The organism is Kitasatospora sp. NPDC051914 (assembly GCF_040680995.1).
In the GTDB taxonomy this organism is placed as follows: Bacteria; Actinomycetota; Actinomycetes; order Streptomycetales; family Streptomycetaceae; genus Kitasatospora.
The window spans coordinates 1-56,463 of record NZ_JBFAXX010000056.1; the positions used below are offsets into that span (position 1 = coordinate 1).

The window sequence follows — 56,463 nt, forward strand, 5'->3', positions numbered from 1 at the left end:
CGGGAGACGGCCCTTCACTTCCTGTGGAGCTATGGGGAATTGAACCCCAGACCTCTTGCATGCCATGCAAGCGCTCTACCAACTGAGCTATAGCCCCTTGCTGCGGCCCCCGGCGGTCTCCCCCGGCGACACGCACCACTTTACACGGTCGCCGGGGTGCTCCCCTAATCCGTTTCCGGGCCCCGCGCCCGGCCGCGGGATTCGGACCGACCGGCACACGGGGGACGGCGTCGCGACGCCACGGCTCTCGCCCGGCGCCGACATCAGCCGCTGGCGCGGCGGGCGCTCCTTCACCCACCCCCCGTGTGCCGGTCGGTCTCAGCGGGCGCGCGGCCTGCTGCGCCGCCACACGCTGCGCAGCAGCAGGGCGGCGATGCCGGCGGCGACGACCAGCACGCCCCAGTAGACCGGGTCGCTGCGGGACTCGTCGTCCGCGCCGAGCGCGCCGCCGAGCGCGAACAGCAGGAACACGCCGGCCACGAGCGTGAGGACCATGTTGACGGCGAGCTGCAGCGGGGAGGAGCGGCGGGCGGGCGCCGCGGCCCCCGGGCGCGGGGCGCCGGCCTGCGAGGGGCGGGCCGGGGCCGCGCGGGGCGGCATCCGGACGTACGCCTGCGGCGGCACCGCGGCGTCGATCGTCGCGAGGGTGTGCGCGTCGACGGCGTGGCAGCCGGGCTCGACCTCGACGCTGATGCCGTCCGTGCCGATGAGCCGCCGTCCGCCGTCCGGCCAGGCCAGGAAGGCGGCGCAGGCGTCGTACCGGACGGTGGCGGCCTCGCCCTCGCGGACGAGGCTGACGCCGGCCCGGCCGACCAGCAGGTCGGGCCCGCCCGCCTCGCGGGAGCGGTGGCGGGTGCCGTCGACCGCTCCGGCCGAGTGGAGCGGCGCCGCCGCATAGCCGGCCCAGTCCGCGCGGTGCCCGGCCGGCACCCGCAACAGGCCGCCGGCCAGCGCCTGCTGAGCCACCGTCCGGACGTCGTCGGGGGTGACGGCCGCGAGCTCGGCGCGGATCTCCTCGCGGCTGCGGACCGGCAGGCCGCTGAGCAGGTCGGCGGCGCAGCCCGGCAGGCGGGCCGGGTCCGTGTCGGGTTGGGCGTGGACGGCGTCGGCGCGGCGCCGCAGGGCGTTCAGGGTGCCGGGGTCGACCCCGGCCACGGCCAGTCTGGCCAGCACATCGACGAAGCCGCCGAGCGCGGCGTCCTGCTGCTCGGGCAGGGCGTCGGCGAGGGCGGTGACGGTGAGCACGCCGTCGCCGCGGTGCGCGTGGTCGGCGCCGGCCGTGTAGGAGAGGCCGCCGTCCTGCCGGAGGTCCTGGAACAACTCGCGGTCCAGGCAGGCGGTGTAGAGGTCGGCGGCGGCGGTCCTGGGCAGCACCGTCTCGAACAGCACCTGCCCCCGTCCGGCGGCGAAGTACGCCGGGGTCTCGGGCAGGGCGGAGGTGGGCTGCGGCGCGGGCATCCGCCGGCCGGGGCGCAGCGGCAGCCGCAGACCCTCCGGCACCCGCTCGCCGGCGATCCAGAGTGCGGCGTTGTCCCGGGTGAACCAGGTGTCCGCCCAGTGCTGGACGGTCTGCGGATCGAGGCCGGGCACGCCCCACTCGGGGTAGCTGACCAGGCCGTGGCCCTGGGCGCCGTACCGCCACAGGCCGGTGGCCTCGGCGGCGTTGGTGCCGCGGCCGGCCTCCTCGGTGCGCAGGATCGCCTTCTCGGTCTCCAGGCGGTCCATGGGCAGGGCGGTCAGCGACTCGCAGACGCATCGCAGGAAGTCGCGGATCTCGTGGTCGTCGCCCTCGAGGAGGAAGTGCGTGTGCAGCTGCCCGGTGGCGCCGTTGAAACGGTGCACCTGGACGCCGCTGCGGTGCAGGGCGAGGTGCTCGACGAGGTGGGTGATGCCGGTGCGGGCGAGGCTCTCGTCCGCACGGCCGACCCGGAAGACCAGGCCGGCGGCGCTGCGGCCGGGCCGCGGGGCGTACAGGGCGGGCACGCCGTCGACCTCGAAGTGGTGGATCACGGCTCAGCCTCTCAGTGCACGGTCGCGGTGGTCCCTGAAGGACCGTTCCGGGGTGTTGTCGAACCACTCCCACGGGTCGGTGCTGCCGTACGGGCCCATGGCGTGGAAGTGCGCGCGGGCGGCGTCCCGGTCGCCTCCCAGGGAGGCGAGCAGGGCGAAGTGGCTGTGGGCGGTGATCCGTCCGAAGCGGGCCCGGCAGTGGGGGTGCAGGACGGAGCCGTGGGCGGCCTCGGCGAGCTCCTGGCGGACGTCCGCGCGGGCGGCGTACGCGGCCCGGCCGGCCCGGTCGAGGTCGGTCAGCCGCTCGCAGTGGTAGAGGGCCAGCACGGTGCCGTTGATGCTGCCGGGCGGCGCGGCGCGGAAGCTGTCGCGGGCGAAGGCGTGGGCCTCCTCCCAGCTGCCGCCCCACTTGGGCAGCAGCTGCTGCAGCAGGCTGCGCTGGCCCGCGTAGTGGTGGGGCGCCGCGGCGGTGAGCGCGCGGTACCGGCGGCGGGTCTCGTTGATGCCGAGGGAGATGCCGCGGGAGACGGTCATCCGCAGCGTCCAGGCGAGCACGTCGGAGCGGTCGCGGGCGACGGCGGCGATCAGCAGTTGCTCGGCCTCGTTGAGCCGGGCGCGGAACTCCCGCCAGCCCTCCGGGGTGACGTCCTTCGCCTGCCGGCTGGTGCGGGCCTGCCAGCCCGCGTGGATCAGGCGGTCGGCCAGCAGGGCGGTCGCGAGCGGCTCCCCCGGGTGGTGGGCGAGCACCTGGCGCAGCAGGTGCTCGACGCCGGGCACACCGACGGCCTCGTCGGCGAGCACGAGCTGCCCGTACTCCTCCTGGCAGGCGGCGAAGGCTGCGCGGAGGGCGGGCCAGTCGCCGCGCTCCACGGCGTGCCGGACGGTGCCGAGCTCGGGCAGCGCGGCGGCCGGGTCGAAGACCGGTTCGGTGCTCATGAGCGGCGATCGTAGGGTGCGTACGGAGGGCCGCCGGGCGCCGCAGGTGGGCTGAATCACCACGGAAGGGGGCAAGTCGCCGCGGACTTGACGAAGAATTTACGGAATGAACCGCTCCGGTTGTACGGAGCGCTTCTGGGCTCCCGCCGATGACCGGCCGTCAGGCCGGTCGCGCACCGAGGAGCACCATGCACAACCGCCGCCGGGAGCAACTGCTCAAGGCCGCCGCCCCGCTGCTGATCGCCGACGAGCACGTCGAGTTCGCCACCCTGACCGAGGTGGGCTCCGTCTCCGCGGCCCGCCGACCGGCCACGACCGCCGTCGTCGGCGTGCTCACGGCCGGCGCGGTGACCGCCTCCCCGGCCGCCAAGGCGGGGTTCGGCCTGCTGCTCACCACCCAACTGTCGATAGCGGGCGAGGATCGGGGCCTGAAGCTGACCTTCACCACCGCCTTCCGGGTGGACGGCCGGGAGCTGCTGGGCCGTCTGCCGGTCACCGCCTGACCGTCCCGCAGGTCACCGCCCGGCCGTCCGGCCCCGGGCGGGCCGGGCCGCGGTTTCAGGCCGCGCGCCCGGTCCGCCCCGCGAGGACGGCCGCCGCCGCCAGCGCACCGCCGATGGCCGCGGTGGTGACCAGCAGGGCGTGGCCGGAGGCGGCCGCGCCCGCCGGGTAGCTCACCCGGCCGAGGAACACCGTGCCGAGCAGCGTCACGCCGATCACCTGGCCGAGCTGCAGCACGGTGACCATCACCCCGCTGGCGTCCGCGGCGTCCGCCGGGTCGACCCGGCCCAGCGCACGGGCGAACAGCGGGCTGTAGGCGCAGCCCGCGGCAAGCCCCGTGACGGTCAGCACGGCCTGCTCGGGCATGCCTACCGTGCCGCCGCCGCGGAGCAGCAGGCCGACCAGGACGTAGCCCGGGGCGACCAGGGCGAGGCCGAGCACCGGCAGCGGCCGGTGCAGCCGCTGCGGCACCCGCTGCCACAGCAGGCTCGCCGCCCCGAAGGCCACCGCCACCGGGGCCGAGTCCAGGCCGGCGAGCAGCGCGCTGCGGCCGAGGCCGGCCTGCTGGTGCAGCGCGAAGGCGAACATGAAGCCGGCGAACCCGGCCATGATCAGGAAGATCGCCCCGGCGGCGGGCAGCAGGCCCGGGGCGCCCAGCACCCGGCCGGCGATCAGCGGACGGCCGCCGCGCACCGCGGTGCGCCGCTCGACGGCGGCGAACACGGCGAACATCAGCGCGCTGCCGCCGAGCATCGCCCAGCCCCAGGCGGGCCAGCCGAGCTCGTGCCCGAGCACCAGCGGCACCACGAGCAGGCCGAGGGCGGCGGCCAGGGTGAGCAGGCCGGGCAGGTCGAAGCCGCGGCCGGCGTCCCCGGGGAGGTCGGGCAGCAGCCTGCGGGAGGCGGCCAGCAGGGCCAGGCCGATCGGCACGTTGACCAGGAACACCGGCCGCCAGCCGCTGCCGAACGGGTCGGCGCTGACCAGCAGGCCGTCCACCACCTGTCCGACCGCCATGCCGCCGCGGAACACCCGCAAGGTGTTCCGGCACGCCGTGGGCGGGGTGATGCACTTCCAGGCCTCGTACCTGACGATCCCGGGCGCACCGGAGGCGTACATCGTGGTCTACACGCCGGAGGGCGCCGAGGACCGGCGGGCGCTGGAGCGGCTGGTGGCGGCCCCGGCCGACCACCGGGAGTCGTGCGTCCACCGGGCCGACGGCTGAGCCGCCCGGGCCCGGGAACGCCGGGAGGCCGCCACCCGACGGGTGGCGGCCTCCTGTACTGCTGTGGAGCTATGGGGAATTGAACCCCAGACCTCTTGCATGCCATGCAAGCGCTCTACCAACTGAGCTATAGCCCCGCGACACGTACGGCCCCAGGCCGCAGGTGCGGAGTGGAGCTATGGGGAATTGAACCCCAGACCTCTTGCATGCCATGCAAGCGCTCTACCAACTGAGCTATAGCCCCGCAGTCCCGGTTGTCCGCCTTCCTTCCGGTCGGCGTCCTCGCTGCGAACGAGGAAGACTCTAGCCGGTCAGGCCCGGAACTGCGAAATCGCCTGCCGGAGCGGGCTCAGGTCTCGTCGCCGATGACCGGCTGCGGCAGGGTGCCGGCGTTGTGCTCCAGCAGCCTCCAGCCGCGCGCGCCCTTGCCGAGCACCGACCAGCAGCAGTTCGACAGGCCGCCGAAGCGCTCCCAGATCACCGGCTCCAGGCCGAGCAGCCTGCCGATCATGGTGCGGATGGTGCCGCCGTGGGAGACCACCACGACCGTGCCGTCCTCGGGCAGCTTGTCGACCGCGGAGAGCACCACCGGGACGGCGCGGTCCGCCACCTCGGTCGCCAGCTCGCCGCCGCCGCGGCGCACGGGGTGGCCCTGCGACCACGCCTCGTACTCCTCCGGGTAGCGGGCCCGGATCTCGGCGTTGGTGAGCCCCTGCCACTCCCCCGCGTACGTCTCGCGCAGGCCCTCGTGGTGGTGCACCTCCAGCCCGGTGACCTTGGCCAGCTCGGCCGCGGTGCGGGCGGCGCGCTGCAGGTCCGAGGAGACCAGCAGGTCGGGGCGCAGCCCGGAGAGCAGCCTGGCGGCCCGCTGGGCCTGGAAGATGCCCTGGTCGGTCAGCGGGATGTCGGTGCTGCCCTGGAACCGCGATTCGAGGTTCCAGGAGGTCTGGCCGTGCCGCCAGAAGACGATGCGCGGCCCCCGCGCGGCGCGGCTCAGCTCTCGTCCCCGGCGACGGCATTGCCCGCGGCGTCGGTGCGGGCGCCCTCGGGGCGGTTCCGGGTGGCCAGCGCGTCGGCCGGCAGCGGCAGCTCGGGGCAGTCCTTCCAGAGCCGGTCGAGGGAGTAGAAGGAGCGCTCCTCGGAGTGCTGGACGTGCACGACGATGTCGAGGTAGTCGAGCAGGATCCAGCGGCCCTCCCGCTCGCCCTCGCGGCGGACGGGCTTGACGTCGAGCTCCTCGCGGAGCTTGTCCTCGATCTCCTCGGCGATGGCCCGCACCTGGCGGTCGTTGGCCGCGGAGGCGATCAGGAAGGCGTCGGTGATCGACAGTACGTCGCTGACGTCGAACGCGACGACGTCGTGCGCCAGCTTGTCGGCCGCCGCCTGGGCGGCGACGTTGATCAGTTCCTGGCTCCGGTCAGTGGCAGTCACAGTGTTCTTCCGGCTCGGCTACGTGTTTCTCCGTTCCAGGATCTCACGAACGCCCGGGGCCCCCGATCGAATTGACCGGGGGGCCCGGGCGGACCGGCCGCGAGGGCGTCACTGACGGGCGGACGCCGAAGGGCTGCCCGTCTCGTGGGGCAGGCCCTTGTAGTCCTTGCCCAGCACCACCACGAGGTCGGCGTTCTGCGGATCGGTGACCTTCTTCACGGACTCCGGCTTCAGGCCGAGCGCCCCGGCCAGCGTCTTCGCGGCCTCGGCGCGGGTGTCGTCGGTGTAGCGGATCTCGCTGGTCGCCTGGACGGCGCCCGCCTTGCCGCTGCTCGGCACGACCTCCATGCCGGCATTGGTGATCTGCACCGTGGCGTCCCCGGCAGCTTCCTTCTGGCCGGAGGCGTCCAGGACGGACACCCGGGTGGTGTTGCCGGTGGAGGTGGCGTTCTTCACGGTGCCGCCGAGCACCTCCTTGACCTGCCGGCCGGCGGTCGCCTCGTCCAGGGTGCCGTCCGGCTTGGCCTTCAGCAGCTGGGTGCCGAGGTGCCCGTCCTTGCCCTGCTGGGCGAGCTGGACGAGCACGCCGGCCAGCGCCTTCTCCGGCAGCGAGGGGTCGAGCACCGCGTTCATCCGGTGCACGTCCTCGGTGGCCTCGGCGAGGTCGGTCGGCATGGCGTGCAGCACCGCCTCCATGACCTGCCCGAACCGGGCCAGCTGGGCCTCGCGCGCCTCGCCGGGCGCCTGCAGGGTGGCGTAGGCGACGGCGGCCTGGCCGTTCAGCGAGACGCCCTTGCCGGCCGACGCGAGGACCTTGCCGTCCGCGGCCTTCACCTCGGCGTTCGTGTCCACCTTGATGCCGCCGAGCTGGGCGACCAGCAGCGTCAGGTACGGGGTGTCGAGGCGCCAGGTGCCGGCCACCGGGGCGCCGAGGACGGTCGCCAGGCCCTCGCGGGTGCCGGACGGGCCGACGTCGTCGAGGCCGGTGGCGGCCGTGGTGGTGGCCGAGTCGCCGGGCAGCTTCAGGGTGTCCGGGATGAGCAGCACGGTGCCCTTGTGCCCGGAGGCGTCGTTGACCAGCAGCGCGGTGCTGACCTTGCCCTTCAGGTCGCGCAGGTGGACGACGTTGACCTGGCGCCCGCCCGCGGCGGCCGCGGCCGAGCCGCCGGAGTCCCGGCCCGTCCACCACAGGTAGCCGCCGACGCCGCCGCCGACCAGTGCGGCGGCCACCGCCAGCCCGATCAGCCGGTTGCGCAGTCGGCGCCGGCGCTCGGCCCGGACCTCGCTGCGGGACTCGGCGAACTTCAGCCAGTCGATGACGTCCTCGGACTGCTCGGACTCCTCGTCGACGAAGGTGAACTCGCCGGTGGCGTAGTTGTCCCCCGCGCCGGCCGGGCGCCGGGGCGTGCGGCTGCCGGCGACCTGCTCCGAGGGCTGCGCGGGCGCGGTCCGCGCCGCCGTGGCGGCGGCAGCGGCAGCGGCCGCCGCGGGGGCGGCCGGGGCGACCTGCTGCAGCGGCGGCTGCGGCACCGGGGGCCGCCGTGCGGGCTGCTGCACCGGCGGCGGCGGGGTCTGCGTCTGTGCGGCCTGGGCCTGCTGGTACGGGTCCTGGGCGTAGCCCTGCTGGTAGCCGCCGCCGTACTGGTCCCAGCCCTGCGGCTGCTGCGGCTGCTGGTAGTACGCCTGCTGCTGGTACTGGTCCTGCTGCTGGTACTGGTGCTGCTGCTGGTGGCCCTGCTGCGGGTAGCCCTGGCCGCCCTGCTGCTGGTGGCCGCCGTGGCCGTACGGGTCCTGCTGGTAGGCCTGCGGCTGCTGCTCCTGGTAGCCCGCGTACGGGTCGTAGCCGTAACCCTGCTGCTGGGACTGCTCCTCGGGCCTGCCGTAGGGGTCGTAGCCCTGCCCGTACGGGTCGTGCTGGTACCCCTGGGGCCCGCCGCGGTCTGCCGTTCCGGTCACGCCGTCCCTCCCGGGATCAAGGCTGGGCCGGCGCGTAGAGCGCCCGCTTGTGGATGTAACGGACCACACCGTCCGGGACGAGGTACCAGACCGGCTCGCCCTTGGCGACCCGGTTGCGGCAGTCCGTGGAGGAGATGGCCAGCGCCGGCACCTCGACCAGGGAGACCCCGCCGACCGGAAGCCCGGCGTCCGACAGAGTGTGCCCCGGGCGGGTGCAGCCGATGAAGTGGGCGAGCTCGAAGAGTTCGTCGGAGTCGCGCCAGGAGAGGATCTGCGCGAGCGCGTCGGCGCCGGTGATGAAGAACAGCTCGGCGTCCGGGTGCAGGGCGTGCAGGTCGCGCAGGGTGTCGACGGTGTACGTCGGGCCCTCGCGGTCGATGTCGATCCGGCTGACGGAGAACTGCGGGTTCTCGGCGGTGGCGATGACCGTCATCAGGTAGCGGTCCTCGGCGGACGTGACCTGCCGGTCCGACTTCTGCCAGGGCTGCCCCGTCGGCACGAAGACCACCTCGTCGAGGTGGAAGGCGCTGGCGACCTCACTGGCGGCGACCAGGTGCCCGTGGTGGATCGGGTCGAAGGTGCCGCCCATCACGCCGAGGCGTTTCCGCGCCCGCGGCGCACCGGTGGTCCCGGCCTGCTGTCCCATGCCGCCACACCTTACGCGACACGCATCACCGGGCGGCAAGCCGCCCGGAGAGGTCCGCGGGAGGGAGCGCGCAGCTTCTGTGCAGGCGCTCCCCGCGGCGGCCGGCTCAGCGGTCGCGGTTGAAGCGGGTGGTGATGAAGAGCAGCAGCAGCAGGATGAACAGTGCGGCCCCACCGGTCAGGTACGGGTTGAGGCTCTCGTGGTTGCCGCCCTCCTCGGCGAGGCGGGTCAGGGCGGGCAGTGCAGCAGTGCTCATGGTCGGCAGGACCTTCTCGGCTCGGGGGCGGACGAGGGTGCGGGCCGTGCGGCCTGCGGCCTCATCGTACGGGTGGCCGCCGCGCAACCGCGCGGCGGCCCACCGCGTCTGACCCCTCGTAGGTGCCGGAGCGGCGACGGCCCGCCGGGACCGTCAGTTGTTGCGGCCCGCGCGGACCAGGATCCAGGCCAGCAGGCCGACGCCGACGATGGAGCCGACGACGATGATCCGCAGGAACAGGCCGGGCCCGTTCTCGCTGGAGATCGGTCCGGCCAGGTGCGCCAGGGTGGCAGGGGACATCGGCGGTGCTCCTCTCGCTCCGGAGGACCAGCGTAGACCGGGGCGTACCGGACAGCCGCCACCGCCCCCCGGCGCGAACCGGAGGACCCGCACCGCACGCGGGGCGTACGGTGGGCGCCGGGGACGAGTACGCGCACACGGACGTTGGAGCCAACAGCAGCGGGGGCCGGCCGCAGGCCGGTGCCGGCGACGACCAGGAGGTACTCACACATGACCGACTTTTCCAAGGGCAGCAGCACGCCCAGCCGCCGCCGCCAGCGCTTCCCGGAGATCTCCACCCGGGCCTGGGAGCACCCCGCGGACCGCTCCGCGCTGGTGGCGCTGCGCAAGCTCAGCGGCTTCGACGAGATCCTCAAGAAGCTCGCCGGGCTGGTGTCCGAGCGCAGCGTCCGGCTGATGTTCCTGGCGACCGCCGTGAAGACCTCGGAGCGTCAGTTCCCCGAGCTGCACTCCATGGTGCGGGACGCGGCCTACGTGCTCGACCTGGAGAAGGTGCCGGACCTGTACGTCACGCAGGACCCGGCGGTCAACGCCATGTGCATCGGCATGGACACCCCGATCATCGTCCTGACCAGCGGCCTGGTGGACCTGCTGGACGAGGAGGAGCTGCGCGCGGTCGTCGGCCACGAGGTCGGCCACGCCATGTCGGGCCACGCGGTCTACCGGACGATGCTGCTGATCCTCACCAACATCGCCGCGCGGATCGCCTGGCTGCCGCTGGGCAGCCTCGCCATCATGGGCGTGATCACCGCGCTCAAGGAGTGGTTCCGCAAGGCCGAGCTCTCCTGCGACCGGGCCGGCCTGCTCGCCGGCCAGGACCTGCAGGCCTCCATGCGCGGCCTGATGAAGCTGGCGGGCGGCCACGACCTGGCGGAGATGAACGTCGACGCCTTCCTGGAGCAGGCCGAGGAGTACGAGCGCGCCGGCGACCTGCGCGACGGCGTGCTCAAGCTGCTGCAGGTGCTGCCGCAGACCCACCCGTTCGCGGTCGTCCGGGTCGCCAAGCTGAAGAAGTGGGCGGAGAGCGACGAGTACCGCTCGATCCTGGCCGGCGCCTACCCGCGCCGCGGGGACGATCCGGACGCCTCCGTCGGCGCCCAGTGGAAGGCCGCGGCCGACTCCTACTCGCAGTCCGTCAAGGAGAGCAAGGACCCGCTGATGGGCCTGCTGCGCGACGTGGCCGGCGGGGTCGGCACGGTCGGCGGCAAGCTGCGGGACACCTTCGCCGGCGCCCGCACCAACGGCTCCGGCGGCGAGAGCGGCAACGGGGAGTGACACCCGGCGGGGTGCCGGGCCCGGCCGGGGCCGCCGCTCACCGTCCGGTGGCCGGCGGCACCGTCAGCGGCCCGAGCACCCCGCACACCTGCCAGGCCGGGCGGCTCCGGTCGCCCGGGTCGACCGCCTTCGGGGCTGCCGCCGTGCTGCCGGCCAGCAGCGGCTGCAGGTAGCCGCTCATCGAGGCGCCGCAGGCGGTCGGCCCGGCCTGGACGACGGCGTCGACCAGCCGCAGCCGGTCCGCGCCGAGGTCCGCCCGGTCGAAGGCGAAGCGCAGTTCGCGGCGGACGGAGAACAGGCTGACCGGCCCGTCCGCGGTGCCCGCCGCCCGCACCGCGTAGACGAAGGTGTGGTCGGTGGTGACCTCCAGGGTGCCGCTGTCGGCCTCGCCGATCCGCACCGTCCCCGCCGTCCGCACCGCATCGCCGGCCAGTGCCACCTGCCCGGGGTCGAAGCGGACCAGCCAGCCGGTGGCCGCATGGTGCTGGTCGTCCCGCGGGCTGTTCACGCTCTGGTCGTACTGCTCCTGCTCGCCCGGCGTCACCAGGGTCCGCACCTCGCCGGTCTCGCCCTCGACGAGGGTGGCCGGGGCCAGCGCGGAGGCCGTGAGGTAGCGCTGCACCACGGACAGTGCCCGGTTGACGTCCGTCCTGGTGAAGTGGGCCGTCGCCGCACCGGCTGGCAGGGCCAGCCCGGTGGCGCCCTCGGCGTAGCCGGCCGGCAGGCCCGCGAACGGATCGGAGGGATCGGCCACCGCGGCCACCACCGCAGTCGGGCTCAGCGCCACCAGGCCCGTGGTCAGCTGGTTGCCGTACGGCGGGGCGGCCTGACGGTGCGGCGAACTGACGCCGAAGTACACCGCGGCCGCGAAGGCGAGGAAGACGACCAGCAGCAGCGCGACCGCCTGCCGCGGCAGCGTCCCGAACGGGCCGAAGCCGACCCGCGGCCGGGTCGCCCGGTACGTACCGCCCAGCCGCTCGCGCGCCGAGAGCTCCTGGATCCGGGCAGCCCGGACGAACGATTCGTCGAACACGACGGACCGGAACTCGTCGTCACTGCCGGAACCGCCCTCGGGCGCACCCTCCGGAGGCTCGCGCGGGTCACCCATAGAACCAGGGTAGGACCGGCAGGCCCGCGGTTCGACCGGCCGCGGGCAGATTCCGTCCGGCGGCCGTACGCGGCGCCATCCGGTGACCCGCTCAGCCGCTCGGCAGGGCCACGGCAGTGGGCAGCGGAACCGCCGGCGGGGTGCCCGGCGTACTGCTGGTACCCACCTCGGGACGCCGCGGGGACTCGCCGGCACCACCGGCACCGCGGTAGATCGCGGCGGCCGCCACGGCCACCACACCGACCCCCATCACCACCGCCAGCACCCAGGCCACCGGCCGGTGCCAGCGCTGCTGGGCGATGTACCGCCCGTCGTGGCGCAGCGGGTCCCAGCCGACCGTCCGGCTCCACCGCGCCCGGCGGCGGGCCCGGTCGGTGCCCGACCACGGATCGGGGTACTGCCGGTCGTCGTCCAGGCCGCGCGGATGCGGGCGCAGCTCCAGCGGCAGAACGTCGCCGGTGCCGGCCATCTCCGGAGCGATCAGGTCGTAGGGCCGGGCCGGACCCGCGGTCTCCGGCTCGAACCTCGCCTCGGCCGCGGCCAGCTGCCGCTCCAGGGCGCTCGGTTCGTGCACGGCAGCGGACCGGACAAAGGCCTCGTCGAGCACCACGGTGGCGAACTCGTCGTCCGCACCACCGTGGTCGGCGCCGTCGGGGTACGGCGAGCCCCCCACATCCTCAGCCACGGGATTCAGCGTATTACCGGGCGGGCGGTTTGTCTGGGGCTCCCGGCAGATGGCCCGGCTGCCGGGAGCGCGCGCCCCCAGCGTCAGGAGCCGACGGTCTGCTGAGCCTCGCCCCGCACATGGCCGTCACCAGTGACGATGTACTTAGTGGAGGTCAGCTCGGGCAGGCCCATCGGGCCGCGGGCGTGCAGCTTCTGGGTGGAGATGCCGATCTCCGCACCGAAGCCGAACTCACCCCCGTCGGTGAACCGCGTCGATGCGTTGACCGCCACGGTCGTGGAGTCCACCAGCTGGGTGAAACGCCGCGCCGCACCCTGCGAGGTGGTCACGATCGCCTCGGTGTGGCCCGAGGACCAGCGGCGGATGTGCGCCACCGCCGCGTCCAGCGAGGGCACCACGGCGGCCGCGATGTCGTACGACAGGTACTCCGCCTCCCAGTCCTCGTCGGTGGCGGGCACGGCCGTCACCGCGGTGCCCTCGGCGGCCTTCAGGACGGCGTCGTCGCCGTGCACCGTCACCCCGGCACCGGCCAGCGCCTCCAGGGCGAGCGGCAGGAAGGCGTCCGCGACGTCCTGGTGGACGAGCAGCGTCTCGGCGGAGTTGCAGACGCTCACCCGCTGCGCCTTGGAGTTCAGCAGGACGCCGACCGCCATCGCGAGGTCCGCCTGCGCGTCGACGTAGACGTGGCAGTTGCCGGTGCCGGTCTCGATCACCGGCACGGTCGAACCCTCGACCACGGTGCGGATCAGCGAGGCGCCGCCGCGCGGGATCAGCACGTCCACCAGGCCGCGGGCGCGCATCAGTTCCTGCACCGAGTCCCGGCTCTCGCCGGGCACCAGCTGGATCACGTCGGCCGGCAGCCCGGCGGAGGCGACCGCGTCGCGCAGCACGGCGACCAGTGCGGTGTTGGAGCGGTAGGCGGAGGCCGAACCGCGCAGCAGCACGGCGTTGCCGGACTTCAGGCAGAGCGCGGCGGCGTCCACGGTGACGTTCGGGCGGGCCTCGTAGATGATGCCGACCACGCCGAGCGGGACCCGGACCTGCCGGACGTCGAGGCCGTTGGGCAGGGTGTAGCCGCGGACCACCTCGCCGACCGGGTCGGGCAGGCCGACCACGTCGCGGACGTCGGAGGCGATCGCGGCGATCCGCTGCTCGTCCAGGCTGAGCCGGTCGACGACCGACTCGGGGGTGCCGGCCTCGCGGGCACGGGCCACGTCCTCCGCGTTGGCGGCGGTGATCTCGGCGCTCCTGGCGACCAGGGCGTCGGCGATCGCCAGCAGCGCGGCGTCCTTGGCACTGCGCGGGAGCGGGGCGAGCGCGGCGGCCGCCTCACGGGCTCGGCGCGCAACGGCGAGGACGGGGCTGTCGGTGATGGCGTGGTCGCTGGTCATGCCTGAAGGGTAGCGACTCGCCGCCCCGGCCCCGGCCCGCATTTCGGCGACTGAGACACGGACACGGGCCGCCCGGGGGCGCCGGGGACACCTCCGGGTGCCCCCGGCGGCGCCCTCAGTACGGGTGGACGCCGCCCAGCTGCGGGGGCGGGTCGCCGAAGCCTTCGGCGACCCGCTGGTGGTAGGTCGCGCGGTCCACGACCTCCAGGCCCACGATCTCCCAGGGCGGTAAGTTCGCGGAGGCCTTGTGCTCGCCCCACAGCCGCAGCGCGACCGCGGCGGCGTCGTGCAGGTCGCGGGCCTGCTCCCAGTACCGGATCTCGGCGTGGTCGGCGGCGTAGCGGGCGGTGAGGAAGAAGGCGTGGTCGTGGGCCAGCTGCTCCAGCCCGGCCCTGAGCTCCGGGAGGGGTGTGGCGCGGCCGGCCACCGAGAGCACCACGTGCCAGAGCCTGCCCTGCTCCTCGACGGTGTCGTCACCCTCCGAGCGGGGGCGCAACTCCCGGACGTTCTGCGGGGTTTCGTCGGCCGTGGTGACGTCGGCGCGCCCGCCCGCGATGCCGGCGAGCCGCCGGCCCGACGTCTCGCCGGGCAGTGTTCCCGGGCGCCTGCTTGCCATCGGCGGCCTCCTGTTCGGCGATGCCCGTTGTCGGCGCCGGCCAGCGGCGCCGGCACCTGGCGGCCCCGTCAGCCGCGCAGGACGACCAGGTCGTCGCGGTGGACGACCTCGCGCTCGTACGCGGCACCGAGCTCCCGGGCCAGCTCCCGCGTGGACCGGCCGAGCAGACGGGGCAGCTCCCTCGCATCAAAGTTGACCAGTCCGCGGGCGACGATGTGGCCGTTTTCCCCAAGAAGGTCGACCGGATCGCCCGCGGTGAAGTCGCCCTCGACCCTGGTCACACCGGCCGGCAGCAGGGACTTCCCGCCCAGGACGACCGCGTCGACCGCGCCGGCGTCCAGGTGGAGTGCGCCGCGCGGGGTGGAGGCGTGCTCCAGCCACAGCAGGCGGTCGGCGGAACGGCTGCCGGTGCGCTGGAAGAGCGTGCCGGTGGGGCGGCCGGCCAGGGCCTCGGCGGCGTGGCTGGCGGCGGTGAGCACGACGGGGATGCCGGCGCCGGTGGCGATCCGGGCGGCCTCGACCTTGGTGACCATGCCGCCGGTGCCGACGCCGGCCTTGCCGGCGCTGCCGATCTCGATGCCGTCGAGGTCGTGCGGGCCGCGGACGGTCTCGATCCTGCTGGTGCCGGGCCTGGCCGGGTCGCCGTCGTACAGGCCGTCGACGTCCGAGAGCAGGACCAGCAGGTCGGCCCGGACGAGGTGGGCGACCAGGGCGGCGAGCCGGTCGTTGTCACCGAACCTGATTTCGGCGGTGGCAACGGTGTCGTTCTCGTTGACGACCGGCATCGCGCCCATCGCCAGCAGCTGGTCGAGGGTGCGGTAGGCGTTGCGGTAGTGCGAGCGGCGGCTGGCGTCCTCGGCGGTGAGCAGCACCTGGCCGACCCGGATGCCGTACCGGGCGAAGGAGGCGGTGTAGCGGGCGACCAGCAGGCCCTGGCCGACGCTGGCGGCGGCCTGCTGGCGGGCGAGGTCCTTGGGGCGCTTCTCCAGGCCGAGCGGGGAGAGGCCTGCGGCGATGGCACCGGAGGAGACCAGCACGATGTCGGGGGCGTCCGGGCGGGCCCGGACCTTGGCGACGGCGTCGACGAGGGCGTCGACGCGGTCCGCGTCCAGCCCGCCTGCGGCGGTGGTCAGCGAGGACGAGCCGACCTTCACGACGATCCGCCGGGCGGCGAGGACGTCCTGCCGCAGTGTCTGACCCGTCATCAGTGTCCTCCGGTCGTGCTGGATCGAGCCCGCTGCTCGGTCGCAATCTACGCGATCCGCACGGCGGGCTCGTCGGGATATCAGCTGGCGGACGGTGCCGCGGGGGCGGGGTGGACCTGCGCCCGTCCCCCGGACGAACGGGTGGAGGAGATCGTCACCCGGTGGACCCGGCGCCGCCGCGCCGAGGCCTCCCTCTCCGGGCCCGCGATGCCTCCCCTCCCGTCCGGTGGTCTTCGGACGGGAGGGGAGGTCAGCGGGCGCCGGGCCGGGTCTTTCAGTAGTCCTCGTCGTCGCCCTCGATGGCCTGGCGGCCGGAGGAGAGCGCCTCGAACGCCTTGAACTCCTCCTCCGCGGCGTCCCGGCCGCGCTGGCGCTCGCGGCGGCGGTCGACGGCGGGCCGCTGGGTCTCGAAGCGGTGGTCCTCACCACGGCGGCCGAGCATCTCGGCGCCGGAGGCCATGGTCGGCTCCCAGTCGAAGACGACGGCGTCGTCCTCGGCGCCGATGATGACCGTGTCGCCCTCGTGGGCGCCGATCTTCCACAGCTCCTGCTCGACGCCGAGGCGGGCCAGGCGGTCGGCGAGGTAGCCGACGGCCTCGTCGTTGCTGAAGTCGGTCTGGCGGACCCAGCGCTCCGGCTTGACGCCGCGGATGCGGTAGGCGCCGTCCTCCTCGGTGATGGTGAAGCCGGCGTCGTCCACGGCCTTCGGACGCAGCACGATCCGGGTCGACTCCTGGACGGGCTTGGCGGCACGCGCCTCGCCGACGATCTGGGCGAGGGCGAAGCTCAGCTCGCGCAGGCCCTTGTGCGAGGCGGCGGAGACCTCGAAGACGCGGTAGCCGCGCTCCTCCAGGGACTCGCGGGTGAGGTCGGCGATGTCCTGGCCGTCGGGCACGTCGACCTTGTTGAGGGCGACCAGCCGCGGACGGTCCTCCAGGCCGCCGTACTCGGCGAGCTCGGCCTCGATGGTCTCCAGGTCGGACAGCGGGTCGCGGCCCGGCTCCAGGGTGGCGCAGTCGAGGACGTGCACCAGCACCTCGCAGCGCTCGACGTGCCGCAGGAACTCCAGGCCGAGGCCCTTGCCCTGGCTGGCGCCGGGGATCAGGCCGGGCACGTCGGCGATCGTGTAGACGGTCGAACCGGCGGTCACCACACCGAGGTTGGGGATCAGCGTGGTGAACGGGTAGTCCGCGATCTTCGGCTTGGCGGCGGACAGCACGGAGATCAGCGAGGACTTGCCGGCGCTCGGGTACCCCACCAGGGCCACGTCGGCGACGGACTTGAGCTCCATGACGATGTCGCGGGCCTCGCCGGGCTCGCCGAGCAGCGCGAAGCCGGGGGCCTTGCGGCGGGCGGAGGCGAGGGCGGCGTTGCCCAGGCCGCCGCGGCCGCCGGCGGCGGCGACGAAGCTGGTGCCGTGGCCGACGAGGTCGGCGAGCACGTTGCCCTTGCGGTCGAGCACCACGGTGCCGTCCGGCACCGGCAGGACGAGGTCCTGGCCGTCGGCGCCGGTGCGGTTGCCGCCGGCGCCGGGCTTGCCGTTGGTGGCCTTGCGCTTGGGCGAGTGGTGGTACTCGAGGAGGGTGGTGATCTGGCTGTCGACGACGAGGATGACGCTGCCGCCCTCGCCGCCGTTGCCGCCGTCGGGCCCGCCGAGCGGCTTGAACTTCTCCCGGTGCACGGAGGCGCAGCCGTGGCCTCCGTTACCCGCGGCGACGTGAAGCTCGACGCGGTCCACGAAGGTGGTCATGGGGTGTGCCTCCAGTACGAAGAAATGTGGGTCCTGCTGGTAAAGCATGAAGGGTGGACCGGATCATTCCGGCCCACCCTTCACGACGAGTCCTGACGTGGGGTCAGACTCAGGCCTCGGTGGCCACGATGTTGACGACCTTGCGGCCGCGGCGGTTGCCGAACTGGACGGCACCGGCGGTCAGCGCGAACAGGGTGTCGTCGCCACCGCGGCCGACACCGGCACCCGGGTGGAAGTGGGTGCCGCGCTGGCGGACGAGGATCTCGCCGGCCGAGACGACCTGGCCGCCGAAGCGCTTGACGCCGAGGCGCTGGGCGTTCGAGTCACGGCCGTTACGGGTAGAGCTTGCGCCCTTCTTGTGTGCCATCTCGCTATCCCCTTACTTGCTGACGGAGTCGATGCTCGTGATGCGCACCGCGGTGTACTTCTGGCGGTGACCCTGACGACGGCGGTAACCCGTCTTGTTCTTGTAGCGGAGGATGACGATCTTGTCGCCCTTGGTCTCCTCGACGACCTCGGCGTGAGCCTTCACACCGCCCAGGACCCACGGGTCGGAGGTGACGGAGTCACCGTCGACGACCAGGACGGTCGACAGCTCGACCGAGTCACCCGGCTTGGCTTCGATACGGTCGATCTCCAGCACGTCGCCCACGGCGACCTTGTGCTGGCGGCCGCCTGCGCGAACGATCGCGTACATGCGGTACCTGCTTTCTGTACTCGGTCGGAGCTCACCGATGCCAGCTGCCTGGGTACGAACACAGGAGCCTCCCCCGTTCCGGGCCCGGAAGCCGCGGAGCAGGAGGTGAAGTGCTCGGGAGCATGGCGTCAACACGCCGAGGGTCAAGAATACGGACCGGCCTCCCCAGGGGCAAACCGGGCCCTACCGGGCCCGGGGCGGCGGCTGCCGCCCCGGGCCGCGGGGCGTTACTCGGCGGCGCCGTCACCTTCGGCGGCCGCGGCCTTCTTGGCCGCCGCGCTCGTCCGCTTGGTGGCGGTCTTGCGGGCGGTGGTCTTCTTGGCCGCCGTGGTCTTCTTCGCGGCGGCGGTCTTCTTGGCGGCGGCCTTGCGGGGCGCGCGCTTCTTGGGCGCGGGCTCCTCGGCCTCCTCAGCGGTCTCCGCGGCGGCCGGGGCCTCGGCGACCGGCTCGGCCTCCTCCGCCACCGGCTCGACAACCTCGGGCTCGACGGCCTCGGGCTCGACGGCGACGGGGCCCTCGACCGGCTCCTCGGCCGCAACGGGCTCCTCGGCCGGCTGCTCGGCGGCGGCCAGGGCCGCTTCCATCGCGGCCTCGGCGCGGGCCTGCAGGACCACGATCTCGGCCCCGGCCGGCGTACCCGCCGGCGCGGTCGCCTTGCGCACCGCACGGCGGCGCGGACGGCCCGCGGGGGCCGCGACCGGCTCCGCCGCCGGCTGCTCGGCCTGAACGGCCTCGGCGACGACCTCCGCGGCCTGCTCGGCGACGGGCGCGGCCTCGGGGGCCTCGACCGCCTCGACGGCCACCGCGGCGACGGCCTCCACCGGCTCCGGCACCTCGATCTCGACGACCTCGATCTCGGCGGCCTCCACGGCCTCGGCGACGGCCTCGCCCTGCGGCTCGGCCTGGGCGCCGCCCTTGCCGCGGCGGCGGCGCTTGGAGCCGCCCGCCTCGCCGGCCGCCGGGGTGCCGCCCCCGCCGCCGTGGGTGTGCGGCTGGTCCATGTGCACGATGACGCCGCGGCCGTTGCAGTGCACGCAGGCCTCGGAGAAGGACTCCAGCAGGCCCTGGCCGACCCGCTTGCGGGTCATCTGCACCAGGCCCAGCGAGGTGACCTCGGCCACCTGGTGCTTGGTGCGGTCACGGCCCAGGCACTCCAGCAGGCGGCGCAGCACCAGGTCGCGGTTGGACTCCAGCACCATGTCGATGAAGTCGATCACGATGATGCCGCCGAGGTCGCGCAGCCGCAGCTGGCGGACGATCTCCTCGGCCGCCTCGATGTTGTTGCGGGTGACGGTCTCCTCGAGGTTGCCGCCCTGGCCGACGAACTTGCCGGTGTTGACGTCGACGACGACCATCGCCTCGGTCCGGTCGATCACCAGCGAGCCGCCGCTGGGCAGCCAGACCTTGCGGTCCAGCGCCTTCATCAGCTGCTCGTCGATCCGGTAGGTGGCGAAGACGTCCACGTCCGAGGTCCAGCGCTGCAGGCGCTCGGCGAGGTCCGGGGCCACGTTGGAGACGTAGTCGTGGATGGTGTTCCACGCGTCGCCGCCGCTGACGATGACCTTGGTGAAGTCCTCGTTGAAGATGTCGCGGACGACCCGGACGGTCATGTCCGGCTCGCCGTAGAGCAGCACCGGGGCGTTGCCGGAGGCGGCCTTCTTCTGGATGTCCTCCCACTGCTGCTGCAGGCGCTGGACGTCCCGGGTCAGCTCCTCCTCGCTGGCGCCCTCGGCGGCGGTGCGCACGATCACGCCGGCGTCGTCCGGGACGATCTTCTTGAGGATCTGCTTGAGCCGGGCCCGCTCGTTCTCCGGCAGCTTGCGGCTGATGCCGGTCATCGAGCCCTCGGGCACGTAGACCAGGTAGCGGCCGGGCAGCGAGATCTGGCTGGTCAGGCGGGCGCCCTTGTGGCCGATCGGGTCCTTGGAGACCTGCACCAGCACGGACTGGCCGGACTTCAGCACCGACTCGATCCGGCGCGGGCCGCCGTGGCCGCCCAGCGCGCCGAAGTTGACCTCACCGGCGTAGAGCACCGCGTTGCGGCCCTTGCCGATGTCGACGAAGGCGGCCTCCATGGACGGCAGCACGTTCTGCACCTTGCCCAGGTAGACGTTGCCGACGTAGCTGGTGGCCTGCTCCTTGTTGACGTAGTGCTCGACCAGCACGCCGTCCTCGAGCACGCCGATCTGGGTGCGCTCGCCGTTCTGGCGCACCACCATGACGCGCTCGACCGACTCGCGGCGGGCCAGGAACTCGGCCTCGGTGATGATCGGCACCCGGCGGCGGCCCAGCTCGCGGCCCTCGCGGCGACGCTGCTTCTTGGCCTCCAGGCGGGTGGAGCCCTTGATGGACTGCACCTCGTCCGGGTCGAACGACGGCTCGGTGGAGCGGCGGCGCGGCTCGCGCACCTTCACCACCGTGCGGACGCCGTCCTCGGTGGTCTCGCCCTGCTCGGCGGCACCCTCACCGCCGCGGCGACGGCGGCGGCGACGGCGACGCGAGGAGGACAGCCCGGCGGCAAGCTCGTCCTCGTCCTCCTCCGGCTCCTCCTCGGCGCCTTCCTCGGCGTCCTCGTCCTCGGCCTGCGGCTCGGCAGCGGCCTCGACGGCCTCCGGCTCCTCGGCCTCACCGCGACGGCGGCGACGGCCGCCCCGACGGCGGCGGCGGGACGGACGGCCGTCCTCCTCCCACTCGCCCTCCTGCTCGGGGCCGGCCTCGGGGGCCTCGGGCTCCTCGGCGGGCTCCTGCGGCGCGGGCGCGACCTCGACCCGCGCGGGCGGCTGCACCCGGACGGGGGTGCGGACCCGGCGGCGGCGGCCGACGCCGCTGTACTCGTACTCCTCCTCCGTGCCCTCGGCGGCCGGGGCGGCCTCGGCGCGCACGGGCTTCTCGGCGCGCACGGGCTTCTCCGCGGGGGCCGGGGCGACGTAGGGGGCGGGCTCCTGGAAGACCGGGGCCTGGAAGAGCGCGGTGGACGGGCGGACGGCGCGGCGGCGCACCCGGTGCGACGGCTCCGGCTCGGCGGCCGGCGCGGGCGCCTCGGCGGCCTCCGGCTCCTCCTCGACGGCCTCGGGCTCGGCCTCGGCCTCGGCGACCGGCTCCTCGGCGACCGGCTCGGCGGGCGCCTCCTCGACGGCCGGGGCGGCCTGCTCGACCACGCGGCGACGGCGGGTGCGGCGGGCCGGGGAGGCCGGCTGCTCGACGGCCTCCGCGGCCTCCGCGGCGGCCGGCTCGGCGGTCTCGGCGACAGCGGGCTCGGCAACAGCCGGCTCCGTGGCGGCGGGCGCGGCCGGGGCCTCCTCGGCGGCCGGCGCACCGGCCGGGGCCTCGGCGCGCTTGCGGGTGCGGCGGGCGCGGGCGGGCTTCTCGGCGGGCGCCTCGGCCTCGACGGCCGGAGCCTCGGCGGCGGGCGCCTCCGCGGCGGGAATCTCGGCGACCGGGGCCTCCACGGGCTCCGTCACCACGATCGGGGTCTTCTCGGGCGCGCCGGCCGGGGCCTCGACGCGCTTGCGGGTGCGGCGCGGGCGCGCCGGCTTCTCGGCGGGCGCCTCGGCCTCGACGGCCGGAGCCTCGGCGGCGGGCGCCTCGGCCGGCTCCGGCTCCACGGGCAGGACGGTCTCGGCCGTCTCCGCGGCAGCGCCCTGCGGCGCACCGGCCGGGCGGGACACCGCCCGGCGCCGGCGGCGCGGCGGCGCGGCGGACGCGCCGTCGACAGGGGTGTCGGCCGGTTCCGCAGCGGACTGCGGTTCGGTGTTCTCGAGCATGCGGGTGGATCTCCCGTCAGGCCCCCGGGCTCCGCATCCGGGCACGGCTCGGCACCTGGGTCACGGTCGGCCACGGTGATTGCGTGGCGACTCCCACGGTGCCGCCGTGCGGACGCGAGGCCGCACAGGAGCTCGTAGTCTCGCTCGGCGCCCCGCACGGCGCGGGGTGCCGAAAGTCTTCTGGTCTGACCAGTCTTCTCGGTTATCCAGGTCGGGCCGCGGGGCCCGGCTGCGTGCGACGGCGCTCGCTCCCCTGGGAAGCCGCGGGAACCGGGGAGCCACGGCCCGGTGGCGGGCCCTGGCTCCCTGCCCGCTCGGCGGTCGGCACGAGGCGCGCAGCCCTGCGGCCGCTATCGGCCTGCCGGGGCCGCGGCGCGATCGAGCGCCAGCGGGTCGGTCACCGTGCCGGTCCCCTCGTCGAGCGGCCCCTGCGCCAGCCTGGTCACCTCAGCGGGGACCGGCGGCGCCAGGTCGGCCGTCGCACGGAGACCGGACAAAACGTCGTCGGGTCGTACGGCGGGTGTGGCGTGTCGTACTACCAGCCGCAGTATCGCACAGGGAGCGCCCGGACGAACATCGTCGGCACGGTCTGTGCCAGTGTCGTTACCATCGCCGACCTGCGGCGGGAGCAGTTCGAGGGCGGCGACGGCCGCACGGGTGTCGAACACCCGCATGCCGTTCTTGGTCAGCCGCTGCACCTCGACGGCCTCCTCGGCCAGGAACGCGGCCACCGCGCGGGCCGCCTCCTCGCCCTCCACGCCGGCCAGCCGCACCCGCCACTCGGAGGCCTCCAGGCGCTCGACGAAGTTGGGCGTGCGGACCTCGACGGCGTCGACGATGTCCAGGCCGGGCGGCAGCGACTCGTCCAGCTGCGCGCGGAGCGCCTCGGGGTCGCGGGCCTCCGCGAGACCGATCTCCAGGTACTCCGCCTCGCTGGCGACACCCGTCGGGGCGGCGTTGGCGTAGGAGACCTTCGGGTGCGGGGTGAAGCCGGCGGAGTACGCCATCGGAACGGCCGAGCGGCGGAGCGCGCGCTCGAACGCCCGCTGGAAGTCCCGGTGGCTGGTGAAGCGCAGACGGCCGCGCTTGGTGTAGCGGAGACGGATGCGCTGCACCGTCGGCGCGGGCGGCGGACCGTCGGGCGTGCGGCGTGCCAGGGCTGCTCAGTCCTTAGATCGGTGTCCCGACCGGCCGTCGCGGCCGGTTGCTTGTCAGGACAAGGGTACGCGCCCGGGCCCGCCGCCCGGACCGGGTCACCCCACGAGGGCCCGCCGGACCTCCCGGAGCACCCGCGCGATCTCCGCCTTGGCCGGCCACCACACCTCGCGCCGCACCCAGCGGCACGGCCGCACCACCAGGAAGCGCCAGATCCGCCCGCCGATCCGCCAGGCCCAGGCGATCGCCCTCCCCACCTCGCGGAGCACCGGGTACAGCAGCACCCGCCACAGCCACACCAGCGGCACCGCCACCAGGACGCGGGCCGCCCGGGCGAACCCGCGGGCGAGGGCGGACAGCAGCCACAGCACCCCGCGGCCGCACGGCGCCAGCACGTACCGCCACAGCGCCGCGAGCGGCACGACCACCAGGTACCGGCCCAGCCAGGCCAAGCCGGTGCCGACCGCCTCGAGCAGCACCAGCAGCCCGCGGCCCAGCGGCATCAGGGCGTTGCGGCCCAGCCAGCGCAGCGGCAGCGCGAACAGCACACGGCCGCACCAGCAGAGCGCCGTCCACACGGCCCGCCCGGCCGGCGCCAGCACCTCCCGGCCCAGCCAGGCCAGCGGGACGACCACCAGGTACCGGCCGAGCCAGGCCAGCGCGTGTCCGCAGGGCGTGAGCACGTACCGGTACAGCTGGACGAGCGGCCACACCACCGTCCAGTACAGGACCCGGCCGACCTGCACCACGAGCCACTCCAGCACCCGGCCGAGCGGGCGCAGCACGACGGCGAGCAGCAGCTCCCACACGAAGCGCAACGGCACCACGACCAACAGCGCGAAGATCCGCGCGGGCACCCGGACGAACGCCACCAGGCACCCCTCGCCCGGCCGGTCCTCGGTCATCTGTCCCCCCTCGTCGTGCGACGGCCCTCCCCGGCAGGTACGCCGGAGAGGGCCGTCGGGTTGCGCTGCGGTGTTACGACTCGACCACGGTCAGCGGCAGCAGCTTCTTGCCGGAGGTCGAGCGGACCGCCGCCGGCCCGGTTCTCCGGAGGATCTTAGGAGGGCGGAGACCCTGCCCTCCCCGGGGGTGCTCCCCCGGGCCCTGCCGCCCCGGTTGCGGCCGCCGCGTCACCGGTCGTACCGCAACCGTGCCGAGCAGCCCGTTCCGGACGATGATGGCAGTAGGGATGCGTGCCACGGGCACCCCGGGAAGGGGGCACACGTCATGGCGGACCTCGCCGGACCCACCGGCCTGATGGTGCAGGTACAACCGGGCTCCGACCTCGACCCGGAGGAGCACGCGGAGCTCACGGACCGGCTTCGCACCGAGTTACTCGACAATCTCGACCTGACCTCGGCCGATCCGGTCGACGCCCCGTCAGCGCCCGCCGGCGCGAAGGGCCTCGGCACCCTCGTCGGATGGCTGGTCGTCCAGTTCGGCACCGTCGAAACCCTGCGCGCGGTGGTGAACGCCGTCCGGAGCTGGGTCGGACGGACCAACCACGTCGTCGAGCTGGCCTACGCCGGCGACGTGTTGAAGGTCACCGGGGTCACCTCCGAGCAGCAGGAAAAGATCATCGATGACTGGCTCGCCCGTCACGCGACCGGCGCCTGACCTGCCCGACGAACGCCGGTACGCCCTGGTGGTGGCCACCACCCGGTACTCCGACGTCTCGCTGCGCCAGTTACGCGCACCCGCCCACGACGCCGACGAGCTGAGTGCCGTCCTCGCCGACCCGGCGATCGGCGGCTTCGCGGTGACACGGGTGATCGACCGGTCCGCGCAAGAGATCCGGCTGGCCGCCGAGGAGTTCCTCACCGGCCGGGACCCGGAGGACCTGCTGGTCGTATACCTCTCCTGTCACGGGCTGGTCGACGTCCGCCGTCGGCTGTACTTCGCCGGCACCGACACCCTCAAGTCCCGGCTCGCCGCCACCGGCGTGGAGTCGCAGTGGCTGCTCGACCTCCTCGAGGACTGCCGGGCCAAACGCCTCGTCGTCATCCTCGACTGCTGCTTCAGCGGCGCCTTCGCCCAGGGCATCAAGGGCGAGGCCGACCTGGACCTCGGCGAACGTTTCCACGGACAGGGACGCGGGCGCGTCGTGCTGACGGCTTCGCGCGGCAGCGAGTACTCCTTCGAGGGCGAGCCGCTCGCCGGAACCGCCCTGTCCGGGTCGGTGTTCACCAGCGCGCTCGTCGACGGCATCCGCAGCGGCGCCGCCGACGACGACAACGACGGCTACATCTCCGTCGACGACGCCTACACCTACGCCTTCGACCAGGTACGGGCCCGGGGCGGCCGACAGACCCCGCAGCGCTGGCTCTACGGCGCCGAGGGCAAGATCCTGCTCGCCCGCAGCCCTGCCGGCGTCGCCGTCACCCCCGCGCCCCTGCCCGAGGCCCTGCGCAGCGGCCTCGACAGCCCCCACCCGGCCATCCGCCTCGGCGCGGTCGCCGCTCTCGGCGAATGGCTCACCGGAGACGACCCCGCCCGCGCCCTGACCGCCCGCCACACCCTGAGCGACATCGGCGGCACCGACATCCCCCAGGTGGCCTCGGCGGCCCGCGCCCTGCTGGCCGAATCCGGGCCCGGGCCCGACGAGCCACCTGAGCCCCCGCCCGAGCCGCCCGGAACCACACCGGAACCGTCGGCCGAAGTCGCACCCGAGGAACCCCGCCCCACGCCCGCCGAGGCCGCGCCACTGCAGGAGACGGCACCGTCCGCGCGGCCCGAGGAGCCCGAGCCGACAGCGCCGACCCCGTCCCCGGTCACGGCCCACGCGGCACCCCTGCGACCCGAACCACCCGCCTCCGCCGAAGCGGGCCCGTCCGACCGCACCCGGTCCCACCGGTTGCTGCCCCGCGGCCGCCGTACCCGCCGCCTTCCCGCCGGAGCCGTGAAGGGCGACGCACCCCTGGTGGAGGAGCCCGAAGCCGACGCCACCCCTCCGGCCACCGCCCTGTCCGCGACCCCGGCCGGACCGCCCGAACCACCGTCTCCCTCCGACGCCCCGCCCACCACCCCCCGCGGCGAAGGCGCACCACCACCACCATCACCACCACCGGACGGCACCCGTCGGTGGACCCGGTGGCTCCCCCGCAGACGCCGCACCCGTGCCCTCCTGGCAGCCGTCCTCGCGCTGGTCGTGGCCGCGGCGGTCCTCGTGGTGGTCACCGGCGGGTCCGGGGACAAGCCCACGCCGGACATCGTGCTGGAGCCCGTTCAGGCTTCCTCACAACCCTCGGCCCTCGGCACCGTCACCACCGACCCCGCGTTGGCCGCGCGGGTTCCGGCGGACGTGAAGTCGGCGGGCAAGCTCACGGTCGCCTCGGACGCCTCCTACGCACCCGGTGAGTTCATGGACGACCAGGGCAAAGTCGTCGGCATGGACGTCGACCTGGCCAACGCCGTCGCGCAGCGGCTGGGTCTGACGGCGGACGTCCATAACGTCGACTTCGCGTCGATCATCCCCGGCATCGCCTCAGGCACGTACCAGCTCGGCATCAGCTCCTTCACCGACACCAAGGAACGCGAGCAGACCGTCGACATGGTCACCTACTTCACCGCCGGCACGGCCGTCGGAGTGAAGAGCGGCAACCCCGACGGGATCGACCCGAGCGATCTCTGCGGCAAGAAGGTCGCCGTCCAGACCGGCACCACCCAGGCCGACGAAATCACAGACGTCCGCAACCCCGAGTGCGTCAAGGCCGGAAAACCCCAGATCCCGAACGACGGCGACAAGTTCTCACTGCAGACGGACGTCACCCAGGCCGTGGTCTCCGGCCACGACCAGGCGATGCTGGCCGACTCCCCGGCCGTCGGCTACGCAGCCAAGCAGACCAACGGGCAGGTGGCGCAGGTCGGCTCGACGTACGACACCGCCCCTTACGGCATCGCCGTCGCCAAGGGCTCCCCGCTCGGTCAGGCCGTTCAGGGCGCCGTTCAGTCCCTGATCGACGACGGCACCTACCAGCAGATCCTCACCAAATGGGGCGTCGAGGCCGGTGCCATCAGCAAGTCGCAGATCAACGGCGCCACCAGCTGACACCGGAGATCCCGGCCACCGGAGCCAACGGCCGGCGGCCGGCACGGAGGAAACCTCCGTACCGGCCGCCGGGCCGCCTCGCGCGTGGTGTCACGCGTGCGAGTGCTCGGCCTTCGCACCGCCCGGGGCGTTGACCACGGTCAGCGGCAGCAGCTTCTTGCCGGTCGGGCCGACCTGGATGTGGGTGTCCATCTGAGGACACACGCCGCAGTCGAAGCACGGGGTCCAGCGGCAGTCCTCGACCTCGACCTCTTCGAGGGCGTCCTGCCAGTCCTCCCAGAGCCAGTCCTTGTCGAGGCCGCTGTCCAGGTGGTCCCAGGGCAGCACCTCCTCGTAGGTGCGCTCGCGGGTGGTGTACCAGTCGACGTCGACGCCGGTGCCGGCGAGACCCTTCTCGGCGCAGGCCATCCAGCGGTCGTAGGAGAAGTGCTCGCGCCAGCCGTCGAAGCGGCCGCCGTCGTCGTAGACGGCGCGGATGACGGCGCCGATCCGGCGGTCGCCGCGGGAGAGCAGGCCCTCGACGATGCCGGGCTTGCCGTCGTGGTAGCGGAAGCCGATGTTCTTGCCGAACTTGCGGTCGTGCCGGATGGAGTCGCGCAGCTTGGCGAGGCGGGCGTCGGTGTCCTCGGCGGAGAGCTGCGGCGCCCACTGGAAGGGGGTGTGCGGCTTGGGCACGAAGCCGCCGATGGAGACGGTGCAGCGGATGTCGTTGCCGCCGGTGACCTCGCGGCCCTTGGCGATGACGTTCTTCGCCATCTCGCCGATCTGGAGGACGTCCTCGTCGGTCTCGGTGGGCAGGCCGCACATGAAGTACAGCTTCACCTGGCGCCAGCCGTTGCCGTAGGCGGTGGCGACCGTGTTGATGAGGTCCTCCTCGGACACCATCTTGTTGATCACCTTGCGGATGCGCTCGCTGCCGCCCTCGGGGGCGAAGGTCAGACCGGAGCGGCGGCCGTTGCGGGAGAGCTCGTTCGCCAGGTCGATGTTGAAGGCGTCGACGCGGGTGGACGGCAGCGACAGGCCGATCTTGTCCTCGGCGTAGCGGTCGGCGAGGCCCTTGGTGACGTCGGCGATCTCGGAGTGGTCGGCACTGGACAGCGAGAGCAGGCCGACCTCCTCGAAGCCGGTGGCCTTGAGGCCGCGGTCGACCATCTCGCCGATGCCGGTGATGCTTCGCTCCCGCACGGGGCGCGTGATCATGCCGGCCTGGCAGAAGCGGCAGCCGCGGGTGCAGCCGCGGAAGATCTCCACCGACATCCGCTCGTGGACGGTCTCGGCGAGCGGAACGAGCGGCTGCTTGGGGTAGGGCCACTCGTCGAGGTCCATGACGGTGTGCTTGGAGACCCGCCACGGGACGCCGGGACGGTTGGGCACGACGCGGCCGATCCGGCCGTCCGGCAGGTACTCGACGTCGTAGAAGCGCGGCACGTACACGCCGCCGGTCTTCGCGAGGCGCAGCAGCACCTCGTCGCGGCCGCCGGGGCGGCCCTCGGCCTTCCAGGCCCGGACGATCTCGGAGACGTCGAGGACGGCCTGCTCGCCGTCGCCGACGACGGCGCAGTCGAGGAAGTCGGCGATCGGCTCGGGGTTGAAGGCGGCGTGGCCGCCGGCGAGGACGATCGGGTCGTCGACGCCGCGGTCCTTGGACTCCAGCGGGATGCCCGCGAGGTCGAGCGCGGTCAGCATGTTGGTGTAGCCGAGCTCGGTGGAGAAGGACAGGCCGAACACGTCGAAGGCCTTCACCGGGCGGTGGGCGTCGACGGTGAACTGCGGGACGCCGTGCTCGCGCATCAGGGCCTCGAGGTCGGGCCAGACGCTGTAGGTGCGCTCGGCGAGGACGCCCTCGCGCTCGTTGAGCACCTCGTAGAGGATCATGACGCCCTGGTTGGGGAGGCCGACCTCGTAGGCGTCGGGGTACATGAGGGCCCAGCGCACGTCGCAGCTGTCCCAGTCCTTCACGGTCGAGTTGAGCTCGCCGCCGACGTACTGGATCGGCTTCTGGACGTGCGGGAGGAGGGCCTCCAGGCGTGGGAAGACCGATTCGACTGACATGCGGTGAGCCCTTTGAGACGTGGACGGGGTGATCCTCAAGGGTAGCCGAACCGGCCGCTCCTCCTGTCCGCCCGGACGGCGGGCCGGTGCGCACGGGCGGCCGGGCCGGTGCGGGTGCCGCCCGGTGTTCCGCGCGCTGCAACGGTGTTGACACCCTCCGTGCACTCGTGGACTACTGACGGGGCACATCCCACATGCCGGCGCACCGACGATTCCACGGGAGCTGCTGTGTCCAACGGGCCTGGGTCACACGGGAGTCGGGTCTGCGCTGGACGGGCAGCGGCGGCGTGAGCAGGGCGGGGGTGCGCGCGGTCGCCGCGCGGCCGAGCGGGTCGGGCCGGTACCTGTCCGCGGGGCAGGCCGCCGTCCGGGCGGCCCGGCTGGCGGAGCTGCATCCCGGTCTGGTCGCGGTGCGGCAGGTCGGCCGCTCGCGGGGCGGGCGGCCGCTGGTGCTGGTGTCGGTGGGCCGCGGGCCGCGGCACGTGCTGGCGGTCGGCGGGCCGCACCCCAACGAGCCGGTCGGCACCGCGACGGCGCTGCACCTGGCCGAGCGGGCGGTGCAGGAGCCGGAGCTGCGCCGCGGTGGCGAGGTGACCTGGAACGTGCTGCTGTGCCTCGATCCGGACGGTGCGGCGCTGAACGAGGGCTGGCTGGGCGGGCCGCTCACCATGGAGCGGCACTACCGCTCGTTCTACCGGCCGGCGCTGGAGGACCAGCCGGAGTGGCTGCCGGCGGCGGGTTCGGGGCGGGCGGCGCTGCCGGAGACGGCCGCGCTGACGACGGTGATCGACGAGCTGCGGCCGTTCCTGCAGTGCTCGCTGCACGGGGTGGACGTCGGCGGCACGTTCGTGCAGCTGACCGGTCCGGTGCCGGGGCTGGCGGAGCCGTTCGCCCGGTCCGCGGCGGCGGCGGGGCTGCCGTTGGAGCGCGGCCCGTACGACGCGTTCTTCTGGCCGAGCCCGGGGCCGGGGCTGTACGTGATGCCGGCGGCGGGGGCGAAGGACCGGTTCGCGGCGCTGGCGGAGAATTCGGCGCACTCGACGTGGTCGTACGTGCAGCGGCACGGCGGGGTGACGGCGGTGGTGGAGGTGCCGATGTGGGCAGCGCCGGGGGTGGCGGATGCGGCCCCGCATCCCGATCCGGCCGGGGCGCTGGGCGAGGCGGCGGGTGTGCTGCTGCGGGAGACCGAGCCGCTGGCGGAGCTGCTGGCGCTGGCCCGGCCGCTGCTGCCGGCGCCGGAGGGGCCGCTGCTGCGGTCCGCACTGTGGCACCTGTCGATCGTGCCGCAGCTCGCGCTGGACTGGTCACCGGAGGCGGTGGCGGCCGACGTGGGTTCGCTGTCGGTGCTGAGCGGGGCGCACCTGGCGGGGGTGGCGATCCAGACGGCGCGGATGCCGGTGCGGATCGCGGCGCTGCTGGTGCGGCTGCTCCAAGGCGCCGAGGGCCCGGCCGCCGCGGAGTTGCGGCGCCGGGCCGGGCGGCTGCTGGCCGCGCACGTGGAGCGTTTCCGGACGGGTTTCGGGGTGCGCCCGGTGCCGGTCGGCGAGCAGGTGGCGCACCAGGCCCGGGCGGTGGTGGCCGCCGCCGGGGCGCTGCTGTGAGCCGCCGGGTCAGACCCCTATCGGCCGCTGGGAGCGGACCGACTGGAGCAGCCCTATGCCGATCCAGACGGCGAACATCGAGGAGCCGCCGTAGGAGACGAACGGCAGCGGGATGCCGGCCACCGGCATGATGCCGAGGTTCATCCCGATGTTCTCGAAGGCCTGGAAGGCGAACCAGGTGATGATGCCGGCCGCCAGCACGGTGCCGTACAGGTCGGTGGCCTGGCGGGCGATCTTGCAGGCGCGCCAGAGGATGACGCCGAGCAGGCCGATCAGGGCGATGCCGCCGACGAAGCCGAGTTCCTCGCCGGCGACACTGAACACGAAGTCGGTCTGCTGCTCGGGGACGAACTGGCCGGTGGTCTGGAAGCCGTGGAAGAGGCCCATGCCGGTGAGTCCGCCGGAGCCGATGGCGATGCGGGCCTGGGCGGTGTTGTAGCCGACGCCGGCCGGGTCGAGCGAGGGGTTGGCGAAGGCGGCGAAGCGGTCGATCTGGTACTTGCTCAGCACGCCGAGCTTCCAGATCAGCACCGCCCCGCCGGCGCCGGCGGCGATCAGGCCGAACACCCAGCGCCGGGCGGCGCCGGAGGCGAGCAGGACGCCCATGATGACGACGCCCATGACCATGACCGAGCCGAGGTCGGGCATCAGCATGATGACGCCCATCGGTACGGCGGAGAGCACCAGCGCCTGGACGACGCTGCGCGAGGACGGGAACTCCCGTTCGCCCGCGTCGACCCGGGCGGAGAGCACCACGGCCATGCCCATCACGATGGACAGCTTGGCGAACTCGGCCGGCTGCAGCGAAAAGCCGCCGCCGAACTGGATCCAGGAGTGCTGGCCGTTGATGGTGGAGCCGAGCGGGGTGAGGGTGACGACCAGCATGAGCAGGACGCCGAGGTAGACGAACGGCACCGCGGTGCGCAGCCGCCGTGTCCCTATCCCGACGGTCACGGCGCACAGGACCACGCCGACCAGGGCGTTGGTGAGGTGCCGGTAGAGGAAGTACTGCGGGTCGCCGTGGGTGAGGGCGTCCCGGCCGCGGGTGGCGGACCAGACCAGCAGCGAGCTGCCGAAGGACAGTGCCAGGGCGGCCAGGATCATGATCCAGTCCATCCGGCGCAGCGGCGAGTCCTTGGCGAGTGCCTTGGAGATCGAGCCGCGCTGCGGCGCGAGCCGGACGGTGCGGTACGAGCCGTACGAGGTCATCCCCGGCTCCTTCCGGTGGCGCGGGCGGGCTCCAGGGCGGCCAGCGAGAGGACGGCGGGGCCGGTGCCGGTGGCCGGGCCCGGGACCGGGTCGAGGAAGGTGCGGCTGCCGGTGAGGCCGTCGGTGAAGGACGCCTGCTTGATGATGGCGGTGCCGTCCGGGTTGAACTTCGGCAGCTCGGCCTGCGGCTTGGGCAGCAGGGCCTTGCCGTTGTCGATGGTGCCCTTGTCGTCGACGCCGTACAGCGCCTGGTAGATGCGGCGGACGGCGTCGCCCGAGGCGCCCGAGCCGGTACCGGCCTGGCTCATCGTCATGACGACGGCGTAGTCGCGGCTGTAGGTGGTCAGGTACGAGGTGGTCTGCTTGCCGGCGACCTCGGCGGTACCGGTCTTGGCGTGCAGCTCGATCTGCTTCTGCGGCCAGCCGACGCCGGTGAACTTCCAGGCGGCGGTGCCCCGCTCGATGACGCCCTTGGTGGCGTCGTCGATGTACTCCAGGGTCTTCTCGTCGGTGGGGATCTTCCCGTCGACGTGCGGGGCGATCTCGCGGACCAGCTTGCCGTCCGGGCTCATGATCGCCTTGCCGATGGTCGGCCGGTAGAGCGTGCCGCCGTTGGCGAGGGCCGCGTAGATGCGGGCCATCTGGAGCGGGGTGACGAGGGTGTCGCCCTGGCCGATGGAGTAGTTGACCAGGTCACCGGCGCGCATGATGTAGCCGTCGACGCAGTTCTCCTTGGCGATCTGCGCCGCGTAGTCGTCCGGCTTGGCGGTCTTGGCCTGCTCGCACCAGGCGTCCTTGTTGGCGTCGTAGTAGGACTGCTTCCACTGGCGGTCCGGGATGCGCCCGGTGACCTCGCTGGGGAGGTCGATGCCGGTCTTGGCGCCGAGGCCGAACTGCTTGGCGGTGACGAAGAACCAGTCCTTGGCGTCCTTCTTGGGCTTGATGCCGCCGTCCTTCATCCACTGGTCGTAGGCCAGTCCGTAGAAGACGGTGTCGCAGGAGACCTCCAGGGCACGGGCCAGGGTGATGGAGCCGTGGCCCTGGCTCTCGAAGTTCTTGAACTCGCGGCCGCCGATGGTCAGGCTGCTCGGGCAGGGGTAGTTGCTGCTGAGCGGGTAGCCGGCCTGGGCGGCCGCGGCGGCGGAGACCACCTTGAAGGTGGAGCCGGGGGCGGACTGGCCCTGTATGGCCCGGTTGATCAGCGGGTAGTTGGACTCCTTGCTGGTCAGCGCCTGGTAGTCCTTGGCCGAGATGCCGCCGACCCAGATGTTGGGGTCGAAGGTCGGGGCGCTGGCCATGGCGATGATCCGGCCGGTCTTGACGTCCATCACCACGACGGCGCCGGAGTCGGCCTCGAAGTTCTTGTGGGTCTCGTCGTCGTAGACCTTGCGGGCGTCCGCCATGGCCTGGGCGAGGTTGTCCTCGACGGCCTTCTGCACCCGGGCGTCGATGCTGGTCACCAGGTTGTTGCCGGACTGCGCGGGGACGGTGCCGGCGCTGCCGATGACCTTGCCGAGGTTGTCGACCTCCAGCTTGTCGATGCCGGTGGTGCCGCGCAGGTCGTCGTCGTAGACGGCCTCCAGGCCGGCCCGGCCGATCTGGTCGCTGGGCAGCCGGCGCTCCCGGCCGGTCTTGTCGGCGCTCTTGGTGACCTCCTCGTCGGTGACCGGCGAGAGGTAGCCGAGCACCTGGGAGGCGTTGGCGCCCTCCACGCCGGTGTAGCGGCGGAGGGCGGTCGACTGCGCGGTGACGCCGGGGAAGTCCTCGCGGCGCTCCATGATCTGCAGCGCCTGCTGGGTGGTGGCCTGCTGGGTGACCGGGATCGGCTGGTAGGGCGAGCCGTTCCAGCACGGCTTGGGCGTCTTGGCGTCGCACAGCCGGACCTTGTCCTGGACCTCCTTGGCGGGCAGTCCGAGGACCTCGGCGAGCCGGCTCAGCACGGCCTTGCCGCGGTCCTTCTGCTGCAGCAGGGAGGTACGGCTGACGGAGACGACCAGCTTGGTCTGGTTGCCGACCAGCACCCGGCCGGAGGCGTCCAGGATCTCGCCGCGGACGGCGGGCTCCACGACCTCCCGGATGTGGTTCCCTTGCGCCTGCGCGGCGTACTGGCTGCCCGTCCGGATCTGCAGGTACCACAGCCGCCCGCCGAGGGTGGCGAGCAGCGACAGCACCAGGATCTGCAGCACCACCAGCCGGATCGTCACCCGCTGGGTGCGCCCGGTCTCCGGGATGTTGCTCACTGGGGGGAATCCTCCTCGGAGGTCGGCGGGTGCGTCAGGGGCGGCGGGCGAGGCCGAGGACGCGCTTCTTGCGGCCGGTCGGCATCGGCGAGGACTCCCGGGTGGTCTTGTACCGGGCGAGGCTGCCGAGGCCGGAGCCCCCCGGGTCCTCGGTCTCCGTGCTGCTGCCGCCGCCGTCGAAGCGGCGGGCGAGCATCATCACGGCCGGGACCACGAACGGCGCGAGCAGCACGTCGTACAGCAGGGCGCTGAACACCAGCCCGGCGAGGCCGACGTGACGGGCCGCGGTGTCGCCGACCAGCGCGCCGACCGAGGCGTACAGGCCGGTGGAGACCACGGCCGCGACGGCGACGACCATCAGGGCGCTCACCGCGGAGCGCTGCCGGCCGCCCTCGGGGCGGAGCAGGCCGGCGGCGTAGCCGACCAGGCAGAGCACCAGGGCGTACCGGCCGATGGCGTGGTCGGAGGGCGGGGCGAGGTCGGCGAGCAGGCCGGCGGTGAAGCCGGCCAGGCAGCCGCCGGTCGGGCCGTACACCAGGGCGAGGCCGACCACGACGAGCATCAGGAGGTCCGGGGTGGCCCCGGGCAGCTGGAGCCGGCCGAGCACGCTGACCTGGACGACCAGGCCGAGCAGCAGCAGGACGGCGGAGAGCAGGATGCGGTTCGGACGCACGGTCAGTTCCCCCCTGCGGGTGTGGAGGCGGTGGGCTGCGCCGGGGCGGTGGCCGGCGGGTTCGCCGCGGCAGCGGTCGGCTTGGGCGGCAGCACCCCGTCACGCGGGTCGCTGCGCGGCGGAACCACCACGACGCCGACCAGGTCGAGCCGGGTGAACTGCACGTACGGTTCGACCAGGATCGTCTTGGTGAGCTCGCCGGGCGTGGCCTGGACCTCGACGACCCGGCCCACCGGCGTGCCGGGGACGAACGGGCGGCCGCTCTGCGAGCCGAAGGTGACGACCCGGTCGCCGGCCTGGACCTTGGCCCGGCCGTTGAGCAGCTGGACCTTCATCGGGCTGGTGCCCTGGCCGGCCGCGAAGCCGATCTCGTCGCTGCCCTCCAGCCGGGTGCCGACGGTGAAGCCGGGGTCGGAGGCGAGCAGCACGGTGGCGGTGGTCGGGGCGACGGTGGTGACCCGGCCGACCAGGCCCTGGCCGTTGATGACGGTCATGTCGCGGGTGAGGCCGTCGTCGCTGCCGGCGTCGATGGTGATCGTCCAGGAGAAGCCCTGGGCCGCGCCGATCGCGATGACCTGGGCGGCCTTGATGGTGTATCCGCCGTTGCCGGCGGTGCGCAGCAGGTCGTCGAGCTGCTTGGTGCGGCCGGACGCGGTGTCGGAGGAGGCGAGCCGCTGGCGCAGCTCGGTGTTCTCCCGGGTGATCTGGTCGAGGCGCTGCTGGTGGGTGGAGGCGTCCCGGACGGCGCGGACGGTGCCGGCCACCGGGTCGACCAGGCCGGACGCGCCGCGCTCGACCGGGCCGAGCAGGCCGGCGGCCGCCCGGCGGGCCCCGCTGAGCGGCGAGTCCTCGCCCCCCTTGATGTCGACGGTGATCAGGGCGAAGGCGACCGCGACCAGCAGGATGAGCAGTAGTCGGCTCTCTCGTGTGTCCCTCACGGTGCTGGAGCGCCCCTTCGTTCCCTGGTACCGGTTGTTCAGTTGGAGATGTGACGCCGTGTGCGCCGGTCGCCCCCCTCGGGAGGGGCTAGCGGCGCGGCTGGGCGTCCAGGACCTGCTGGAGTGCCTCGAACTCCTCGACGCACTTGCCGGCGCCGAGGGCGACCGAGTCCAGCGGGTTCTCCGCGATGTGGATGGGCATGCCGGTCTCGCGGCGCAGCCGCTCGTCGAGGCCGCGCAGCAGTGCGCCGCCGCCGGTGAGCACGATGCCGCGGTCCATGACGTCGCCGGCGAGCTCGGGCGGGCACTGGTCGAGGGTGGTCTTCACCGCGTCGATGATGGAGTCCACCGGCTCGTCGATGGCCTCGCGGATCTCGGCGGCGGAGATGACGACGGTCTTGGGCAGACCGCTGACGAGGTCGCGGCCGCGGATCTCGGCGTGCTCGTCCTTCTCGCCCTCCAGTGCGAAGGCGGAGCCGATCGACATCTTGATCTGCTCGGCGCTGCGCTCGCCGAGGAGGAGGCTGTACTCCTTCTTGATGTGCTGGACGATGGCGTTGTCCAGCTCGTCGCCGGCGACCCGCAGGGACTGCGCGGTGACGATCCCTCCGAGGGAGATCACGGCGACCTCGGTGGTGCCGCCGCCGACGTCGACGACCATGTTGCCGGTGGGCTCGTGCACCGGCAGGCCGGCGCCGATCGCGGCGGCCATCGGCTCCTCGATGATGTGCACCTGGCGGGCGCCGGCCTGGGCGCTGGCCTCGATGACGGCGCGGCGCTCGACGCCGGTGATGCCGGAGGGCACGCAGACGACGACGCGCGGGCGGGCCAGGTAGCGGCGCCGGTGGATCTTGAGGATGAAGTAGCGGAGCATCCGCTCGGTGATCTCGAAGTCGGCGATGACGCCGTCCTTGAGCGGGCGGATGGCGACGATGTTGCCGGGCGTGCGCCCGATCATCTTCTTCGCCTCGGCGCCGACCGCCAGGATGCCGCCGGTGTTGGTGTTCACCGCGACGACCGACGGCTCGTTGAGGACGATCCCCTTGCCCCTGACGTACACCAGCGTGTTGGCAGTGCCGAGGTCGATCGCCATGTCACGGCCGATGAACGACAGATTGTTGGCCATGGGGTGTGCAGTGCCTTCCCGAGCTCGGTGTGCATGTGCGGGGAGTGGGCCGATCGCGCGCGCCCACGACAGGGCTGACATCAGCTGAGCAGCCGTACCGGGCCCATGAGTTGCGTCCATCGTAGCCAGGCCCGCTCACCGCGGACGGCGAGGTACGGCATGCTGGCCATTCTCCGGCGACCGATCTGCTCTTCCCGGGATTGGGACGCCGTGTCGGCGCTCCGGGTTCCGCGTTTTCGGGGCCGGTCCGCCCGATTCCACCTGGTCGGGCCAGGGCGGTTGCACCCGGCCCGACCTGGGCGTACGTCAGACGGGATCAGGCGTGAGCGGGGAAGAAGATCTTGATCTCGCGCTCGGAGGAGGCCTCCGAGTCGGAGGCGTGGATCAGGTTCTCACGGGTGATGGTGGCGTAGTCGCCGCGGATGGTGCCGGGGCCGGCCTGCAGCGGGTCGGTGGCGCCGGCCAGCGCGCGGATGCCGGGGATGACGTTCTCGCCCTCGACGATCAGCGCGATCGACGGGCCGGAGGTCATGAACTCCAGCAGCGGCTCGTAGAACGGGCGGCCGACGTGCTCGGCGTAGTGCTGCTCCAGCGTCGCCCGGTCGAAGGTGCGCAGCTCCAGGGCGACGAGCCGCCAGTTCGCCTTGCGCTCGATACGGCTGATGATCTCGCCGGCCAGGCCGCGCTTGACGGCGTCGGGCTTGAGCAGGACGAGAGTGCGCTGGGACACGGTGGGGCTCCAGGGGATCGGCTTCGGCAGGGTGAGTGCGCCACCGCAGACCCTACCTGGGTGCGCGGCCCGCGGATACGAAAGGGCCGCTCAGAGCGGGTCAGGCGGCCTGTGCGGCCTCGGCGGCGCGGGCTGCCTTGATGACGTCGATCTTGCGGCCGTAGTGCACCGAGCACCACCACAGCCCGGCGAAGACCGCACCGAGGCCGTACATGGTGGGCAGCACCAGGCCGCTGGCGATCAGGCCGATCTGCAGCACCCAGCCGATCGCCACCGCGCCGGGGCGCTCGATCATGCCGCAGAGCAGCACGCAGAGCGCCATGGCGACACCGCTGACCGCCCAGATCGTGCCGGCGGGCACGTCGGAGAGCTGCATGGCGACCAGGCCGGCGAAGAGGATGAGCAGGGCCTCGCCGATCAGGGTCGAGGAGCAGAGGGTCCGCATCGGTGGCTACTTCCTTCCGAACAGCAGGCGTGCCTCGCCCACCGTGATGACCGAGCCGGTGACCAGGACGCCGGCGCCGCCGAGGTCCTCCTCCTCGGCGAGGGTGACGGCCGCGTCGATGGCGTCGTCCAGCCGGGGCTCGACCTGCACACGATCCTCACCGAAGATCTCCACGGCGAGCGCGGCCAGCTCGTCGACGGGCATCGCGCGGTGGGTGGAGTTCTGGGTGATGACGACCTCGGCGAGGATCGGCTCGAAGACCTCCAGGAGGCCCGAGACGTCCTTGTCGCCGCTGGTGCCGATCACACCGACCAGCTTGGTGAAGCCGAAGGCCTCGCCGATCGCGGCGACGGTGGCCTCGGCGCCGTGCGGGTTGTGCGCGGCGTCCAGGATGACGGTGGGGCTGCGGCGGACGACCTCCAGGCGGCCCGGCGAGGAGACCCCGGAGAACGCCCGGCGGACCTTGTCCGCGTCGAGCTGGCCGCCGCCGGCCGCACCGACGCCGAAGAACGCCTCGACCGCGGCGAGCGCGAGGGCGGCGTTGTGCGCCTGGTAGGCGCCGTGGAGCGGGATGAAGACGTCCTCGTACTCGGCGCCGCCGAGTCCGCGCAGGGTGACCAGCTGGCCGCCGACCGCGACCTCGCGGCGGATCACGCCGAACTCGATGCCCTCGCGGGCGACGGTGGCGTCCACCTCGACGGCGCGCTTGAGGATGGTCTGCGCGGCGTCCAGCTGCTGCTGGGCGACGACGGCGAGCGCGCCCTGCTTGATGATCCCGGACTTCTCCACCGCGATCGCGCCGGGGGTGTCGCCCAGCTTGTCGGTGTGGTCCAGGCCGATCGGGGTGATCACCGCGACGGCGGCGTCGATGACGTTGGTGGCGTCCCAGGAGCCGCCCATGCCGACCTCGACCACGGCGACGTCCACCGGGGCGTCGGCGAAGGCCGCGTACGCCATGCCGGTCAGCACCTCGAAGAAGGACATCGCCACCGGCTGGCTCTCGTCCACCATCCGCACGTAGGGCTCGATGTCGCGGTAGGTCTCGACGAACTTCTCGGCGCTGATCGGCGCGCCGTCCAGGCTGATCCGCTCGGTGACCGACTCGACGTGCGGGCTGGTGTAGCGGCCGGTGCGCAGCTCGAAGGCGCCGAGCAGCTGCTCGACCATGCGGGCGGTCGAGGTCTTGCCGTTGGTGCCGGTGATGTGGATCGACGGGTAGGAGCGCTGGGGCCGGCCCAGGATGTCCATCAGGGCGTCGATCCGGTCGAGCGAGGGCTCCAGCTTGTTCTCGGGCCAGCGGCCGGAGAGTTCGGTCTCCACCGCCCGCAGCTCGGCCTCCGGGCCGGTGGCCCCGGCGTCGGAGGGGCGGGTGGTGTACGGGTTCTGCTCGGCCTTGTCGCTCACGGCCCCAGTCTACGTAGCGTCCCGGGCGTGCCCGGCGCAGGCACCCCGACCCGGCGGACCGGGCCGCGGCGCCTGCGCCGGCGCGGCTCAGCGGTGCGCCGGGAACTGCACGACCTGCTGGTAGGTGGGCCGGTTCTGCCAGGTGGACTTGGGGTCGGTGACCCCGCCGAGCGGGCGCTGGACGATCGAGTCGGCGCACCACTGGTCGCCGGCCGCGCAGTCCGCGTCGCCCGGGTAGACCTGGGCCGGGGTCTGCGCGGCGGCCTTCCTCAGGCTGTCGAGCAGGGCGGTGCGGCAGGCCGCGAGGTCGCCGCCGCCGCAGAACGGGCGGGCGAGCGGCCCGTCCACCGGGTCGCCGAGGACGGACCGCAGGTCCTTGTCGACCCAGCTCCACCAGCCGTACTGGAAGGCCGAGCCCTTGTGCGGGATGGACTCGTTGGCACTGACCGGGCCTCCGGAGGGGCCGGTCTGGCCGCCGGAGGGCGACTCGTTGATCTGCAGGGCGCCGGTGAGCGCGGTGAACAGGGGGTCGCCGAGGCCGGGGCGGAGGACGGCGTCGGCGAGCAGCGGCCACCAGGCGTCCAGGGTGCGGATCGCGTCCGCGTCGGCGTACTTGTGGCTGCCCGGGGAGGTCTCGCGGCGGAGCCCCCCGGCGGTCTTCCAGGCCTCCAGTTTCTGCACGGCGGTGGCGAGCGCGGGGTCGGTGACCGGGGCGCTGCGGATCACCCTGAGCAGTTCGGGCAGCACGTCCTCGGCGCGCAGGTCGGCGAGGGCGGCGGACTCCATGGCCTTGGTGAGGGAGACCCGGCTCGCCTTCCCTCCGCCGGCGATCAGGGCCTTCACCCGGCCGTCGAGCAGGTTGCCGCGGTGCACGGAGCCGTTGCCGAATCCGGCGGCGGCGAAGCCGGCGGCCTGCTTGTTGTTCCAGGAGACGTAGTAGTCCTGGTTGACCGATTGCGGGTGCTCGGCGGGCGGGGTGTACCGGGCGGTGTTGGCGGCGGGGTCGAAGTCCCGCCACTCGTAGGCGGGTTCGGCGCGGACGGGGAGGCCGCCGTCGACGCCGGGGGCGCGCACCGGGTTGGTGCCGGAGTTGTAGTACGCGATGTCCCGGGAGTCCGCGTAGAACCAGTTGAAGGTGTAGTTGATGTTCTGCGCGGCCTGCTGGAAGCTCGCGGCGTCGTGCACGGCGCCGGGGTCGTTGAGCATCTGGAAGCCGATGATGGAGTCGGCCTCGTGGCGGTAGGTGGAGCGCAGCGAGGTGAAGGCGACGGGCCTGCCGCCGACGGTGCCGCGGGCGGTGACCAGGCCGTAGTCGGTGCGGTTCATCACCAGGGTGTAGGAGCCTGCGGCGGTGGAGTCGGCGGTGGTGGGCTTCCAGGCGTTCTTGCGCTCCAGGCGTTCCATGGGCAGGCATCGGCCGCGCGAGAGGTAGTGGTCGGCGGCGAGGGTGGCCGGGCTGCCGTCGGTGGTGCAGAGCGGGACGGCGTAGGTGTCGGTGATGTCCTGGCCGGCCGAGGTGGCGCTCCAGGCGTAGTCCTGGCCGCGGCCGAGCTGCACGTAGAAGCTGAGGCCGGCGAAGGCGGCGCCGCGGGCGCTGATGCCCGGGCCCTGGATCTCCTCCAGCATGAGCAGCTGCGGGGCGAAGTAGCCGGTCTGCGGGCCGAACACGGCGACGGGGTGGCCGTCGTCGGTGTGCGTGCCGGAGACGAGCAGGGCGTTGGACATGCCGTGCTTGGCGGTGAGCAGGTTGCCGGGCAGCAGGCCGGGGGCGGTGGTGGCGGTCTGGGTGCCGGTGCCGGTGGCGTCGTGGACCATCTTCTCGGGGACGACCGAGCCGGGGTCGGGGAGGGCGGTGCCCTGCGGGTCGTCCGGCGGCAGGGCGTACGGGAAGCGCTGCCCGTCGTGCAGGGTGAGGACGGCCTCCGGGTCGTCGGCCTCGCGCAGCGAGGCCCACAGCCGGTCGCCCTCGGCCTGGCCGTAGCGGGCCTCGGCGGCCAGTCTGACCTGGGCGGAGGCGAGTTCGCCGCCGCCGCCGGAGCCGAAGAGGGCGCCGACCACGGAGGCGAGGGCGACCAGGTCGGTGAGCTTGAAGGGCTCGATGCTCCCGGCGTTGGTCACGGCGTCGATGTGGCCGGTGAGGTCGTACTCGCCGGGGAAGTACCGGCCGTTGTAGGCCTCGCGGATGTACTGGTTGATGCCGTCGAGGTAGGCGCCCGCGTCGGCGAGGGCCTGCCGGGCGCGGTCGCCCCGGCCGGCGATGGCGTCGATCTGCCGCTGGAGTTCGTCCTCGGTGTAGGGGGCGGCCTGCCAGAAGCTCTGTTCCAGCTGCCGGTTGGCGGCGGCGCCGCCGGCGAAGCCGGAGAGCTGTCCGCGGCCGACGTGCCGGAAGAGGTCCATCACCCAGAGCCGGTCCTGGGCGGCGGCGTAGCCCGCGCCGAACTCGGTGCCGTAGCGGGTGGTGCCGGTGATGTGGGGGACGCCGGTGGCCTTGTCGCGGACGATGGCGACGTCGGCGCGCGGGCGGCTGGTGGAGGCGACCTGGTCGGCGGGGACGCCGAAGGAGGCGTCGTTGAAGAAGTTCCGCAGCTGGGCCTCGGTCAGTTGCGGGAAGGCGCCGGCGAGGTTGCCGTAGGGGCCGAGCTGGTCGTCGGTGTGGGCGGGGCGGGAGCCGAAGACCTTGTTGAGCAGGATCTCGGAGAGGGTGGCATTGCCGTTCTCGCCGGGCGGCAGGATGTCCAGGCACTTTCCGGCGCAGTAGTCGTTGGTGGCGGCGGTGGGGGCGGCCGCGGCGGTGGGGGCCGCGGTGGGGGCGAAGACGGCCAGCAGGGCCGCCGCAAGGGTGGCGGCGGCGAATCTGCGCGGGTGGGGGCGTCGTTGCAAACCGGCTCCTCGGTCGAGTTGCGGATGCATTGCGGTACTCGACGGTAGGACCGTTGCTGACACTCTGCCTAGTAGCGTGCATGCCACGACCCGCTTGCGGACATGAGGCTTTGCACGTGTTTTACGCCTCCGCCCTGCGCCCCGGCGGGTCAGGCGTGCCGGGCCCCGGGCACCTGGGCGGTGCGGCCGCCGTGCCGGCGGCGGAGCTCGGCCGCGATCTCGGCGCTCTCGCCCTCGGGCAGCAGCGGCAGCATCATGGCGACGGCCTGGAGCAGCCCGCCGACCAGGTAGGTGGTGTCGGGGGTGGCGGCGACCAGGGCGCGGACGGCCGCCACGTCACCGGCGTCGACGGCCTCGATCAGCCTGGCCGGGTCGGCGGCCTCCTCGTCCAGCAGCACGCCGGAGGCGTCGGCGGGGGCGCGCCGGGCGAGCCCGCGCAGCACCCGGTCTGCGGCCTCGGGCGCGTACGCCTTGCGGACGGCCTCGGCCGCGATCCACACCAGCAGGGTGGTGACTTCGCGTTCGACGCGGTCGGCGAAGAGACGGTCCAACTGCTCGTCGAAGGACAGCTGGTTCCCGTGCCGGAATGCCAGAAGCAGAGCCGCCGCCCGGGCCTTTGCCGCCTCAACCTCGTGCTGTGGCAGTTCGTCGGCCAACTCCCTGGTCGCCGTCATGACGTGCCCTCCCGTCAGTCTCACACCCGAATGGGGACATCTGCACACCGTACACATCCCAACTCCGAACACCGGCGGAACGCGCGCACGCAGAAACGGTGATAAATCGGCAGGACATCGGTCACGGCGATTCACCGGGCCGACCTCGGTCGCACACGATGAAATACCGCCGAACGGACTATCAAGAACCCGCGCCGATATACCGAATGGCCCAATTCGGAACCCGGAAAACGCGGGAGGGCCGCACCCCGTGCGGGGTGCGGCCCTCCTCGTGCCGTGCGTCAGGCCTGCGGCAGGGCGGCCAGCTGGGCGGTGATCCGGGCGATGTCGGCCTCGGCGGCCTCCTGGCGGCCACGGATCTTGGCGACCACCTCGTCCGGCGCCTTGGCGAGGAAGGCCTCGTTGCCGAGCTTGGCGGTGGTCTGCGCCTTCTCCTTCTCGGCCGCGGCGAGGTCCTTCTGCAGGCGCTTGCGCTCGGCCGCCACGTCGATGGTGCCGGAGAGGTCCAGCGCGACGGTGGCACCGGCGACCGGCAGCGAGGCGGTGGCCCCGAAACCCTCCTCCGGCTCGGTCAGGCGCAGCAGCGAGCGGATCGCGGCCTCGTGCGGCACCAGGACGGTGCCCGCCAGGTCGAGCTTGGCCGGGACGCGCTGGCTCGGCCGCAGGCCCTGGTCGTTGCGGAACCGGCGGACCTCGGTGACCACCTGCTGGAGCGTGGCGATCTCGGCCTCGGCGTCCGCGTCCCGGTAGCCGCTGTCCTTCGGCCACTCTGCAACGACCACCGACTCGGCGCCGGTGAGCGTCGTCCACAGGGCGTCGGTGACGAACGGGACGATCGGGTGCAGCAGGCGCAGTGTGACGTCCAGGACCTCGCCGAGCACCCGGCGGGAGGCGTCGGCCTGCGGGCCGCCGGCCGCCAGGGTGGTCTTGGAGAGCTCGACGTACCAGTCGAACACCTCGTCCCACGCGAAGTGGAAGAGGGCGTCCGACAGCTTGGCGAACTGGTAGTCGTCGTACAGCGCGTCGGCCTCGGCGACGGCGGCGTTGAGGCGGGAGAGGATCCAGCGGTCGGCGGCCGTCAGGTCCTCCGGCCCCGGCAGCGGGCCCTCGACCGTCGCGCCGTTCATCAGTGCGAAGCGGGTGGCGTTCCAGATCTTGTTGCAGAAGTTGCGCGAGCCCTGGACCCAGCTCTCGCCGATCGGCACGTCGGCGCCGGGGTTGGCGCCGCGGGCCAGGGTGAAGCGGACGGCGTCGGCGCCGTAGGAGTCCATCCAGTCCAGCGGGTCGACGACGTTGCCGAAGGACTTCGACATCTTCTTGCCGAACTCGTCGCGGACCAGGCCGGTCAGCGCGATGGTGTGGAACGGCGGGGTGCCGTCCATCGCGTACAGGCCGAACATCATCATCCGGGCGACCCAGAAGAAGATGATGTCGTGGCCGGTCAGCAGGACGTCGGTCGGGTAGAACTTCTCGAGGTCCGGGGTCTTCTCCGGCCAGCCGAGGGTGGAGAACGGCCACAGGCCGCTGGAGAACCAGGTGTCCAGGACGTCGGTGTCCTGCGTCCAGCCCTCGCCGGTGGGCGGCTCCTCGTTCGGGCCCACGCAGACGACCTCGCCGTCCGGGCCGTACCAGACCGGGATGCGGTGGCCCCACCAGAGCTGGCGCGAGATGCACCAGTCGTGCATGTTGTCGACCCAGTTGAAGTAGCGGTTCTCCAGCTCCTTCGGGTGGATCTGGACCCGGCCGTCGCGGACGGCGTCGCCGGCGGCCTGCGCGAGCGGGCCGACCTTGACCCACCACTGCAGCGACAGGCGCGGCTCGACCACGGTCTTGCAGCGCGAGCAGTGGCCGACGGCGTGCATGTACGGGCGCTTCTCACCGACGATGCGCCCCTCGGAGCGCAGCGCGCCGACCACGGCGGAGCGGGCCTCGAAGCGGTCCAGGCCGAGGAACGGGCCGTGCACGGTGATCACACCGCGCTCGTCCATCACGGTCAGGGACTCCAGGCCGTGCCGCTGGCCGATGGCGAAGTCGTTCGGGTCGTGGGCCGGCGTCACCTTGACGGCACCGGTGCCGAACTCCGGGTCCACGTGTTCGTCGGCGACGACCGGGATCCGGCGGTCCGTCAGCGGCAGCTTGATGGTGCGGCCGACCAGGTGCTTGTAGCGCTCGTCGTCCGGGTGGACGGCGACCGCGGTGTCGCCCAGCATCGTCTCGGCGCGGGTGGTGGCGACCACGATCGACTCGTCGCCCTCGCCGTAGCGGATGGAGACCAGCTCGCCCGGCACCTCGTCGTGCTCGACCTCGATGTCGGAGAGCGCGGTGAGGCAGCGCGGGCACCAGTTGATGATGCGCTCGGCGCGGTAGATCAGGCCGTCGTCGAAGAGCTTCTTGAAGATGGTCTGGACGGCCTGCGACAGGCCCTCGTCCATGGTGAAGCGCTCGCGCGACCAGTCGACGCCGTCGCCGAGGCGGCGCATCTGGCCGAGGATCTTGCCGCCGTAGTTCTCCTTCCACTCCCAGACCTTCTCGACGAAGGCCTCGCGGCCCAGGTCGTGCCGGGACAGGCCGGACTCGGCGAGCTGCTGCTCGACCTTGTTCTGGGTGGCGATGCCGGCGTGGTCCATGCCGGGCAGCCAGAGCGCCTCGAAGCCGAGCATCCGCTTGCGGCGGGTCAGCGCGTCCATCAGCGTGTGCTGGAAGGCGTGGCCGAGGTGCAGCGCACCGGTCACGTTCGGCGGCGGGATGACGATGGTGTAGGCGGGCTTGTCGCTCTTCGCGTCGGCGCCGAAGTAACCCCGCTCCACCCAGCGCTCGTACAGCTCGCCCTCTACCTCGGCCGGGGCGTAGGTCGTCGGGAGGGTGGCTGCGTCGTCCCCGGGGTAAGAGCTCTCGGGGCGCTGGTTCGTCGTGTCGGTCACGACGCACAGTTTACGTAAGAGGGGGGCGCCGTTACGAACCACTTGCCGTGCGGACCACCCCGGCGGGTGCCGACGGCCGTGCGGTAGCGTGCCCGGATACTCGCGCGGGGAACCGTGCGGGTACTGACGAGGAGTACGCCGAGAAGCAGGCCGCGGAACGCCGTGGCGGGGGAGACCGATTTTCCATGTACGGCCAGGGTCAGCAGTATCCGCAGGGTCAGCCGCAGCAGCCGTACGGCCAGCCGCCCCAGTACGGCGGCGCGCCGCAGCCGCCCGCGTACGGCGCACCGCAGCCGCCGCAGTACGGCTACCCCCAGCAGCAGCCCGCCCCGCCGTACGGCGCCCAGCCCGGCTACCCGGGCGCCCCGGTGCCCGGCCAGCAGCCCTACGGCTCCCCCGGCGGCTACCCGCCGCCCACCCCGCGGAAGAGCAACAACGGCCTGGTCATCGGCCTGGTGATCGGCGCCGTGGTGCTGATCGGCGGCGGCCTCGCCGTCTGGGGCCTGTCCGGCAAGGACGGCTCGGGCGGCGGCAGCACGGGCAGCACCACTGGGGGCGGCGGCACCACGGCCTCGGCCGCGTACAAGCTCGAACTGCCGGCCGCCCTGCCGGACGGCCACACCCAGAAGAGCGCCACCTCGGCACCGGCCACCCCCGGCCCGGACGGCCAGAAGCCGGCCTGCACCGACGGCACCGCCGTGGCCGGCAGCTACACCAAGAACCAGACGTCGATGGTGCAGGTGATCGGCTGCTACGGCGCCGTCGCCAGCCCGGACCTCGTGCTGGCCCTGGTGGAGACGGAGGCCGTCAAGCCCAAGACGATCTCGGGCACCACCATCACCGCCACCTGGCGGACCCGGCCCACCGAGTTCCCGGCGGGCACCGGCGGCGCGCCCGGCGCCAAGCTCAAGTGCGGGGTGCTGAGCACCTCGGCCACCAAGACCACCGGCGGCAACACGATCTGCATCTGGGCGGACCGCTCGACCGCGGTGGAGGTGATCTTCGCCGACCTCGGCCTGACCGGGAAGCCCGTCACCCCGGCGGAGGCAGCAGAGAAGACCAAGGCCATCCGCGCGGTCGTCGAAGTGAAGAAGTAGCCAGGGCCCCACCTCCGTCGAAAGGACGTCCGGTGTCCGAGCAGAATCCGCACGGCGGTCCCCCGCCCGCTTCCCAGCCCTACGGCGCACCGCCCCAGCCGCCCGGCCCGCCGGGCTTCGGCCCGCCGCAGCCGCCCGCCTACGGCTACCCGCAGCAGCCGGCGCCCTACGGCGGCCAGCCCGCCGGCTACGGCGTCCCCGCCCAGCAGCCCTGGGGCGGCGGGATCGTGCCGCAGCCGCAGAAGTCCCGCAAGGGCCTGTGGATCGTGCTCGGCTGCGTCGGCGGCGCCATCCTGCTCGGCGGCGGCCTGCTCGGCTACTTCGTCTATGACGTGACGTCAAAGACCGACAAGTACCGGATCTCCCTGCCGAGCTCCTTCCAGGGGCTGCCCCGCGAGGACTCCAACCCGCTCGCGCAGAAGCTGGAGTCCGGGCTGAACGACTCCCTCGGCAAGGGCGAGAACGCCTGGTCGCCGACGCCGGTCAGCACCGTCTACACCGACCGGCAGACGGTGGTCGCGGTCTTCGGCGGCTACGGCACCGTGCTGGCCCCGAACTCCCAGATCGACGACTTCTTCAAGAACTTCGAGGAGGGCGCGCGCAGCCAGGGCACCACCTTCAGCGGCCGTCGGGACTTCGACGCGGGGCCGCTCGGCGGGCGCCTGACCTGCGAGGTCATGCACGCCCCGACCGAGGACGACAGCCTGTGCGCCTGGGCGGACGGCTCCACCTTCGTCGCCGTGCTCACCGGCGAGGTGGACCAGGACTCCGAAGTCGACCTGGACGAGGCCGCGACCTCCGCCCGCGAACTGCGCCGCATCGCCGAGGTGCCGAAGTAGCGTCCGGCACTTGATGCCGGGTCCTGCTCCGGGCCCGCGACACGGCGAAGGCCCTGCACCGCTTCCGGGTGCAGGGCCTTCGCCGTCCGTCGTGGGGAGGAGCGTCAGGCGCTCTTCTCCCGGCGCTCACGCTTGATCATGTCGCGCGGCACGAGGGTCGGGATGGCGTGCTTGGAGACGACGTCCCCGGTCACCACCACGCGGGCGACGTCCTGGCGCGAGGGAACCTCGTACATCACGGACATCAGCACCTCCTCCATGATCGCGCGCAGGCCGCGGGCGCCGGTGCCGCGCAGGATCGCCTGGTCGGCGATGGCCTCCAGCGCGTCCCGGGTGAACTCCAGCTCCACGCCGTCCAGCTCGAAGAGCTTGCGGTACTGCTTGACCAGCGCGTTCTTCGGCTCGGTGAGGATCTGCAGCAGCGCCTCGCGGTCCAGGTTGTGCACGCTGGTGATCACGGGCAGACGGCCGATGAACTCGGGGATCATGCCGAACTTCACGAGGTCTTCCGGCATGACCTGGCGGAAGTGGTCGCTGGCGTCCGACTCCCGCTTGGAGCGGATGGTCGCGCCGAAGCCGATGCCCTTGGCGCCGGCCCGGCCCTCGATGATCCGCTCCAGACCCGCGAACGCACCGCCGACGATGAACAGCACGTTGGTGGTGTCGATCTGGATGAACTCCTGGTGCGGGTGCTTGCGCCCACCCTGCGGCGGCACCGAGGCGGTGGTGCCCTCCAGGATCTTCAGCAGCGCCTGCTGCACGCCCTCGCCGGAGACGTCACGCGTGATCGACGGGTTCTCGCTCTTGCGGGCGACCTTGTCGATCTCGTCGATGTAGATGATCCCGGTCTCGGCCTTCTTGACGTCGTAGTCCGCCGCCTGGATCAGCTTGAGCAGGATGTTCTCGACGTCCTCGCCGACGTAGCCGGCCTCGGTCAGCGCGGTGGCGTCCGCGATCGCGAAGGGCACGTTCAGCATCCGGGCCAGCGTCTGCGCCAGCAGCGTCTTGCCGGAGCCCGTCGGGCCGAGCAGCAGGATGTTGGACTTGGCCAGCTCGATGGCGTCCTCGCGGCCGTTGCCGGCCCGGCCGTTCTCACCGGCCTGGACGCGCTTGTAGTGGTTGTAGACCGCGACGGACAGCGCCTTCTTCGCGAGGTCCTGGCCCACCACGTACTGGTCGAGGAACTCGTAGATCTCGCGGGGCTTCGGCAGCTCCTCGAAACGGACCTCCGAGGACTCGGCGAGCTCCTCCTCGATGATCTCGTTGCAGAGGTCGATGCACTCGTCGCAGATGTAGACGCCAGGCCCGGCGATCAGCTTCTTCACCTGCTTCTGCGACTTGCCGCAGAACGAGCACTTGAGCAGGTCGCCACCGTCTCCGATGCGTGCCACGAGGTGCTTCCCCTTCGCCAGGGGCCCCGCAGCGGTCCGGGGCCTGGTGCTGTGGACCGGCTGCGCCGTCGGCGGTCGGTCTCGCTATCCGACGGTACTCTGCCGAGCCGGAGATTCCGCCGACTTCGACAGCTCTGCCCTACGCCCTGGGCGAATTGATACCGAACAGAAGCCGTCTCACGGGCATGCGCCCACATGCATTGTGCCCGCCCGGCCGCCTCGACCGGAACGGATCGGGGCGGGGCGTACGTCACTGTCGCGCCCCCGCGCCCCACCGGGCGCTCCCGCACCGGTGGTCCGCGGCGGCCGACAGCCCGCACGGCCCGCCCCCCGAAGCCGCGAAGGGCTCAGCCCGTCAGCGAGGACTTGCGGGTCGAGATGATCTGGTCGATCAGCCCGTACTCCAGCGCCTCCTCGGCGGTCAGGATCTTGTCGCGCTCGATGTCGTCGCGGACGGTCTCGACCGGCTTGTTGGAGTGCTTGGCCAGCATCTCCTCCAGCTGCTCGCGCATCCGGAAGATCTCCTTGGCCTGGATCTCCAGGTCGGACACCTGGCCGCGGCCGGTCTCGGTGTACGGCTGGTGGATCAGGATGCGCGCGTTCGGCAGCGCCATCCGCTTGCCGGGGGTGCCGGCCGCCAGCAGCACGGCCGCGGCGGAGGCCGCCTGGCCCATGCAGACGGTGGTGATGTCCGGCTTCACGTACTGCATGGTGTCGTAGATGGCCGTCAGCGCGGTGAACGAGCCGCCGGGCGAGTTGATGTACATCTGGATCTCGCGGTCCGGGTCCATCGACTCCAGGCACAGCAGCTGGGCCATGATGTCGTTGGCCGAGACGTCGTCCACCTGCGAGCCGAGGAAGATGATGCGCTCCTCGAACAGCTTGGCGTACGGGTCGTACTCGCGGATGCCCTGGGAGGTGCGCTCGACGAAGCGCGGCACGATGTAGCGGCCCTCGGCGCGGGGGCCCTCGAACTCGCCGCGCGGCGTGTAGGGAGTGTTCATGGGGTGTTCGGTCCTCCGAAGCGTGCGGTCTGGAAGTCTGGGGCCGGCCGTCAGGCGGTGAAGCCTGCGCCGGTGCCGCCGCCGCCGGGGACGTCCGCGGCGCTGTGCATGATCTCGTCGATGAGGCCGTACGCCTTGGCCTCCTCCGGGGTGAACCAGCGGTCGCGGTCGGAGTCAGCGGTGATCTGGTCGAAGCTCTGGCCGCTGTGGAAGGCGATCAGCTCGGACATCCGCTTCTTGGTGCGCAGGAGCTGCTCGGCCTGGATCCGGATGTCGGAGGCCGAACCGCCGAGACCGGCGGAGGGCTGGTGCATCAGGATGTTGGCGTTGGGCAGCGAGAAGCGCTTGCCCTTGGCGCCGGCGGTCAGCAGGAACTGGCCCATCGAGGCCGCCATGCCCATCGCGATGGTCACCACGTCGTTCTTGATGTACTGCATGGTGTCGTAGATCGCCATGCCCGCCGAGATCGAGCCGCCGGGCGAGTTGATGTACAGGAAGATGTCCTTCTCCGGGTCGGCGGCCAGGAGGAGGAGCTGGGCGGTGATCTTGTTGGCGATGTCGTCGTCGACCTGCTGGCCGAGGAAGATGATGCGCTCGTTGAGCAGCCGGTTGTAGACCTGGTCGCCCAGGCCGCCGAGCACGTCACCGGCGGCGGCGCGCGGCGCCGTCAGGCCATCCATCTGCATCTGCGGGAACGTCACTTAGCCACCTGCTCAGTCGATCTGCGTGTGTGTCGCTGTCCACCGACCCTAACGCGCAGGCCGCGGCTCAGAATCCCCCACGCAGAACTGTTCGCTGTGAGCGCAGGGTGTGCGCGGAAATGCGGAGACCGCCCCGAGCCCGTCGAGGGGCGAGCGGGCGGGAACGCGGCAGTGGCCCGGACACCTCACGGTGTCCGGGCCACTGCTCTCGGCGGGCGGAGGATCAGGCCTCGGTGGCCTCGTCCGCGACCTCGACGGTCTCGACGGCGTCGGTGGCTTCGGTCTCGTCCTCGTCGTCCTCGAAGGAGACGGTCTCACCGTTGCTGTCGGTGACGGTGGCGGCCTCGACGACCAGCGCCAGCGCCTTGCCGCGGGCGACCTCGCCGACCAGCAGCGGAACCTGGCCGCCCTGGACGATCTGCTGGGCGAACTGGTCCGGGGTGAGGCCGGAGCCGGCGGCGCGGCGGATGAGGTGCTCGGTCAGCTCCTCCTGGCTGACGTTGAGCTCCTCCTTCGCCACGATCTCGTCCAGGACGAACTGGGTCTTGATGCCCTTCTTCGCCTGGTCCGCGGTCTCCGTCTCGTAGTCCTCGACGGACTTGTCCTGGGTGGCCAGGTAGGACTCGAGGGTCAGGCCCATGGGCTCGAGCTGGTGGTGCTCGAGGTTGTGCTTGCGGGTCTCGACCTCGTCCTTGAGGAGCTTCTCCGGGTACTCCATCTCGACCCGGGTCAGCAGCTCGTCCAGGACCTTCTCCTGGGCCTGGGTGGCCTGGTCGAACTCCTTCATGCGCTCGAGGCGCTTGCGGGAGTCGGCCTTGAGCTCGTCCAGGGTGTCGAACTCGCTCGCCAGCTGGGCGAACTCGTCGTCGAGCTCGGGGAGCTCCTTCTCCTGGACGGCGGTCACGGTGACCGTGACCTCCGAGCTCTTGCCGGCCTGGGTGCCGCCCTTGAGCTCGGTGGTGAAGGTCTTGGACTCACCGGCGGACAGGCCGATCACGGCGTCGTCGATGCCGTCCAGCAGGCGGCCGGAGCCGATCTCGTAGCTGACGCCGGACGCGGTGCCGTCCTCCGGCACCTCGCCGTCGACCTTGGCCTCCAGGTCGACGACCACGACGTCGCCGGCGGCGGCGGCGCGCTCGACGTCCTTCACGGAGGAGAAGCGCTCACGGAGCTGCTCCAGCGACTTGTCGACGTCCTCGTCGGACACCGAGACGGCATCGACGGTGACCGAGATCTCCGAGAAGTCCGGCAGGGTGATCTCCGGGCGGACGTCCACCTCGGCGGTGAACTTCAGGTCGCCACCGTCGGCGATCCGCTCGACACCCTCGATGTCGGTGATCTCGGGCTGGCCGAGGACCTCGATCTTGCCCTCGTCGACGGCCTGCGTGTAGAAGCGCGGCAGGGCGTCGTTGACGGCCTCCTCCAGCACCGCGGCACGGCCGAAGCGCTGGTCGATGACGCGAGCCGGGATCTTGCCCTTGCGGAAGCCCGGAACCGTGACCTGCTGGTTGATCTTCTTGTACGCCGCGTCGAGGCTGGGCTTGAGCTCCTCGAAGGGCACCTCGACGGTGAGTCGAACCCGGGTCGGGTTCAGAGTCTCGACGGCGCTCTTCACGGTTTGGTCTCCTATGGGCTTGCGGTCAGGTTGTCTCCGCCCGACGTCTCGGCCGGACGGCCGGTCGGGCGAGACGGGCGATGGGCGATTGGGGCTGCATCTCCCGTACGGGGGTGGACGGTGAGCGTGACTCCTCGCCCTCGTGCGGCTTCGGCCCGTGTGCATGCCACAGGAACTGCCGCCATCGGCCCATCCTACCGGTACCACGAAAGCAACAGGGCCCCGCCCGTCTGACGAGACCCTGCCGACAACTGTCGGGGTGACCGGATTCGAACCGACGGCCTTCCGCTCCCAAAGCGGACGCGCTACCAAACTGCGCCACACCCCGTAGTGCCAAAGAGAGAGTACACGCCGGTCCGGGCCCCCTCGCCGCAATATCGGCGGGCACCTGAACGAAAGCGGTGTGCATTCGGCCGACCCGACCAGGTAGGCTGGCCACCGTCCCCGAGGCGACCACCGCATCGAGGGGCGACGTGCCGTCAACGCACGTACGCGGGCGTAGCTCAATGGTAGAGCCCCAGTCTTCCAAACTGGCCACGCGGGTTCGATTCCCGTCGCCCGCTCCAACGTCAAGGCCCCAGCTCAGCGACATGATCGCAGAGCTGGGGCCTTCGTCGTCTGAGGCGATTTCAGGGCGTCGTGCCCCTCGCGTGCCCCTTCGGATCGGTCGTGCCCTTTCGTGCCCTCGGACGGGCCTTGTTCACGAGTTCGCTGACCGCCCGGGCGATCGAGCGCTCGCGCTCCGCCGTGGCGTGCTGATAGATCAACGCGGCCCGCGCGGTGCTGTGGCCCATCCTCGCCATGAGCTCCCGGGTGCTGGCCCCGGTCGAGGCGGCGAGTGTGTTCCCGGTGTGCCGGAGATCGTGGAAGCGAAGACCGCTCACACCCGCCCCGGCGCACGCCCTCCGCCAGAGCCGGTTGAAGTGGTTCCGCCGCGGCATGACGCCCGTGGGTCCGACGAACACCTTCCCGTCGCTCCCCTGCTCGGCGAAGAGGTCCAGGTGCCGCCTCACCTCGGCGAGGATCACCTCGGGAATCGCCACCGTCCGGACGCCGGCCGCGGTCTTGGGCAGCTTGGTGATCCGCTCCCCGTTCGGCAGCTCAGCCACGGACTGGCGGACCCGGAGCGTGCCGAGACCCGGGTCGACGTCCCGCCTGCTCAGCCCCAGCAGCTCGCCCCACCGCAGTCCGCAGAAGGCGGCGAGCAGCACGAGCACCCGGTACCGCTCCCCGATCTGCCCGGCGACGGCATAGACCTCGACAACCGTGGCGATCGGCCGCTCCGGGGTCTCCTCCTTGCTGCCTCCCTTGATCTGGCACGGGTTGCGCCGGATCAGCCGGTCGGCGACGGCGGTGTTCAGCACGGCCCGCAGCAGGGCGTACGACTTGGCCACCGTCGAGGCCCCGACGCCGGCGGACAGTCGGGCGGCGCGCCAGGCCCGGACGGCGGCCGGGGTGATGTCGGCGACGGGAGTCCGTCCGAAAGTGGGCGCCAGGTGGAGGCGGAGCAGCGTCTCGTACAACTGGACCGTGCGCACCCCGAGCCCGCGTTCGGCGATCCAGGCTTGGGCGAACGCACCGAAGGCGATCTTCCCGGCATCAGGGTCGGACCACTCCCCCGCCCGCAGTTCGGTCTGTGTGGCGGCGAGCCAGTCATCGGCCTTCCGCTTGGTGTCGAAGGTCTCCGGGGCAGCACGGAGGATGCCATCCGGTCCGATGTAGCGAGCCTGCCAGCGGCCCGAGGGCAGCTTGCGGACCCGGCCGAAGGCACGGCGGCCGGCCATCAGGCAGCCACCCCCAGCCGGGCGCGACGGACGGTCGGGCGGACGGTGCCCGCTTCGATGAAGGCAGCCAGGACCGACGCCTTGATCCGGACGTGCCGGCCGACCTTCACGTACTCGATGCGCCGCTCCTCGATCAGGCGCCGCGGGAAGCGCACCGTGGTCCCGAGGACGTCGGCCACTTCCTCGACGCTCAGCAGCTGGTCAGCCATGGGTCGGTTCTCCTTCCGTTCCGGGTGCGGGTTGCAGTGCTTGGGCGAGCCAGGCCTCTCCCCTGGTCAGGCCGGTGCCGGCAAAAGCCCAGTGGGAGAGGACGAGGGTGGTCTCCTCGCCGTCCTGGGCGTCCGGGCCGTGGAGGTGTTCGAGGGCTTGGGCGCGGCGCCAGGCGGCGCGGGCGTCGCGGAGTGCGCCGAGGGTGGTGGAGTAGCGGCGGGTTTTGGTGGAGAAGTGGCCGCGGAAGCCGAGCATGTGGGCCCAGGCGCGGAGGCGGAGGTCGGCGAGTTCGGGGCGGTTGCCGAGGGTCCAGCAGGTGCGGATGAGGCGGCGGGCGTGGTCGGGGATGTCGAGGTGGGTGATCTCGGCGATCAGGCGGACGGGGCGGTCGAGGGTGCCGGTGGCGGTCTCGGCGCCCTTGGTGGCGTATTTGGCGATGTAGGCGGCGACGGCGCGTTCGGTGATCTGGACGGGGCCGGTGAAGTCGGCGCTGCGGATGGTGCGGATGTCGAGCTGGCGGCCGAAGGCGAAGCGGTGCTCGCGGCCGTCGATCAGGGGGCCGGGGATGTCGGTGCGGCGGGTGGCAGCCCGAATCGCGTCGGTCAGCAGGTCGGGCGTGGCCCAGTCCGGGGGTGGGGTGTCGCCGCCGTCGGGGCCGTCGAGGCGGATCACGGCGTGGAAGTGGATCGCGCCGCGCTTTTGGTACTCGGCGACCTTCCCGAAGGAGATCCGGGCGTGCTCGCGGAACTCCCGTTGGGTGAGTCCGGCGCGCTTGGCGATCTCGCGGCGCAGGTGGATGGAGAAGCGGGCCCAGAGCTTGCCGGCGTGGGCGTTCCACAGCACCGCCCGCTGGTAGTCGTAGCGGTCCGGGTCGAAGGATGAACCGAGGGCCGGGTCGTCGGCCGGATGCTCGGTGCCGCAGCGGCAGCGGCCGGCGGTGGGCCGGTTGTGGACGGGGCCGAAACTGGGCGCGGTGAAGGTGGCGAACACCCGCGGATGGGTCGCCACGGTGGCCGGGGTGCCCTTACCGCCGGTCAGCCCGGCGGTGATCAGGTGGTAGGTGTCGCGGCGGTAGGTCTCCGCGCAGGACGCGCACCGGGTGACCCGCCGGTTGCCGCAGCGCAGCAGCAGGCTCCCGGCGGGCAGCTCGGACGACTCCAGGTGGTGCAGGACCTCACCGGCGGTGTTGGTCTCGGTGCGCCAGCCGGTGAGCCGGATCGGTGTGGTGCAGCCGGCGAGCCCGGAGAGCTGTCGCATCAGGGCGGGCATGGTGCCGAGTCGGGCGAGGCCGAGGAGATCGGCGACCGGGGGTAAGGCGGTGGCGGTCAAGGGGGTCACCTCCGGTGGGGTGCCGGCCCCGAAGCCGGGTGGTGGGTGGCTTCGGGGCTGGGCGGGTCAGGACGGGTCGGGTGCGGGATTGGTGTGCTGGTCGGTCCAGGTCTCGGCGCAGACCTTGTGGACGGGCTTTCCGCGGTCGGAGCGCAGGTTGGTGGGCCGCTGGCAGACGCCGCAGGGGGCGGGCTTGTTGTCCCAGTGCCGGGAGTCGCGCCAGTCGAGGAGCGCGCCCACGTCTCAGGCCCGGGCGGCGACGGGGCGGCGGGCGGGCAGGTGGCCGGTGCCCTGGCAGGTGCGGCAGTCGGCGGTGATCGTCACGCGGGTGCCGTCCAGGTGCCGGGTGCCGGTGGCGATGGCGGCGCGGGCGAAGCCGTCGCAGTCGGGGCAGATTCGGGCCTGGTCGTGGGCGTGCTGGGGCATGATGAAGGTCTCCTTCGTGGGCTTTGGTTCGTGGAGGGGTTGCGGTCCCCGGGGCGGGATGCTTGGCGGCTTTGCCGTCCCGGGGACTGGTCTCGTTAGCGGCTCGTCGACGATCTCTGGCCAGCTAGGGCCTGTTGCGAAAGTGGATCAAGGTCGTAGATGATCACGGTCTGTGGGACGTGGTGATCTGACGAACAGCCAGTGGGAGCGGCTGGAGCC

Annotated in this window: 49 protein-coding genes and 5 tRNA genes; 9 read left to right on the plus strand and 45 right to left on the minus strand. The window is 72.7% G+C overall.

Going from position 1 to position 56,463, the window contains the following annotated elements:
• Positions 1–24: 24 nt before the first annotated feature.
• The 3 genes from AB0M03_RS30015 to AB0M03_RS30025 form a co-directional block, all read right to left on the minus strand.
• Positions 25–97, minus strand: a tRNA-Ala gene (locus AB0M03_RS30015).
• Positions 98–318: 221 nt separating this feature from the next.
• Complete coding sequence (locus AB0M03_RS30020; RefSeq protein WP_363496908.1) at positions 319–2,010, minus strand: insulinase family protein; 1,692 nt, start codon at positions 2,008–2,010, stop codon at positions 319–321.
• A 3-nt stretch (positions 2,011–2,013) separates the two neighbouring features.
• Positions 2,014–2,946 (minus strand): hypothetical protein, encoded by a 933-nt coding sequence (locus AB0M03_RS30025; protein WP_363496911.1) that lies wholly within the window; start codon positions 2,944–2,946, stop codon positions 2,014–2,016.
• 188 nt (positions 2,947–3,134) lie between these two features.
• On the opposite strand from AB0M03_RS30025, the gene AB0M03_RS30030 reads away from it, so the two are divergent.
• Positions 3,135–3,449 (plus strand): hypothetical protein, encoded by a 315-nt coding sequence (locus tag AB0M03_RS30030; protein WP_363496913.1) that lies wholly within the window; start codon positions 3,135–3,137, stop codon positions 3,447–3,449.
• A 55-nt stretch (positions 3,450–3,504) separates the two neighbouring features.
• Here AB0M03_RS30030 and AB0M03_RS30035 read toward each other — a convergent pair whose 3' ends face one another.
• On the minus strand, positions 3,505–4,461 hold the full coding sequence (locus tag AB0M03_RS30035; RefSeq protein WP_363496916.1) for a hypothetical protein: 957 nt from the start codon (positions 4,459–4,461) through the stop codon (positions 3,505–3,507).
• Between AB0M03_RS30035 and AB0M03_RS30040 the strand changes: the two genes are divergently transcribed.
• Complete coding sequence (locus tag AB0M03_RS30040) at positions 4,460–4,669, plus strand: hypothetical protein (RefSeq protein ID WP_363496919.1); 210 nt, start codon at positions 4,460–4,462, stop codon at positions 4,667–4,669. The two genes, AB0M03_RS30035 and AB0M03_RS30040, sit on opposite strands and share 2 nt — an antisense overlap.
• 64 nt (positions 4,670–4,733) lie before the next feature.
• Here the strand turns inward: AB0M03_RS30040 and AB0M03_RS30045 are convergent.
• From AB0M03_RS30045 to AB0M03_RS30080, 8 genes are all read right to left on the minus strand, one after another.
• Positions 4,734–4,806, minus strand: a tRNA-Ala gene (locus tag AB0M03_RS30045).
• Positions 4,807–4,840: 34 nt separating this feature from the next.
• Positions 4,841–4,913: transfer RNA gene (locus AB0M03_RS30050), tRNA-Ala, on the minus strand.
• Between the two features lie 105 nt (positions 4,914–5,018).
• A complete protein-coding gene (locus AB0M03_RS30055) occupies positions 5,019–5,666 on the minus strand; it encodes a histidine phosphatase family protein (RefSeq protein ID WP_363497031.1) in 648 nt (215 codons plus the stop codon).
• Positions 5,663–6,100 (minus strand): ribosome silencing factor, encoded by a 438-nt coding sequence (rsfS, locus tag AB0M03_RS30060; protein ID WP_363496922.1) that lies wholly within the window; start codon positions 6,098–6,100, stop codon positions 5,663–5,665. Before rsfS ends, AB0M03_RS30055 begins: the two co-directional genes overlap by 4 nt.
• A gap of 108 nt (positions 6,101–6,208) precedes the next feature.
• Positions 6,209–8,056 (minus strand): LCP family protein, encoded by a 1,848-nt coding sequence (locus AB0M03_RS30065; protein ID WP_363496925.1) that lies wholly within the window; start codon positions 8,054–8,056, stop codon positions 6,209–6,211.
• Between the two features lie 16 nt (positions 8,057–8,072).
• A complete protein-coding gene (gene nadD, locus AB0M03_RS30070; RefSeq protein ID WP_363496928.1) occupies positions 8,073–8,702 on the minus strand; it encodes a nicotinate-nucleotide adenylyltransferase in 630 nt (209 codons plus the stop codon).
• A 106-nt stretch (positions 8,703–8,808) separates the two neighbouring features.
• On the minus strand, positions 8,809–8,958 hold the full coding sequence (locus tag AB0M03_RS30075) for a hypothetical protein (RefSeq protein ID WP_363496931.1): 150 nt from the start codon (positions 8,956–8,958) through the stop codon (positions 8,809–8,811).
• A gap of 153 nt (positions 8,959–9,111) precedes the next feature.
• The gene (locus tag AB0M03_RS30080; RefSeq protein WP_363496934.1) at positions 9,112–9,258 is read right to left on the minus strand and encodes a hypothetical protein; all 147 of its coding nucleotides are present in this window, start codon (positions 9,256–9,258) and stop codon (positions 9,112–9,114) included.
• A 210-nt stretch (positions 9,259–9,468) separates the two neighbouring features.
• Between AB0M03_RS30080 and AB0M03_RS30085 the strand changes: the two genes are divergently transcribed.
• Complete coding sequence (locus tag AB0M03_RS30085) at positions 9,469–10,533, plus strand: M48 family metallopeptidase (protein WP_363496937.1); 1,065 nt, start codon at positions 9,469–9,471, stop codon at positions 10,531–10,533.
• Between the two features lie 37 nt (positions 10,534–10,570).
• Here AB0M03_RS30085 and AB0M03_RS30090 read toward each other — a convergent pair whose 3' ends face one another.
• From AB0M03_RS30090 to AB0M03_RS30140, 11 genes are all read right to left on the minus strand, one after another.
• Positions 10,571–11,641: a hypothetical protein gene (locus AB0M03_RS30090; RefSeq protein WP_363496940.1), complete on the minus strand. Its 1,071-nt coding sequence runs from the start codon at positions 11,639–11,641 to the stop codon at positions 10,571–10,573.
• A 91-nt stretch (positions 11,642–11,732) separates the two neighbouring features.
• Positions 11,733–12,326, minus strand: a complete 594-nt coding sequence (locus tag AB0M03_RS30095) for a hypothetical protein (RefSeq protein ID WP_363496943.1) — start codon at positions 12,324–12,326, stop codon at positions 11,733–11,735.
• Between the two features lie 83 nt (positions 12,327–12,409).
• Positions 12,410–13,717 (minus strand): glutamate-5-semialdehyde dehydrogenase, encoded by a 1,308-nt coding sequence (locus AB0M03_RS30100; protein ID WP_363496947.1) that lies wholly within the window; start codon positions 13,715–13,717, stop codon positions 12,410–12,412.
• Between the two features lie 115 nt (positions 13,718–13,832).
• On the minus strand, positions 13,833–14,333 hold the full coding sequence (locus AB0M03_RS30105; protein WP_363496950.1) for a hypothetical protein: 501 nt from the start codon (positions 14,331–14,333) through the stop codon (positions 13,833–13,835).
• Between the two features lie 68 nt (positions 14,334–14,401).
• Positions 14,402–15,538, minus strand: a complete 1,137-nt coding sequence (gene proB, locus AB0M03_RS30110) for a glutamate 5-kinase (RefSeq protein ID WP_363496953.1) — start codon at positions 15,536–15,538, stop codon at positions 14,402–14,404.
• A gap of 274 nt (positions 15,539–15,812) precedes the next feature.
• Positions 15,813–17,288 carry a GTPase ObgE gene (obgE, locus tag AB0M03_RS30115; RefSeq protein ID WP_363496956.1) on the minus strand — a complete coding sequence of 492 codons (1,476 nt, stop codon included), beginning with the start codon at positions 17,286–17,288 and terminating at the stop codon, positions 15,813–15,815.
• 109 nt (positions 17,289–17,397) lie between these two features.
• Positions 17,398–17,655 carry a 50S ribosomal protein L27 gene (rpmA, locus tag AB0M03_RS30120; protein ID WP_363496959.1) on the minus strand — a complete coding sequence of 86 codons (258 nt, stop codon included), beginning with the start codon at positions 17,653–17,655 and terminating at the stop codon, positions 17,398–17,400.
• Between the two features lie 12 nt (positions 17,656–17,667).
• A complete protein-coding gene (gene rplU / locus AB0M03_RS30125; protein WP_363496961.1) occupies positions 17,668–17,985 on the minus strand; it encodes a 50S ribosomal protein L21 in 318 nt (105 codons plus the stop codon).
• 227 nt (positions 17,986–18,212) lie between these two features.
• Positions 18,213–21,749 (minus strand): Rne/Rng family ribonuclease, encoded by a 3,537-nt coding sequence (locus AB0M03_RS30130; protein ID WP_363496964.1) that lies wholly within the window; start codon positions 21,747–21,749, stop codon positions 18,213–18,215.
• A gap of 350 nt (positions 21,750–22,099) precedes the next feature.
• Positions 22,100–22,864 (minus strand): TIGR03936 family radical SAM-associated protein, encoded by a 765-nt coding sequence (locus AB0M03_RS30135; protein ID WP_363496967.1) that lies wholly within the window; start codon positions 22,862–22,864, stop codon positions 22,100–22,102.
• A 138-nt stretch (positions 22,865–23,002) separates the two neighbouring features.
• Positions 23,003–23,809: a hypothetical protein gene (locus AB0M03_RS30140; RefSeq protein ID WP_363496970.1), complete on the minus strand. Its 807-nt coding sequence runs from the start codon at positions 23,807–23,809 to the stop codon at positions 23,003–23,005.
• A 325-nt stretch (positions 23,810–24,134) separates the two neighbouring features.
• Between AB0M03_RS30140 and AB0M03_RS30145 the strand changes: the two genes are divergently transcribed.
• Both AB0M03_RS30145 and AB0M03_RS30150 read left to right on the plus strand, forming a co-directional pair.
• On the plus strand, positions 24,135–24,524 hold the full coding sequence (locus tag AB0M03_RS30145) for a hypothetical protein (RefSeq protein WP_363496973.1): 390 nt from the start codon (positions 24,135–24,137) through the stop codon (positions 24,522–24,524).
• Positions 24,490–26,955 carry a transporter substrate-binding domain-containing protein gene (locus AB0M03_RS30150; protein WP_363496975.1) on the plus strand — a complete coding sequence of 822 codons (2,466 nt, stop codon included), beginning with the start codon at positions 24,490–24,492 and terminating at the stop codon, positions 26,953–26,955. Before AB0M03_RS30145 ends, AB0M03_RS30150 begins: the two co-directional genes overlap by 35 nt.
• Positions 26,956–27,045: 90 nt before the next feature.
• Here the strand turns inward: AB0M03_RS30150 and AB0M03_RS30155 are convergent, their stop codons facing one another.
• Positions 27,046–29,007 (minus strand): TIGR03960 family B12-binding radical SAM protein, encoded by a 1,962-nt coding sequence (locus AB0M03_RS30155; RefSeq protein ID WP_363496978.1) that lies wholly within the window; start codon positions 29,005–29,007, stop codon positions 27,046–27,048.
• 302 nt (positions 29,008–29,309) lie between these two features.
• Between AB0M03_RS30155 and AB0M03_RS30160 the strand changes: the two genes are divergently transcribed.
• A complete protein-coding gene (locus tag AB0M03_RS30160; protein ID WP_363496981.1) occupies positions 29,310–30,608 on the plus strand; it encodes a M14 family zinc carboxypeptidase in 1,299 nt (432 codons plus the stop codon).
• 9 nt (positions 30,609–30,617) lie between these two features.
• Here the strand turns inward: AB0M03_RS30160 and AB0M03_RS30165 are convergent, their stop codons facing one another.
• From AB0M03_RS30165 to AB0M03_RS30215, 11 genes are all read right to left on the minus strand, one after another.
• Entirely contained in the window at positions 30,618–31,817 is a 1,200-nt protein-coding gene (locus tag AB0M03_RS30165) for an FtsW/RodA/SpoVE family cell cycle protein (protein ID WP_363496983.1), read from the minus strand.
• Positions 31,814–34,057, minus strand: coding sequence for a penicillin-binding protein 2 (gene mrdA / locus AB0M03_RS30170; protein WP_363496986.1), 2,244 nt, complete (start codon positions 34,055–34,057; stop codon positions 31,814–31,816). Before mrdA ends, AB0M03_RS30165 begins: the two co-directional genes overlap by 4 nt.
• A 34-nt stretch (positions 34,058–34,091) precedes the next feature.
• Entirely contained in the window at positions 34,092–34,730 is a 639-nt protein-coding gene (mreD, locus tag AB0M03_RS30175) for a rod shape-determining protein MreD (protein WP_363496989.1), read from the minus strand.
• A 2-nt stretch (positions 34,731–34,732) separates the two neighbouring features.
• The gene (gene mreC, locus AB0M03_RS30180) at positions 34,733–35,668 is read right to left on the minus strand and encodes a rod shape-determining protein MreC (RefSeq protein ID WP_363496992.1); all 936 of its coding nucleotides are present in this window, start codon (positions 35,666–35,668) and stop codon (positions 34,733–34,735) included.
• Between the two features lie 88 nt (positions 35,669–35,756).
• Entirely contained in the window at positions 35,757–36,782 is a 1,026-nt protein-coding gene (locus AB0M03_RS30185; protein WP_363497034.1) for a rod shape-determining protein, read from the minus strand.
• A gap of 328 nt (positions 36,783–37,110) precedes the next feature.
• Positions 37,111–37,524 (minus strand): nucleoside-diphosphate kinase, encoded by a 414-nt coding sequence (gene ndk, locus AB0M03_RS30190; RefSeq protein WP_363496995.1) that lies wholly within the window; start codon positions 37,522–37,524, stop codon positions 37,111–37,113.
• Between the two features lie 100 nt (positions 37,525–37,624).
• Positions 37,625–37,969: a DUF4233 domain-containing protein gene (locus tag AB0M03_RS30195; protein ID WP_363496997.1), complete on the minus strand. Its 345-nt coding sequence runs from the start codon at positions 37,967–37,969 to the stop codon at positions 37,625–37,627.
• Between the two features lie 6 nt (positions 37,970–37,975).
• Positions 37,976–39,298, minus strand: a complete 1,323-nt coding sequence (locus tag AB0M03_RS30200; protein WP_363497037.1) for a folylpolyglutamate synthase/dihydrofolate synthase family protein — start codon at positions 39,296–39,298, stop codon at positions 37,976–37,978.
• A gap of 162 nt (positions 39,299–39,460) precedes the next feature.
• Positions 39,461–42,196 carry a penicillin acylase family protein gene (locus tag AB0M03_RS30205; RefSeq protein ID WP_363497040.1) on the minus strand — a complete coding sequence of 912 codons (2,736 nt, stop codon included), beginning with the start codon at positions 42,194–42,196 and terminating at the stop codon, positions 39,461–39,463.
• Between the two features lie 206 nt (positions 42,197–42,402).
• Entirely contained in the window at positions 42,403–42,927 is a 525-nt protein-coding gene (locus AB0M03_RS30210) for a hypothetical protein (RefSeq protein ID WP_363497000.1), read from the minus strand.
• A 281-nt stretch (positions 42,928–43,208) separates the two neighbouring features.
• Positions 43,209–45,848, minus strand: a complete 2,640-nt coding sequence (locus tag AB0M03_RS30215; RefSeq protein ID WP_363497003.1) for a valine--tRNA ligase — start codon at positions 45,846–45,848, stop codon at positions 43,209–43,211.
• A 185-nt stretch (positions 45,849–46,033) separates the two neighbouring features.
• Here AB0M03_RS30215 and AB0M03_RS30220 point away from each other — a divergent pair, with 185 nt between their 5' ends.
• Positions 46,034–46,945: a hypothetical protein gene (locus tag AB0M03_RS30220; RefSeq protein WP_363497006.1), complete on the plus strand. Its 912-nt coding sequence runs from the start codon at positions 46,034–46,036 to the stop codon at positions 46,943–46,945.
• A 32-nt stretch (positions 46,946–46,977) separates the two neighbouring features.
• Complete coding sequence (locus AB0M03_RS30225; RefSeq protein ID WP_363497009.1) at positions 46,978–47,784, plus strand: hypothetical protein; 807 nt, start codon at positions 46,978–46,980, stop codon at positions 47,782–47,784.
• A 104-nt stretch (positions 47,785–47,888) separates the two neighbouring features.
• Here AB0M03_RS30225 and clpX read toward each other — a convergent pair whose 3' ends face one another.
• From clpX to AB0M03_RS30250, 5 genes are all read right to left on the minus strand, one after another.
• Positions 47,889–49,175: an ATP-dependent Clp protease ATP-binding subunit ClpX gene (gene clpX, locus AB0M03_RS30230; RefSeq protein ID WP_263105397.1), complete on the minus strand. Its 1,287-nt coding sequence runs from the start codon at positions 49,173–49,175 to the stop codon at positions 47,889–47,891.
• Between the two features lie 347 nt (positions 49,176–49,522).
• A complete protein-coding gene (locus AB0M03_RS30235; protein WP_363497013.1) occupies positions 49,523–50,179 on the minus strand; it encodes an ATP-dependent Clp protease proteolytic subunit in 657 nt (218 codons plus the stop codon).
• A gap of 50 nt (positions 50,180–50,229) precedes the next feature.
• Positions 50,230–50,859 carry an ATP-dependent Clp protease proteolytic subunit gene (locus AB0M03_RS30240; protein WP_052390707.1) on the minus strand — a complete coding sequence of 210 codons (630 nt, stop codon included), beginning with the start codon at positions 50,857–50,859 and terminating at the stop codon, positions 50,230–50,232.
• 244 nt (positions 50,860–51,103) lie between these two features.
• Positions 51,104–52,495 carry a trigger factor gene (tig, locus tag AB0M03_RS30245; RefSeq protein WP_363497016.1) on the minus strand — a complete coding sequence of 464 codons (1,392 nt, stop codon included), beginning with the start codon at positions 52,493–52,495 and terminating at the stop codon, positions 51,104–51,106.
• Between the two features lie 254 nt (positions 52,496–52,749).
• Positions 52,750–52,823: transfer RNA gene (locus AB0M03_RS30250), tRNA-Pro, on the minus strand.
• 164 nt (positions 52,824–52,987) lie between these two features.
• Here AB0M03_RS30250 and AB0M03_RS30255 point away from each other — a divergent pair.
• Positions 52,988–53,061, plus strand: a tRNA-Gly gene (locus tag AB0M03_RS30255).
• Positions 53,062–53,124: 63 nt separating this feature from the next.
• Here the strand turns inward: AB0M03_RS30255 and AB0M03_RS30260 are convergent.
• From AB0M03_RS30260 to AB0M03_RS30280, 5 genes are all read right to left on the minus strand, one after another.
• Positions 53,125–54,279 (minus strand): site-specific integrase, encoded by a 1,155-nt coding sequence (locus AB0M03_RS30260; RefSeq protein WP_363497019.1) that lies wholly within the window; start codon positions 54,277–54,279, stop codon positions 53,125–53,127.
• Positions 54,279–54,488, minus strand: a complete 210-nt coding sequence (locus AB0M03_RS30265; RefSeq protein ID WP_363497022.1) for an excisionase family DNA-binding protein — start codon at positions 54,486–54,488, stop codon at positions 54,279–54,281. Before AB0M03_RS30265 ends, AB0M03_RS30260 begins: the two co-directional genes overlap by 1 nt.
• Entirely contained in the window at positions 54,481–55,758 is a 1,278-nt protein-coding gene (locus tag AB0M03_RS30270; RefSeq protein WP_363497043.1) for a replication initiator, read from the minus strand. Before AB0M03_RS30270 ends, AB0M03_RS30265 begins: the two co-directional genes overlap by 8 nt.
• 126 nt (positions 55,759–55,884) lie before the next feature.
• The gene (locus tag AB0M03_RS30275; RefSeq protein WP_363497025.1) at positions 55,885–56,058 is read right to left on the minus strand and encodes a hypothetical protein; all 174 of its coding nucleotides are present in this window, start codon (positions 56,056–56,058) and stop codon (positions 55,885–55,887) included.
• A 3-nt stretch (positions 56,059–56,061) separates the two neighbouring features.
• Positions 56,062–56,244: a hypothetical protein gene (locus tag AB0M03_RS30280; RefSeq protein WP_363497028.1), complete on the minus strand. Its 183-nt coding sequence runs from the start codon at positions 56,242–56,244 to the stop codon at positions 56,062–56,064.
• Positions 56,245–56,463 lie beyond the last annotated feature (219 nt).

What these genes read in the sequence shown, in the direction of transcription:
- AB0M03_RS30085 (WP_363496937.1), top strand. Translation starts at nt 9,469, where the DNA reads ATGACCGACTTTTCCAAGGGCAGCAGCACGCCCAGCCGCCGCCGCCAG.
- AB0M03_RS30025 (WP_363496911.1), bottom strand. Translation starts at nt 2,946, where the DNA reads ATGAGCACCGAACCGGTCTTCGACCCGGCCGCCGCGCTGCCCGAGCTC.
- AB0M03_RS30210 (WP_363497000.1), bottom strand. Translation starts at nt 42,927, where the DNA reads ATGACGGCGACCAGGGAGTTGGCCGACGAACTGCCACAGCACGAGGTT.
- obgE (WP_363496956.1), bottom strand. Translation starts at nt 17,288, where the DNA reads ATGACCACCTTCGTGGACCGCGTCGAGCTTCACGTCGCCGCGGGTAAC.
- AB0M03_RS30240 (WP_052390707.1), bottom strand. Translation starts at nt 50,859, where the DNA reads ATGGATGGCCTGACGGCGCCGCGCGCCGCCGCCGGTGACGTGCTCGGC.
- rplU (WP_363496961.1), bottom strand. Translation starts at nt 17,985, where the DNA reads ATGTACGCGATCGTTCGCGCAGGCGGCCGCCAGCACAAGGTCGCCGTG.
- AB0M03_RS30220 (WP_363497006.1), top strand. Translation starts at nt 46,034, where the DNA reads ATGTACGGCCAGGGTCAGCAGTATCCGCAGGGTCAGCCGCAGCAGCCG.
- AB0M03_RS30235 (WP_363497013.1), bottom strand. Translation starts at nt 50,179, where the DNA reads ATGAACACTCCCTACACGCCGCGCGGCGAGTTCGAGGGCCCCCGCGCC.
- AB0M03_RS30100 (WP_363496947.1), bottom strand. Translation starts at nt 13,717, where the DNA reads ATGACCAGCGACCACGCCATCACCGACAGCCCCGTCCTCGCCGTTGCG.
- AB0M03_RS30080 (WP_363496934.1), bottom strand. Translation starts at nt 9,258, where the DNA reads ATGTCCCCTGCCACCCTGGCGCACCTGGCCGGACCGATCTCCAGCGAG.
- AB0M03_RS30090 (WP_363496940.1), bottom strand. Translation starts at nt 11,641, where the DNA reads ATGGGTGACCCGCGCGAGCCTCCGGAGGGTGCGCCCGAGGGCGGTTCC.
- AB0M03_RS30155 (WP_363496978.1), bottom strand. Translation starts at nt 29,007, where the DNA reads ATGTCAGTCGAATCGGTCTTCCCACGCCTGGAGGCCCTCCTCCCGCAC.
- AB0M03_RS30165 (WP_363496983.1), bottom strand. Translation starts at nt 31,817, where the DNA reads ATGACCTCGTACGGCTCGTACCGCACCGTCCGGCTCGCGCCGCAGCGC.
- AB0M03_RS30030 (WP_363496913.1), top strand. Translation starts at nt 3,135, where the DNA reads ATGCACAACCGCCGCCGGGAGCAACTGCTCAAGGCCGCCGCCCCGCTG.
- nadD (WP_363496928.1), bottom strand. Translation starts at nt 8,702, where the DNA reads ATGGGACAGCAGGCCGGGACCACCGGTGCGCCGCGGGCGCGGAAACGC.
- AB0M03_RS30260 (WP_363497019.1), bottom strand. Translation starts at nt 54,279, where the DNA reads ATGGCCGGCCGCCGTGCCTTCGGCCGGGTCCGCAAGCTGCCCTCGGGC.
- AB0M03_RS30040 (WP_363496919.1), top strand. Translation starts at nt 4,460, where the DNA reads ATGCCGCCGCGGAACACCCGCAAGGTGTTCCGGCACGCCGTGGGCGGG.
- AB0M03_RS30130 (WP_363496964.1), bottom strand. Translation starts at nt 21,749, where the DNA reads ATGCTCGAGAACACCGAACCGCAGTCCGCTGCGGAACCGGCCGACACC.
- AB0M03_RS30105 (WP_363496950.1), bottom strand. Translation starts at nt 14,333, where the DNA reads ATGGCAAGCAGGCGCCCGGGAACACTGCCCGGCGAGACGTCGGGCCGG.
- AB0M03_RS30140 (WP_363496970.1), bottom strand. Translation starts at nt 23,809, where the DNA reads ATGACCGAGGACCGGCCGGGCGAGGGGTGCCTGGTGGCGTTCGTCCGG.
- proB (WP_363496953.1), bottom strand. Translation starts at nt 15,538, where the DNA reads ATGACGGGTCAGACACTGCGGCAGGACGTCCTCGCCGCCCGGCGGATC.
- AB0M03_RS30035 (WP_363496916.1), bottom strand. Translation starts at nt 4,461, where the DNA reads ATGGCGGTCGGACAGGTGGTGGACGGCCTGCTGGTCAGCGCCGACCCG.
- AB0M03_RS30145 (WP_363496973.1), top strand. Translation starts at nt 24,135, where the DNA reads ATGGCGGACCTCGCCGGACCCACCGGCCTGATGGTGCAGGTACAACCG.
- AB0M03_RS30075 (WP_363496931.1), bottom strand. Translation starts at nt 8,958, where the DNA reads ATGAGCACTGCTGCACTGCCCGCCCTGACCCGCCTCGCCGAGGAGGGC.
- AB0M03_RS30195 (WP_363496997.1), bottom strand. Translation starts at nt 37,969, where the DNA reads ATGCGGACCCTCTGCTCCTCGACCCTGATCGGCGAGGCCCTGCTCATC.
- AB0M03_RS30270 (WP_363497043.1), bottom strand. Translation starts at nt 55,758, where the DNA reads ATGCCCGCCCTGATGCGACAGCTCTCCGGGCTCGCCGGCTGCACCACA.
- AB0M03_RS30150 (WP_363496975.1), top strand. Translation starts at nt 24,490, where the DNA reads ATGACTGGCTCGCCCGTCACGCGACCGGCGCCTGACCTGCCCGACGAA.
- AB0M03_RS30265 (WP_363497022.1), bottom strand. Translation starts at nt 54,488, where the DNA reads ATGGCTGACCAGCTGCTGAGCGTCGAGGAAGTGGCCGACGTCCTCGGG.
- AB0M03_RS30280 (WP_363497028.1), bottom strand. Translation starts at nt 56,244, where the DNA reads ATGCCCCAGCACGCCCACGACCAGGCCCGAATCTGCCCCGACTGCGAC.
- rpmA (WP_363496959.1), bottom strand. Translation starts at nt 17,655, where the DNA reads ATGGCACACAAGAAGGGCGCAAGCTCTACCCGTAACGGCCGTGACTCG.